Annotated in this window: 54 protein-coding genes and 4 pseudogenes (2 of these 58 cut by a window edge); 31 read left to right on the top strand and 27 right to left on the bottom strand. The window is 71.0% G+C overall.

Translation table 11 applies throughout. From position 1 onward, the window contains the following. Positions 1–438 carry the 3' portion of an aminoacyl-tRNA deacylase gene (locus CHC02_RS20300; protein ID WP_089393235.1) on the top strand. Its footprint begins 30 nt before the window's first position, so 438 of the gene's 468 nt are visible here — the last part of the coding sequence; its start codon lies beyond the left edge, outside the window; the stop codon is at positions 436–438. 44 nt (positions 439–482) lie between these two features. Here the strand turns inward: CHC02_RS20300 and CHC02_RS30000 are convergent. Next, a pseudogene (locus CHC02_RS30000) lies at positions 483–621 on the bottom strand (LysR family transcriptional regulator); the annotation flags it as partial. 189 nt (positions 622–810) lie between these two features. Here CHC02_RS30000 and ycaC point away from each other — a divergent pair. Then, positions 811–1,437 carry an isochorismate family cysteine hydrolase YcaC gene (gene ycaC / locus CHC02_RS20295; RefSeq protein ID WP_089393234.1) on the top strand — a complete coding sequence of 209 codons (627 nt, stop codon included), beginning with the start codon at positions 811–813 and terminating at the stop codon, positions 1,435–1,437. Positions 1,438–1,864: 427 nt separating this feature from the next. On the opposite strand, the gene CHC02_RS20290 is transcribed toward ycaC, so the two are convergent. After that, positions 1,865–2,773, bottom strand: a complete 909-nt coding sequence (locus CHC02_RS20290) for a LysR family transcriptional regulator (RefSeq protein ID WP_089393233.1) — start codon at positions 2,771–2,773, stop codon at positions 1,865–1,867. A gap of 118 nt (positions 2,774–2,891) precedes the next feature. Between CHC02_RS20290 and CHC02_RS20285 the strand changes: the two genes are divergently transcribed. The 5 genes from CHC02_RS20285 (at position 2,892) to CHC02_RS20265 (ending at position 8,436) form a co-directional block, all read left to right on the top strand. Then, positions 2,892–3,719 (top strand): HTD2 family dehydratase, encoded by an 828-nt coding sequence (locus tag CHC02_RS20285; protein ID WP_089393232.1) that lies wholly within the window; start codon positions 2,892–2,894, stop codon positions 3,717–3,719. 20 nt (positions 3,720–3,739) lie between these two features. After that, positions 3,740–4,900 carry an acyl-CoA dehydrogenase family protein gene (locus CHC02_RS20280; protein ID WP_089393231.1) on the top strand — a complete coding sequence of 387 codons (1,161 nt, stop codon included), beginning with the start codon at positions 3,740–3,742 and terminating at the stop codon, positions 4,898–4,900. A 23-nt stretch (positions 4,901–4,923) separates the two neighbouring features. Next, complete coding sequence (locus CHC02_RS20275) at positions 4,924–6,273, top strand: MmgE/PrpD family protein (protein WP_089393230.1); 1,350 nt, start codon at positions 4,924–4,926, stop codon at positions 6,271–6,273. A gap of 133 nt (positions 6,274–6,406) precedes the next feature. Then, complete coding sequence (locus CHC02_RS20270; RefSeq protein WP_089393229.1) at positions 6,407–7,597, top strand: CaiB/BaiF CoA transferase family protein; 1,191 nt, start codon at positions 6,407–6,409, stop codon at positions 7,595–7,597. A 23-nt stretch (positions 7,598–7,620) separates the two neighbouring features. Beyond that, positions 7,621–8,436, top strand: coding sequence for an HpcH/HpaI aldolase/citrate lyase family protein (locus tag CHC02_RS20265; protein WP_089393228.1), 816 nt, complete (start codon positions 7,621–7,623; stop codon positions 8,434–8,436). Positions 8,437–9,198: 762 nt separating this feature from the next. Here the strand turns inward: CHC02_RS20265 and CHC02_RS20260 are convergent. From CHC02_RS20260 to CHC02_RS20250, 3 genes are read right to left on the bottom strand one after another with little or no spacing between them, the layout of a single operon-like run. Next, complete coding sequence (locus CHC02_RS20260; protein WP_089393227.1) at positions 9,199–10,953, bottom strand: N-acyl-D-amino-acid deacylase family protein; 1,755 nt, start codon at positions 10,951–10,953, stop codon at positions 9,199–9,201. Further along, a complete protein-coding gene (locus CHC02_RS20255) occupies positions 10,950–11,690 on the bottom strand; it encodes a sulfite exporter TauE/SafE family protein (RefSeq protein ID WP_089393226.1) in 741 nt (246 codons plus the stop codon). Before CHC02_RS20255 ends, CHC02_RS20260 begins: the two co-directional genes overlap by 4 nt. After that, entirely contained in the window at positions 11,687–12,610 is a 924-nt protein-coding gene (locus CHC02_RS20250) for a bile acid:sodium symporter family protein (RefSeq protein ID WP_089393225.1), read from the bottom strand. Before CHC02_RS20250 ends, CHC02_RS20255 begins: the two co-directional genes overlap by 4 nt. Positions 12,611–12,754: 144 nt before the next feature. Between CHC02_RS20250 and CHC02_RS20245 the strand changes: the two genes are divergently transcribed. Further along, positions 12,755–13,720 (top strand): AraC family transcriptional regulator, encoded by a 966-nt coding sequence (locus CHC02_RS20245; RefSeq protein ID WP_089393224.1) that lies wholly within the window; start codon positions 12,755–12,757, stop codon positions 13,718–13,720. Position 13,721: 1 nt separating this feature from the next. Here the strand turns inward: CHC02_RS20245 and CHC02_RS20240 are convergent, their stop codons facing one another. The 5 genes and pseudogenes from CHC02_RS20240 to CHC02_RS20225 form a co-directional block, all read right to left on the bottom strand. Then, positions 13,722–14,090 carry a DUF3509 domain-containing protein gene (locus CHC02_RS20240; protein ID WP_089393223.1) on the bottom strand — a complete coding sequence of 123 codons (369 nt, stop codon included), beginning with the start codon at positions 14,088–14,090 and terminating at the stop codon, positions 13,722–13,724. 178 nt (positions 14,091–14,268) lie between these two features. Beyond that, on the bottom strand, positions 14,269–14,424 hold the full coding sequence (locus CHC02_RS30260) for a hypothetical protein (protein ID WP_009621884.1): 156 nt from the start codon (positions 14,422–14,424) through the stop codon (positions 14,269–14,271). A gap of 166 nt (positions 14,425–14,590) precedes the next feature. After that, positions 14,591–15,013 carry a hypothetical protein gene (locus tag CHC02_RS20235; protein WP_089393222.1) on the bottom strand — a complete coding sequence of 141 codons (423 nt, stop codon included), beginning with the start codon at positions 15,011–15,013 and terminating at the stop codon, positions 14,591–14,593. A gap of 175 nt (positions 15,014–15,188) precedes the next feature. Then, entirely contained in the window at positions 15,189–17,003 is a 1,815-nt protein-coding gene (gene ftsH / locus CHC02_RS20230; RefSeq protein WP_089393261.1) for an ATP-dependent zinc metalloprotease FtsH, read from the bottom strand. Positions 17,004–17,208: 205 nt separating this feature from the next. Then, positions 17,209–17,434 (bottom strand): annotated as a pseudogene (locus CHC02_RS20225) (toxin-antitoxin system HicB family antitoxin). Between the two features lie 393 nt (positions 17,435–17,827). Between CHC02_RS20225 and CHC02_RS20215 the strand changes: the two are divergent. Further along, positions 17,828–18,601 (top strand): ABC transporter ATP-binding protein, encoded by a 774-nt coding sequence (locus CHC02_RS20215; RefSeq protein WP_089393220.1) that lies wholly within the window; start codon positions 17,828–17,830, stop codon positions 18,599–18,601. A gap of 204 nt (positions 18,602–18,805) precedes the next feature. Here CHC02_RS20215 and CHC02_RS20210 read toward each other — a convergent pair. The 4 genes and pseudogenes from CHC02_RS20210 to CHC02_RS20195 form a co-directional block, all read right to left on the bottom strand. Then, a pseudogene (locus CHC02_RS20210) lies at positions 18,806–18,955 on the bottom strand (con-10 family general stress protein); the annotation flags it as partial. A 159-nt stretch (positions 18,956–19,114) separates the two neighbouring features. Then, positions 19,115–19,771: a phosphoribosyltransferase gene (locus tag CHC02_RS20205; protein ID WP_089393219.1), complete on the bottom strand. Its 657-nt coding sequence runs from the start codon at positions 19,769–19,771 to the stop codon at positions 19,115–19,117. Between the two features lie 2 nt (positions 19,772–19,773). Next, entirely contained in the window at positions 19,774–21,105 is a 1,332-nt protein-coding gene (locus CHC02_RS20200; RefSeq protein WP_089393218.1) for an erythromycin esterase family protein, read from the bottom strand. A 147-nt stretch (positions 21,106–21,252) separates the two neighbouring features. Then, positions 21,253–21,525 (bottom strand): DUF1652 domain-containing protein, encoded by a 273-nt coding sequence (locus CHC02_RS20195; RefSeq protein ID WP_089393217.1) that lies wholly within the window; start codon positions 21,523–21,525, stop codon positions 21,253–21,255. 317 nt (positions 21,526–21,842) lie between these two features. Between CHC02_RS20195 and CHC02_RS20190 the strand changes: the two genes are divergently transcribed. Further along, positions 21,843–22,085, top strand: a complete 243-nt coding sequence (locus tag CHC02_RS20190; protein WP_089393216.1) for a hypothetical protein — start codon at positions 21,843–21,845, stop codon at positions 22,083–22,085. Positions 22,086–22,088: 3 nt separating this feature from the next. Here CHC02_RS20190 and CHC02_RS20185 read toward each other — a convergent pair whose 3' ends face one another. From CHC02_RS20185 to CHC02_RS20170, 4 genes are read right to left on the bottom strand one after another with little or no spacing between them, the layout of a single operon-like run. Continuing rightward, positions 22,089–22,745, bottom strand: a complete 657-nt coding sequence (locus tag CHC02_RS20185) for a glycosyltransferase family 2 protein (protein ID WP_089393215.1) — start codon at positions 22,743–22,745, stop codon at positions 22,089–22,091. Beyond that, entirely contained in the window at positions 22,742–23,326 is a 585-nt protein-coding gene (locus CHC02_RS20180) for a class I SAM-dependent methyltransferase (RefSeq protein ID WP_089393214.1), read from the bottom strand. The genes CHC02_RS20185 and CHC02_RS20180 overlap by 4 nt, the downstream gene beginning before the upstream one ends. Next, positions 23,323–24,084: a PIG-L deacetylase family protein gene (locus CHC02_RS20175; protein WP_089393213.1), complete on the bottom strand. Its 762-nt coding sequence runs from the start codon at positions 24,082–24,084 to the stop codon at positions 23,323–23,325. Before CHC02_RS20175 ends, CHC02_RS20180 begins: the two co-directional genes overlap by 4 nt. Further along, the gene (locus tag CHC02_RS20170; RefSeq protein WP_244160874.1) at positions 24,081–25,106 is read right to left on the bottom strand and encodes an acyl-CoA dehydrogenase family protein; all 1,026 of its coding nucleotides are present in this window, start codon (positions 25,104–25,106) and stop codon (positions 24,081–24,083) included. Before CHC02_RS20170 ends, CHC02_RS20175 begins: the two co-directional genes overlap by 4 nt. A 182-nt stretch (positions 25,107–25,288) precedes the next feature. On the opposite strand from CHC02_RS20170, the gene katE reads away from it, so the two are divergent. Both katE and CHC02_RS20160 read left to right on the top strand, forming a co-directional pair. Then, complete coding sequence (gene katE / locus CHC02_RS20165; protein WP_089393212.1) at positions 25,289–27,415, top strand: catalase HPII; 2,127 nt, start codon at positions 25,289–25,291, stop codon at positions 27,413–27,415. Positions 27,416–27,456: 41 nt separating this feature from the next. Further along, positions 27,457–27,863 (top strand): annotated as a pseudogene (locus CHC02_RS20160) (DUF748 domain-containing protein); the annotation flags it as partial. Positions 27,864–27,872: 9 nt separating this feature from the next. Here CHC02_RS20160 and CHC02_RS20155 read toward each other — a convergent pair. Then, a complete protein-coding gene (locus tag CHC02_RS20155; protein ID WP_089393211.1) occupies positions 27,873–29,000 on the bottom strand; it encodes a mechanosensitive ion channel family protein in 1,128 nt (375 codons plus the stop codon). A 195-nt stretch (positions 29,001–29,195) separates the two neighbouring features. Between CHC02_RS20155 and CHC02_RS20150 the strand changes: the two genes are divergently transcribed. From CHC02_RS20150 to CHC02_RS29995, 3 genes are all read left to right on the top strand, one after another. After that, on the top strand, positions 29,196–29,432 hold the full coding sequence (locus CHC02_RS20150) for a hypothetical protein (protein ID WP_089393210.1): 237 nt from the start codon (positions 29,196–29,198) through the stop codon (positions 29,430–29,432). Then, positions 29,413–29,928: a low affinity iron permease family protein gene (locus CHC02_RS20145; RefSeq protein WP_089393209.1), complete on the top strand. Its 516-nt coding sequence runs from the start codon at positions 29,413–29,415 to the stop codon at positions 29,926–29,928. Before CHC02_RS20150 ends, CHC02_RS20145 begins: the two co-directional genes overlap by 20 nt. A 72-nt stretch (positions 29,929–30,000) precedes the next feature. Continuing rightward, a complete protein-coding gene (locus tag CHC02_RS29995) occupies positions 30,001–30,351 on the top strand; it encodes a hypothetical protein (protein WP_139210170.1) in 351 nt (116 codons plus the stop codon). Here CHC02_RS29995 and CHC02_RS20140 read toward each other — a convergent pair. Further along, the gene (locus tag CHC02_RS20140; RefSeq protein WP_089393208.1) at positions 30,329–30,778 is read right to left on the bottom strand and encodes a DUF421 domain-containing protein; all 450 of its coding nucleotides are present in this window, start codon (positions 30,776–30,778) and stop codon (positions 30,329–30,331) included. The two genes, CHC02_RS29995 and CHC02_RS20140, sit on opposite strands and share 23 nt — an antisense overlap. An 11-nt stretch (positions 30,779–30,789) precedes the next feature. Continuing rightward, positions 30,790–31,320 carry a hypothetical protein gene (locus CHC02_RS20135; protein WP_089393207.1) on the bottom strand — a complete coding sequence of 177 codons (531 nt, stop codon included), beginning with the start codon at positions 31,318–31,320 and terminating at the stop codon, positions 30,790–30,792. A 248-nt stretch (positions 31,321–31,568) separates the two neighbouring features. Here CHC02_RS20135 and CHC02_RS20130 point away from each other — a divergent pair, with 248 nt between their 5' ends. Then, positions 31,569–31,955 carry a response regulator gene (locus tag CHC02_RS20130; protein WP_089393206.1) on the top strand — a complete coding sequence of 129 codons (387 nt, stop codon included), beginning with the start codon at positions 31,569–31,571 and terminating at the stop codon, positions 31,953–31,955. Between the two features lie 74 nt (positions 31,956–32,029). Further along, positions 32,030–32,245, top strand: coding sequence for a hypothetical protein (locus CHC02_RS20125; protein WP_089393205.1), 216 nt, complete (start codon positions 32,030–32,032; stop codon positions 32,243–32,245). Between the two features lie 4 nt (positions 32,246–32,249). Here the strand turns inward: CHC02_RS20125 and CHC02_RS20120 are convergent, their stop codons facing one another. Together CHC02_RS20120 and CHC02_RS20115 are read right to left on the bottom strand one after the other, a co-directional pair. Next, a complete protein-coding gene (locus tag CHC02_RS20120; RefSeq protein WP_089393204.1) occupies positions 32,250–33,200 on the bottom strand; it encodes a methyltransferase in 951 nt (316 codons plus the stop codon). Beyond that, positions 33,197–34,552: an iron-containing redox enzyme family protein gene (locus CHC02_RS20115; RefSeq protein WP_089393203.1), complete on the bottom strand. Its 1,356-nt coding sequence runs from the start codon at positions 34,550–34,552 to the stop codon at positions 33,197–33,199. Before CHC02_RS20115 ends, CHC02_RS20120 begins: the two co-directional genes overlap by 4 nt. A 152-nt stretch (positions 34,553–34,704) precedes the next feature. Between CHC02_RS20115 and CHC02_RS20110 the strand changes: the two genes are divergently transcribed. Then, positions 34,705–35,859 (top strand): carboxylate-amine ligase, encoded by a 1,155-nt coding sequence (locus tag CHC02_RS20110; RefSeq protein ID WP_089393202.1) that lies wholly within the window; start codon positions 34,705–34,707, stop codon positions 35,857–35,859. A gap of 280 nt (positions 35,860–36,139) precedes the next feature. After that, positions 36,140–36,691, top strand: a complete 552-nt coding sequence (locus tag CHC02_RS20105; RefSeq protein WP_089393201.1) for an ATP-dependent Clp protease proteolytic subunit — start codon at positions 36,140–36,142, stop codon at positions 36,689–36,691. Between the two features lie 42 nt (positions 36,692–36,733). Here CHC02_RS20105 and CHC02_RS20100 read toward each other — a convergent pair whose 3' ends face one another. Next, positions 36,734–37,105, bottom strand: a complete 372-nt coding sequence (locus CHC02_RS20100; protein WP_089393200.1) for a DUF3509 domain-containing protein — start codon at positions 37,103–37,105, stop codon at positions 36,734–36,736. Between the two features lie 433 nt (positions 37,106–37,538). Here CHC02_RS20100 and CHC02_RS20095 point away from each other — a divergent pair, with 433 nt between their 5' ends. The 4 genes from CHC02_RS20095 to ligD all read left to right on the top strand — a co-directional run bounded on the left by CHC02_RS20095 (position 37,539) and on the right by ligD (position 41,197). Continuing rightward, complete coding sequence (locus CHC02_RS20095) at positions 37,539–37,769, top strand: hypothetical protein (protein ID WP_089393199.1); 231 nt, start codon at positions 37,539–37,541, stop codon at positions 37,767–37,769. Positions 37,770–37,859: 90 nt separating this feature from the next. After that, complete coding sequence (locus tag CHC02_RS20090; RefSeq protein WP_089393198.1) at positions 37,860–38,099, top strand: metallothionein; 240 nt, start codon at positions 37,860–37,862, stop codon at positions 38,097–38,099. Positions 38,100–38,168: 69 nt separating this feature from the next. Then, on the top strand, positions 38,169–38,621 hold the full coding sequence (locus CHC02_RS20085) for a phosphotransferase system, HPr-related protein (RefSeq protein ID WP_089393197.1): 453 nt from the start codon (positions 38,169–38,171) through the stop codon (positions 38,619–38,621). Positions 38,622–38,647: 26 nt separating this feature from the next. Then, entirely contained in the window at positions 38,648–41,197 is a 2,550-nt protein-coding gene (gene ligD / locus CHC02_RS20080) for a DNA ligase D (RefSeq protein ID WP_089393196.1), read from the top strand. A 154-nt stretch (positions 41,198–41,351) separates the two neighbouring features. On the opposite strand, the gene CHC02_RS20075 is transcribed toward ligD, so the two are convergent. Next, positions 41,352–41,858 carry a DUF4142 domain-containing protein gene (locus CHC02_RS20075; protein ID WP_089393195.1) on the bottom strand — a complete coding sequence of 169 codons (507 nt, stop codon included), beginning with the start codon at positions 41,856–41,858 and terminating at the stop codon, positions 41,352–41,354. A gap of 181 nt (positions 41,859–42,039) precedes the next feature. On the opposite strand from CHC02_RS20075, the gene CHC02_RS20070 reads away from it, so the two are divergent. Together CHC02_RS20070 and CHC02_RS20065 are read left to right on the top strand one after the other, a co-directional pair. Then, entirely contained in the window at positions 42,040–42,216 is a 177-nt protein-coding gene (locus CHC02_RS20070; RefSeq protein ID WP_089393194.1) for a metallothionein, read from the top strand. A gap of 44 nt (positions 42,217–42,260) precedes the next feature. Further along, complete coding sequence (locus tag CHC02_RS20065) at positions 42,261–43,112, top strand: SDR family oxidoreductase (protein ID WP_089393193.1); 852 nt, start codon at positions 42,261–42,263, stop codon at positions 43,110–43,112. 46 nt (positions 43,113–43,158) lie between these two features. On the opposite strand, the gene CHC02_RS20060 is transcribed toward CHC02_RS20065, so the two are convergent. Then, positions 43,159–43,533 (bottom strand): Rho termination factor N-terminal domain-containing protein, encoded by a 375-nt coding sequence (locus CHC02_RS20060; protein ID WP_089393192.1) that lies wholly within the window; start codon positions 43,531–43,533, stop codon positions 43,159–43,161. A 201-nt stretch (positions 43,534–43,734) separates the two neighbouring features. On the opposite strand from CHC02_RS20060, the gene CHC02_RS20055 reads away from it, so the two are divergent. Further along, complete coding sequence (locus CHC02_RS20055; protein ID WP_089393191.1) at positions 43,735–46,191, top strand: glycogen/starch/alpha-glucan phosphorylase; 2,457 nt, start codon at positions 43,735–43,737, stop codon at positions 46,189–46,191. Between the two features lie 3 nt (positions 46,192–46,194). On the opposite strand, the gene CHC02_RS20050 is transcribed toward CHC02_RS20055, so the two are convergent. Further along, a complete protein-coding gene (locus tag CHC02_RS20050) occupies positions 46,195–46,596 on the bottom strand; it encodes a hypothetical protein (RefSeq protein ID WP_089393190.1) in 402 nt (133 codons plus the stop codon). Positions 46,597–46,760: 164 nt separating this feature from the next. Between CHC02_RS20050 and CHC02_RS20045 the strand changes: the two genes are divergently transcribed. From CHC02_RS20045 to treS, 5 genes are all read left to right on the top strand, one after another. Continuing rightward, positions 46,761–47,273, top strand: coding sequence for an MgtC/SapB family protein (locus CHC02_RS20045; RefSeq protein ID WP_089393189.1), 513 nt, complete (start codon positions 46,761–46,763; stop codon positions 47,271–47,273). Then, positions 47,263–47,505 carry a hypothetical protein gene (locus CHC02_RS20040; protein WP_089393188.1) on the top strand — a complete coding sequence of 81 codons (243 nt, stop codon included), beginning with the start codon at positions 47,263–47,265 and terminating at the stop codon, positions 47,503–47,505. The genes CHC02_RS20045 and CHC02_RS20040 overlap by 11 nt, the downstream gene beginning before the upstream one ends. Before the next feature lie 9 nt (positions 47,506–47,514). Next, the gene (ku, locus tag CHC02_RS20035) at positions 47,515–48,399 is read left to right on the top strand and encodes a non-homologous end joining protein Ku (RefSeq protein ID WP_089393187.1); all 885 of its coding nucleotides are present in this window, start codon (positions 47,515–47,517) and stop codon (positions 48,397–48,399) included. An 87-nt stretch (positions 48,400–48,486) separates the two neighbouring features. Continuing rightward, positions 48,487–50,469: an alpha-1,4-glucan--maltose-1-phosphate maltosyltransferase gene (locus tag CHC02_RS20030; RefSeq protein ID WP_089393186.1), complete on the top strand. Its 1,983-nt coding sequence runs from the start codon at positions 48,487–48,489 to the stop codon at positions 50,467–50,469. A gap of 9 nt (positions 50,470–50,478) precedes the next feature. Continuing rightward, a protein-coding gene (gene treS, locus CHC02_RS20025; protein WP_089393185.1) for a maltose alpha-D-glucosyltransferase crosses the window boundary here: on the top strand, positions 50,479–53,411 show its 5' portion. The gene runs 394 nt beyond the window's last position; 2,933 of the gene's 3,327 nt are visible here — the first part of the coding sequence; its start codon is at positions 50,479–50,481; its stop codon lies beyond the right edge, outside the window.

Genomic DNA, 53,411 nt, shown 5'->3' with positions numbered 1-53,411 from the left:
CTGTCGCAGCACCAGAGTCGCTACGATCTGCTGCCCCACGCCACGTCCATGACCACCCGCGAGGCCGCCCGCCGCGCCGGCGTGCCGCCGCAGCAGATGGCCAAGCCGGTGATCCTCGACGACTTCCAGGGCCACTGGCTGATGGCCGTGGTGCCAGCCAGCCGCCAGGTCGACCTGCACAAGGTGCACAAGCTCACCCGGCGCAACTGGCGCCTGGCCCACGAGGGCGATTTCTCCGCGCGCTTCGAGGACTGCGCGCCCGGCGCCATCCCGGCGGTGGGCAGCCTGTTCGGCCTGGAGACGCTGATCGACGAATCCCTGGGCGGGCAATCGGATATCTACTTCGAGGCCGGCGACCACAACGCCGTGGTGCACATGAGCGGCCGCCAGTACCTGGAGCTGATGCCCGAGGCGCGGCAGGGGCGCTTCTGCGAATAGCGCGGGCCTCGAACCTTTTCCGATCCTGCGCCGCTAGCGGCCGGCGGGCTCAGGCCGCGCCGGGAAGGGTAGACGGCGTGCACGATGCCGGTACGCGGCGCCCACCCCGGCCACCGCCGCCTGGCGCAGGGCCAGCAGGTCGTCGGTGACCAGCCGCGGCTGGTAGCGGGCCTGGGCGCGGGCCATTCGGGCGGGAGGCCCAGGCAGAGGAAACGAAGATGAGCGAAGTGTTCCCGCGCTACCGACTGCCGATAGAAAGCCAGACCAGGGCCCGGCCGGTAGCGAACAACCACCAGGTGCCGGACCCGCAACGCTGAATCCCGACCGCGCCCGCTACGAGCCGGGCCTTCCCACCGCAAGAGGAAAAGCGCAATGAGCAAGCCCTACGTCCGTCTCGACAAGTCCCAGGCCGCCGTGCTGCTGGTCGACCACCAGTCCGGGTTGCTGTCCCTGGTGCGCGACATCGAACCGGACAGGTTCAAGAACAACGTGCTGGCCCTGGCCGACCTGGCCAAGTACTTCAAGCTGCCGACCATCCTCACCACCAGCTTCGAGAGCGGCCCCAACGGCCCGCTGGTGCCGGAGCTGAAGGAACTCTTCCCGGACGCCCCGTACATCGCCCGCCCGGGCAACATCAACGCCTGGGACAACGAGGACTTCGTCAAGGCGGTCAAGGCCACCGGCAAGAAGCAGTTGATCATCGCCGGCGTGGTCACCGAGGTGTGCGTGGCCTTCCCGGCGCTGTCGGCCCTGGAGGAAGGCTTCGACGTCTTCGTGGTCGCCGACGCCTCCGGCACCTTCAACGAAGTCACCCGCGACGCCGCCTGGCGCCGCATGGAAGCCGCCGGGGCGCAGCTGATGACCTGGTTCGGCGTGGCCTGCGAACTGCACCGCGACTGGCGCAACGACATCGAGGGCCTGGCCGCGCTGTTCTCCGCGCACATCCCGGACTACCGCAACCTGATCACCAGCTACAGCACGCTGACCGCCGCCAAGTGAGCCCGGCGCGTACCGGTGCAGCGGTGCGCGCGGCCCAACGGACCGCCAACCGGGGACGCCCGGTTGGCGGTCTTTCCTTTCCAGGTTTTATCGCGCGCAGGGCAGGGAGGGCCTGGGGTTCTTCGTAGGAGCGAGCTTGCTCGCGAACCCCGGCAGTCACAGGCGCCCCGCGTTCGCGGAAATGACGAAGGGGGCAGGATGACGCCTGACTTCCAGAGCACTCAGGACAGCCCCCTCTCCCGCTTGCGGGAGAGGGCTGGGGAGAGGGAGCGGAGTCAACCCCATACCCCAAGCCACCGAGAGTCCCGTTCGCGAGCAAGCTCGCTCCTACAGAAGCCGGGAGCGGGCCACCCCGGCGACACCAATCCGTAGGGCGCATAACGCCTACGGCGTTATCCGCCGTTTTCATCAGGCACCGACAATCGCCCTACGGCGCAACCACCCCATCTCCCACCTGGCGCAGCAGTTCCACCAGCGTCCGCGCGCAGCCCGGCAGTGCCTCGCGCTCGCGCACCAGCACGCTGCGTTCGCGCACCACCCAGGGCTCGTCCAGCTGCAGGATGCTCAGCCCCATGCTGCGCTGGTGGCGGCGCGCGGCGGTTTCCGGGAGTACGCCGATGCCCACACCGGCCTCGATCATCCGGCAGGCGGCCTCGAAGCTGGCCACCTGGATGCGCAGGTTGAGGGTGCCGCCCAGGCGCTCCACCTGTTCGCGCAGGAAGCTCTGCAGGGTGCTGCCCTCGTGCAGGCCGACGTGGAAATAGCCGAGGGTGTCGGCCAGGGTGGGCGGGCGGCCCAGGCGTTCCAGGGCATGGCCGGGCGGCACCGCCAGCACAAGGTGGTCGGTGCTGAAGTGGAGGATCTCCAGGCCCTCGGCGCGCACCGGGCCGGCGACTATGCCCAGGTCCGCCGAGCCGTCGAGGATGGCCCGGACGATGTCGCGGTTCAGGCGTTCCTGCAGGTCCACGGTGACCGCGGGGCGCGCGGCGAGGAAGCCGGCCAGCACCTCCGGGAGGAACTCGGTGACCGCCGTGGTGTTGGCGAAGATGCGGATGTGCCCGGCCTGGTCGCCGCCCTGTTCGCTGAAGTCGTCCTTGAGCCGCTCCACCTGGCGCAGGATCAGCCGCGCGTGCTGCAGCAGGCGCTGGCCGCTGGGGGTCAGCTCGACGCCGCGGTTGTCGCGGTACAGCAGGCGGCTGTCGAGCTGGCTTTCCAGGGCCTTGATGCGGGCGCTGGCGGCGGCCGCCGAGAGGTGCGCGCGGCGGGCGCCCTGGGTCAGGCTGGGGGATTCGGCGATGTGCACGAAAAGGCGCAGGTCGGCCAGGTCGAAATGCATGGCGGGACGTCCGGATAGCGTTCGGTTTCGGTTAACGCTGGATTATTAAAATGCGGATTCCCTGAATGCAAGCCAACTTGCATGCTGTTCGGAAATTTCCCGGTCAGAGACACTGAGAATGAGCGAATCTTCCTACGAGGCCTGGATAGGCCGCAGCCAGGAAAGCCACGAGGCGCTGAGCACGCTGCTGGTCAGCCGCCTGGCCGCCACCCTCGGCGAGCAGGCCCCGGCCGCCGGCGAGGCGCTGCCGCCGCTGTGGCACTGGGCATTCTTCCAGGACGCAGTGGCCGAGGCTGGCCTGGGCGCCGACGGCCACCCGGCGCGCGGCGGCTTCCTGCCGCCGGCGGACGGGCGCAACCGCATGTGGGCCGGCGGCCGCCTGGAGTTCCACGCGCCGCTGCGCGTCGGCCGCGAGGCCAGCCGGGTGACCCGCATCCTGAACGTCGAGGAAAAGCACGGCCGCACCGGCGCGCTGCTGTTCGTCACCCTGCGCCACGACTACCTGCAGGACGGCCACCTGGCCCTGCGCGAGGAGCAGGACATCGTCTACCGCGAACCCAGCCCGCCCAGGCTCGGCGGCACCGAGGCGCTGCCCGAAGGCGCCTGGCGCGAGGCGGTGGAGCCCAGCCCGGTGCTGCTGTTCCGCTATTCCGCGGTGACCTTCAACGGCCACCGCATCCACTACGACTGGCCCTACGTCACCGAGGCCGAGGGCTACCCCGGCCTGGTGGTGCACGGCCCGCTGATCGCCACCCTGAGCCTGCGCGCCTTCTGCCGCGCCAACCCGCAGGCGCGCCTGCGCCGCTTCGCCTACCGCGGCCTGCGCCCGCTGATCTGCCCCGAGCCCTTCGAGCTCGGCGGCCGCCCCAGCGGCCCCGGCAAGGCCGAGGTCTGGGCCGGCAACGGCGCCGGCATCGCCCAGCGCGGCGAAGTGGAATTCGACTGAACCCCCATCGAGGAACCCCCATGAGCAGCACCCCGGAAGAACTGCAGGCCATCCGTGAAGGCGTGCGCGCCCTGTGCGCGGAATACGGCAGCGCCTACTGGCGCGAGATCGACGAGCGCAAGGGCTTCCCCGAGGCCTTCGTCAGGGCCATGACCGAGGCCGGCTGGCTGTCGGCGATGATCCCCGAGGAGTACGGCGGCTCCGGCCTGGGCCTGGCCGAGGCCTCGGTGATCCTCGAGGAAGTGAACCGCTGCGGCGGCAACTCCGGGACCATCCACGGGCAGATGTACAACATGTTCACCCTGCTGCGTAACGGCAGCGAGGAGCAGAAGCGCTACTACCTGCCCAAACTCGCCAGCGGCGAACTGCGCCTGCAGTCCATGGGCGTCACCGAGCCGACCACCGGCACCGACACCACCAAGATCAAGACCACCGCCGTGCGCCGCGGCGACAAGTACGTCATCAACGGCCAGAAGGTGTGGATCTCGCGCGTGCAGCACTCCGACCTGATGATCCTGCTGGCCCGCACCACGCCGCTGGCCGAGGTGAAGAAAAAGGCCGAGGGCATGTCGATCTTCCTGGTCGACCTGCGCGAGGCCATCGGCAACGGCCTGACCGTGCAACCGATCGCCAACATGGTCAACCACGAGACCAACGAGCTGTTCTTCGACAACCTGGAAATCCCCGCCAGCAGCCTGATCGGCGAGGAGGGCAAGGGCTTCCGCTACATCCTCGACGGCCTCAACGCCGAGCGCACGCTGATCGCCGCCGAATGCATCGGCGACGGCCGCTGGTTCATCGACAAGGCCAGCCAGTACGCCCGCGACCGCGTGGTGTTCGGCCGCCCCATCGGGCAGAACCAGGGCGTGCAGTTCCCCATCGCCGAAGCGCACATCGAGGTGGAGGCGGCCGACCTGATGCGCTGGAAGGCCTGCGCGGAATACGACGCCGGGCGCAACGCCGGCGCGGCGGCGAACATGGCCAAGTACCTGGCGGCCAAGGCCAGCTGGGAGGCGGCCAACGCCTGCCTGCAGACCCACGGCGGCTTCGGCTTCGCCTGCGAATACGACGTGGAGCGCAAGTTCCGCGAGACGCGGCTGTACCAGGTGGCGCCGATCTCCACCAACCTGATCCTTTCCTACGTGGCCGAGCACCTGCTCGAACTGCCGCGTTCCTTCTGAGCCGCGCCCAAGGACGACAAGCGATGAACAATACCCACGCCCTGGCCGAATTCCTCGCCGGCCTGCGCTACGAAGACCTGCCCGAAGCGGTGGTCGCGCGCACCGAAGACCTGTTCCTCGACTGGCTGGGCTCGGCCCTGGCCAGCCAGGGCCGCCACCCCATCCCGCTGTTCCAGCGCTACGCCCGCAGAATGGGCCCGGCCGACGGCCGCAGCCGCGTGCTGGTGGACGGCAGCGCCACCTCGGCGTACTTCGCCGCCCTGGTCAACGGCGCCAGCTCGCACCTGGTGGAGCAGGACGACCTGCACAACAGCTCGGTGCTGCACCCGGCCACGGTGGTGTTCCCGGCGGCCCTGGCCGCCGCCCAGGACCTGGGCAGGTCCGGCCGCGACCTGATCCTCGCGGCGGTCGCCGGCTACGAGGCGGGCATCCGCATCGGCGAGTTCCTCGGCCGCTCGCACTACCGCATCTTCCACACCACCGCCACCGTCGGCACCCTGGCCGCGGCCGTGGCGGTGGGCAAGCTGCTGGGCCTGGACGCCCGCCAGTTCGTGCACTGCCTGGGCAGCGCCGGGACCCAGGCCGCCGGGCTCTGGGAGTTCCTCCGCGACGCCGCCGACTCCAAGCAGCTGCACACCGCCAAGGCCGCCGCCGACGGCCTGCTGGCCGCGTACCTGACCGCGGACGGCCTGACCGGCGCGCAGAACATCCTCGAGGGCGAGCAGGGCATGGCCGCCGGCATGTCCAGCGACGCCGAGCCGCGCTGGCTGGTGGACGGCCTGGGCAGCCGCTGGGCGCTGGTGGAGACCTCGTTCAAGTTCCACGCCTCCTGCCGCCACACCCACCCGGCGGCGGACGCCCTGCTGGCGCTGATGCAGCGCGAGGGCCTGCAGGCCGAGGACATCGCCCGCGTCACCACCCGCGTGCACCAGGGCGCCATCGACGTGCTCGGCCGCGTGGTCGTGCCGCAGACCGTGCACCAGGCGAAGTTCTCCATGGGCACGGTGCTGGGCCTGATCGCCGTGCACGGCAAGGCCGGGCTGGTGGAGTTCGAACGCTTCGCCCTGCAGGACCCGCGCGTGGCGGCCTTCCGCGACAAGGTGGGCATGCAACTGGATGCCGAGGTGGACGGCGCCTACCCGCAGCGCTGGCTGGGCCGCGTAGAGGTGCTCACCATCGACGGCCGCCAGCTGCACGGCGCCATCGACGAGCCCAAGGGCGACCCGGGCAACAGCCTCAGCCGCGCCGAGCTGGAAGACAAGTTCCGCCGCCTGCTGGCCTTCGCCGGCGAGCGTGGCGAGGCCGAGGCCGCGCGGCTGATCGACGCCAGCTGGCGCCTGCATGCCCTGGAAAGCCTGGAAGCCTTCGCCTGAGTAGCCCGCGGCCCGGGCGGGCGGCCTCCGGAACCCGGGGGTTCACAGAGCGCGATGCGCCGCCCGCCCGGACCGTGGATACAGACCGACAGTGCCGCCCGCCATGGCGGCGCACGAGACACCTGGAGCACCCATGAACCCGCGTCCCCTCGACGGCATCACCGTCATCAGCCTGGAACACGCCATCGCCGCGCCGTTCTGCACCCGCCAGCTGGCCGACCTCGGCGCTCGCGTCATCAAGGTCGAGCGCCCCGGCGTCGGCGACTTCGCCCGCGGCTACGACGAGCGCGTGCGCGGCATGGCCTCGCATTTCGTCTGGACCAACCGCTCCAAGCAAAGCCTGGCCCTGGACCTCAAGCAGGCCGAGGCCCATGCCGTGCTGGAACAACTGCTGGGCCAGGCCGACGTGCTGGTGCAGAACCTCGCGCCCGGCGCCGCCGCGCGCCTGGGGCTGTCGTTCGAGGCGCTGCACGAACGCTTCCCGCGGCTGATCGTCTGCGACATCTCCGGCTATGGCGAAGGCGGCCCCTACGAGCAGAAGAAGGCCTACGACCTGCTGATCCAGAGCGAGAGCGGCTTCCTCTCGGTGACCGGCGGCCCCGGCCCGGACGAAATGGCCAAGGCCGGCTGCTCCATCGCCGACATCTCCGCCGGCATGTACGCCTACAGCGGCATCCTCTCGGCGCTGCTGCTGCGCGAGCGCACGGGGGAGGGCAGCCGGGTGGAGGTCTCAATGCTCGAGGGCATGGCCGAGTGGATGGGCTTCCCCATGTACTACGCCTTCGAAGGCCAGGCGCAACCGCCGCGCGCCGGCGCCGCCCACGCCACCATCTACCCCTATGGGCCTTTCCCCGCCGGCGACGGCAGGAACGTGATGCTCGGCGTGCAGAACGAGCGCGAGTGGAAGGTCTTCTGCGAGGTGGTGCTGCGGCGCCCGGAGCTGGCGACCGACCCGCGCTTCACCGCCACCAGCCTGCGGGTGGCCAACCGCGAGGCCCTGCGCGCGCTGATCGTCGAGGCCTTCGCCGACCTGAGCGCCGCGGAGGTGGTGGCGCGCCTGGAGCAGGCGCAGATCGCCAACGCCCACGTCAACGACATGCAGGGCCTGTGGCAGCATCCGCAACTGCAGGCCCGCGACGCCTGGCGCGAGATCGACAGCCCGGTGGGCCGCCTGCCGGCGCTGCTGCCGCCGGCCCGCAGCAACGCCTATGCGCCGCGCATGGACGCCGTGCCGGGCCTGGGCGAGCATACCGACGGCCTGCTCGCCGAGCTGGGCTATACCGCCGCCGACATCCAGCGCCTGCACGAGCAGGGCGCGGTGTGAGCCGAACCCGACCAAGGACCGCCATGACTGCCATCGTCCGTTCCGCCCTGTTCGTCCCCGGCAGCCGCCCGGAGCGCTTCGCCAAGGCCCTGGCCGCCGGCGCCGACGCCGTGATCGTCGACCTGGAGGACGCCGTCGAGGCATCGCTCAAGGCCCGCGCCCGCGACGACCTGGCGGCCTTCCTCGCAGCCAGCCCGCAAGCCCGCGTGCGGGTGCGGGTGAACGCCGCCGGGCACCCCGAGCACGCCGCCGACCTGGAACTGTGCCGGCGCCTGCCGGGCATCGCCGGCGTCCTCCTGCCCAAGGCCGAGTGCGCCGACCAGGTGCGCGCCGTGGCAGCCTGCGGCAAGCCGGTGTGGCCCCTGATCGAAAGCGCCCGCGGGCTGCTGGCGGTGGGGGAGATCGCCGCCTGCGCGGGCGTCGAGCGCCTGACCTTCGGCGGCCTCGACCTGGCCCTGGACATCGGCATGAGCAGCGGCACCGCGGCGGCGGGAACCGTCTACGACCAGGTGCGCCTGGGCCTGCTGCTGCACTCGCGGGTCAACGGCCTGCAACCGCCGCTGGACACCGTCTACCCGGCCTTCGACGACGCCGAAGGCTTCGCCGCGACCCTCCGCCATGGCCGCGACCTGGGCCTGGTGGGCGCCCTGTGTATCCACCCGAAACAGGTCGCCGTGCTCCACGCGGCCCTGGCCCCCGGCGCCGAGGAGCTGGCCTGGGCACGCCGGGTGGTGGAGGCGGCCGAAAGCGGCGCGGCGGCCTTCCAGGTGGACGGCCAGATGGTCGACGCCCCGGTCCTGGCCCGCGCCCAGCGCCTGCTGGCCAATGCCGGGGGCTGATGCCTCGAGGTTCGTGCGGCCGGGGATAATCGCGGACGGAGTCCTCCTACATCCATGCTTCCTGGAACCGTAGGGGCGGACTCTGTCCGCGATCATGGCGGATAACGCCGTAGGCGTTATGCGCCCTACGAACTATCGCGAACGCGGGGAACCGAGGTTCGCGAGCAAGAACTGGGCGTCCCCCTCGATCCTACGAAAAGCAAAAGCGCTTTTGCTCTGGCGTTTGGGACTTCCAGAGAAACAACCGAGCGCACCGGAACGCCCCTTCAGAAGGCCGAGCGAAACCGGCGCTCAGGAGGTCATGCGACATGGATGTCGCTAGAGCCCCGATCAGCACAGGGACGTGCTGTCGGGGCGGGCCTCCGTGGCGGGGGAATTCGCGAGGGTAGCCCGGCTCCATCGGGCCCGTATGTCGGGGCAAGCCTTCTTGGTTACTTCTTTGAGGTTCGGCTTCCCGACGTTTGAAAGAAGTGACTCGCCCGAGGGGCGAAACAAGAGACATCCACGCACTCGGAGCGGCGCGCTACACCCAAACCCAATAGACAGTTGCTCCTACGCCATCCCCGCCTGCGTAGCTTCCCTGTAGGAGCGCGCCCTGCGCGCGAATCGCGGGCAGGGCCCGCTCCTACAGTTCCAGGAAAGCACGGTCGTAGGAGCGGACTCCGTCCGCGATAGGCCGGGCCCCGCTGCGAAATCGCAGCTCAAATCCGCTCCTGCAGGGCATGTACACGTAGGGCGAATGACCGCTCGCGGTTATCCGCCTCACGCCCGCACTATGTCCCGCCCCGGCAGGAATCGCCCGAAGCCGCGCTCCTTGCCCAGCGCCTCGGCGAAGCCACCCTCGCGCCGGTAGGCCACCCGGCCGTTGATGACGGTGGCCTCCACCGCCGCGTCGTTGCGCTTGACCAGGCGCACCAGTCCGAGGTTTTCCATGGGCGCCTCGCTCACCTCGTCCAGCTCGTCGGTCAGGCCTTCGGGGTTGACGATCACCAGGTCGGCGCGGTCGCCCACGCGGAGGTAGCCGGCGTCCAGCCCGGCGAAGTCGGCCAGTTCGCCGGTCAGGCGCCGCACCGCGCGGCCGACGTCCATGAACGGCTGGCCGGCCAGCTCGGCGTCGCGCACGTACTTGAGCAGGCGCAGCGGGAAGTTGTACTGGGCGTGGGAGGCCAGGTGCGCGCCGGAGTCGGCGAAGCCCGGCTGCGTCCAGGGGCTGGCCAGCAGCCTGGCCATCACCTGCGGGCGGTGGTTGCCGTAGCAGGTGGTCCACTTCAGCGCGTTGCGGTACTGGCTGGCCAGGTCGAAGAAGGCGTCCACCGCATCCTTGCCCTGCTGCTGGCCGATCTCCTCGAAGTTGCGCCCGACGAGGCTCGCGTCCGGGCATTCGCGCACCCAGCAGTCGGACAGCCGGCGGTGCCACAGGCCCAGGCTGAGGGTGGCCTTGATGTCCTTGCGGAAGCGCTCGCGGAAGGCCGGGTCCTGGATGCGCGCGTAGAGTTCTTCCGGGTCCTTGATGTCGCGCAGCACTTCGCCGGCGCCGAACTCCTCGAAACCGTTCATGTTCAACCCCTCGATGCGCACCACGAAGGGCGCCGGCAGCGTCTGCCAGCGGAAGCGCCCGCGCAGCACGCGGTTGGCCAGCCAGCCGGAGGCGCGGGTGATGCGGTGCATGAAGGGCTGCGACTTGAGGTCCAGGGCGGTGAGCATGCTGCACTTGAGCGGCCGGCGGAACCAGCCGTGGGCCTGCCAGAGGAAGGCGAACACGTTGATCTTGGTCACCGCGTTGGGCGCGCCCTGCATCAGCGCGCCGCGCCGGCGCAGCACGGCGAACAGGCGGGCGAACTCCTTCCAGCTGGCGAAGGTGGAGGGCAGCGGGCTGGACCAGGCGCGCTCGCCGTCCATCTTGTCCAGCCGCGTGGTCATCACCGACAGGCCGAAGCAGCCGGCGTCCAGCGCTTCGTCGAGCAGTTGCTCCATGCGCCGCAGCTCGGCCTCGGTGGGCCTGGCGCCGCTGGTGGCGCGCTCCAGGCCCATCACCGCCACGCGCAGTTCGGAGTGGCCGAGGAAGGAGCACAGGTTCGGGCCCAGCGGCAGTTGCTCGTAGAAGGCGCGGTAGCCGGCGGCGTCGCGCCAGGTGCGCTTCTCCCGCAGGATCGGCAGCACCACCTCGCGGGGCACCGCCTCGACGCGGGTGAACAGGTCGGAGCAGTCCTCCGCCTCGCCCAGCACCATGCTGATGGAGCAGGAGCCCAGGGCCACCGTGGTCACGCCGTGGCGCACCGATTCCTTCAGCGCCGGCGCGGCTATCACCTCGGCGTCGTAGTGCGAGTGGATTTCCAGGAAGCCCGGGGTCACCCAGCTGCCGGCGGCGTCCAGCACCTGCGGGCAGCCGGCCTCGTCCAGCGGCGAAGCGCTGAGGGTATCGATGCGCCCGGCGCGGATGCCCAGGTGGCGCAGGGCGCCGGGGGCGCCGCTGCCGTCGAAGTAGAGGCCGTTCTTGACGATGATGTCGTAGCTCACAGGAGGCTCCAGGGAGACAGCAGCAGGACCCCGCTGACCAGCAGCAGGAGGTGGATGGCCAGGCGGAAGTGGCGTTCCGCGCAGCGCCGGTGCAGGTGCTCGCCCAGCCACAGGCCCAGCGGCAGCAGCGGCGCGTAGGCCAGCACCTGGGGCAGGGCCGGGCGCAGCCGGCCGTCGAGCAGGAAGGCCAGGGTGAGCAGGCCGTTCAGGGTGAACCAGACGCACACCAGGGTGGCGCGCAGGCGCGACTTGTCCAGCTGCTGGCCGGCCAGGGCGTAGACCAGCAGCGGCCCGCCGGAGGCGAACAGGCCCTGGCAGACGCCGGCGGCGCCGGTGGCCAGGCGCATCGCCCAGCCGGGCACCCGGCCGCGCGGCGTGCCCTTGGCGCTGCGCTGCAGCTCGCGGACGGCGAACCAGAGGATGAGCAGGCCGAGGCCGCGCTTGAGCAGTTGCGGGTCCAGCCAGGGCAGCAGCAGGTAGCCGGCCACCATGCCCAGCAGCATGCCCGGCAGCAGGGTGGCCAGCAGCAGCCGCCACTGCACCAGGCGGCGGTGGCGCCAGGCCAGGTAGCTGGTCAGGCCGACGTTCAGTGGCACCAGCACCGGCAGCAGTTGCTCGATGGGCAGCAGCAGGGCGCCGAGGGACAGCGCCAGCACCACGCTGCCGAAACCGGTGACCGCCTCCAGGGTGTAGGCCAGCAGGATGAAGCTGCCCAGGGCCGGCGCCACGTAGCTCATGGCGCTCTCCCTGCCGAAGCGGCCAGGCCCGGCAATGGCGCGCGGCGCGACCAGAACAGCGCCAGGCCGAGCCCGGTGAGCAGTTGCCAGCAGCCCCAGAAGGCGGCGATCAGCAGCATGCCGCCGGCCTCGGGGAAGAAGGTCAGGATCAGCGCCATGCCCAGCGCCGAATTGTGGATGCCGCTCTCCAGCGTCACCGCGCGCACGTCGGCCTCGGCCAGCCGGCAGGCCCGCGCGCACAGGTAGCCCAGGCCCAGGGCCACAGCGTTGAGCAGCGCCACCAGCCAGAAGAACAGGTGGAAGTAGGCGACGAACTGCGCGTAGTTCCTGACGAAGGCCATGACCACGAAGGCCGCCAGCACCAGCAGCGAGAACACCCGCATGGGCTTCTCCAGGCGCCGCGCCAGTCGCGGGCGGCGCCGGCCCAGGGCCATGCCGGCGAGCATCGGCGCCACCAGCACCAGCAGCACCGTGGCCAGCAGCTCCAGCGGGTCGATGCGGATCTGCGTGAGCAGCGCGCGGGTTTCAGGCGCAAGGCTTGCGTAGAGGGCGAAGTTGAACGGCGTGAAGAACCCGGCGGACAGCCCGGACACCGCGGTGACGCTGGCCGACACCGCGACGTTGCCGCGCGCCAGCCAGGTCATGACGTTGGAGAAGCTGCCGCTGGGGCAGGTGGCCACCAGCAGCATGCCCAGGGCCAGTTGCGGGTCGATCGGCAGCAGGTTGGCCAGCAGGCAGGCGCCGGCCGGCAGCAGCAGGAACTGGATGAGCATGCCGATCAGCGGCGCCTTGGGCGCGCGGACGATGCGGGCGAAGTCTTCGCGGCGCAGTTCCAGGGAGACGCCGAACATCATCAGCGCGATGATCGCGTTCAGGGCCAGCATCGAGGCGCCGGCGAATTCCAGGTGGACGGTGGGCATCAGCGCGCCTCCCGAAGGGGCGCGGGGCAGGGGGTGCAAGGCATGCGCGGCTCGTTTGTGTTTCTCGTTGTAATGGGCAAGGATACCCGCCCCGCGCCGCGCTTTGATGGCTCAAACAGGACTTTTTCCGGTTATTTCGGGACCATGCCCAACAACCCCTCGATCACCGTCCACTACGCCCAGGGCATCCTCCAGGCCGCCGCGCGCCTGGGCCTGCGGCTGCCCGCCGAACTGCGCGAACTGGGCCGCGAGGCGCGCATCCCGCTGGCGCGCCAGGACGAGCTGTGGGAGGGCCTGTGCGCGGCCAGCGCCGACCCGCTGCTCGGCCTGCGCCTGGGCAGCGCCCTGCAGGTCGGCCACCTGGACATGGTCGGCGCCCTGCTGATGAGCTGCGAGACCTTCGGCGAGGCCCTGGAGGCGTTGCTGGAGTACTACCCGATCATCGCCGAGGGCAGCGCGTTCAGCCTGCGCCACCAAGCCGGCGGCGTGGCCCTGGCCTACCAGCCAAGCTACAGCGTGTGCCGCGAGGCGCGGGTGGAAGCGGTGCTGGCCAGCCTGGTGCGCTTGAGCGCCTGGATCACCGGCGAGCGCGTGCGCCCGCAGGCGCTGCGCATCGGCCACGGGGCCCGCGGCGAGGCGGGCAGCTACCGCGAGTTGCTGGGCCTGCTGCCCGGGTTCGGCGCCGGCGAGGATGGCCTGGTGTTCGCCGATAGCGACCTGCAAGTGCCACTGATCCAGGCCAACGCGCCCATGCGCGAGCACCTGCGTCAGCTGGCCGACGCCCAGTTGCAGCAACTGGGCGCGCAGAGCCTGGCGGCCCAGGTGCAGGGGCTGCTGCGCGAACACCCGCAGTGGGGCAAGGAGCGCGTCGCCGAACGCCTGGGCCTCAGCGGCCGGCACCTGAACCGGCGCCTGGCCGAGGAGGGCAGCAGCTTCAAGCTGTTGCGCGAGCGCGTGCTGCACGCCATGGCCGAGCAGCTGCTGCAGGGCCCCGCGCGGCTGGCGGACGTGGCCGAGCGCCTGGGCTTCTCCGACGAGAGCGCCTTCGCCAAGGCCTTCCGCCGCTGGAGCGGGACCACCCCCGGCCAGTTCCGCCAGGGCGCGGACTGACTCAGGCGTTGGCCGCCAGGGCGCGCAGGCGCTCGCCGGCCACCACGATCTTGCGCTGGCGGTGGCAGCCCTGGCCGGGGTTGAAAGTCTGCAGTTCGATGCGCTTGCGGAAGCAGTCCACCTGGTCTTCCTGCAGGGGCTGGCCCTCGGCGGTCAGCAGGTCGCGGCGGATGCGTTCGATGAAGTTGTTCAGGCGCGTCGGGTCACGCCATTCGCTGGCCGGGATGGCCCAGGTGGTCAGCAGGCGCCGGCTTTCGTTGTCGCGCAGCCTCAGCAGCAGGCCGCCATCCGGGCGTTGCTGGAGGTCGATGCGATAGTCGCTGAACTGTTCGCCGAGAAGTTGCGGGGCCTGGCTACGGTCGTTGTGCATGACGCTCTCCCTTGGTATCCGTGAAGCCGATGGGAGAGCTGTTGCAGCATGCGTTCCAGCTTCGCTTGAAAATTTTCTCTTTTCAAATCAGCAGGTTGAGGAAAGGTAGCGAAAACGCGACCGTGCATTGCGCACGATCGCACAAAGCCTGCACGGCAGAATGCAAGGTTCCGGGCGCTCAGTGCTGCTCGTCGATCACGCCTTCCTGGTGGGCGGCGGACAGGTGCGGCTCCTGGCCGCTGTCGACCGGGTCCAGTTCCACCAGCTCCTCCAGTTCATCGGCTTCGCGGGTCACCACCGGATCGGGGTGCGGGGTATCCACGGGGCTTTTCATGGGGCATTCCTCCAGCGGGCATCGTGGCCCGTACCTCTGTTCAGACCCCGCCTGCGCGGGCGCGTGCGATCCATTCACATGCGCACAGTCCATCATGCACACAGTGTCGCGCGAAAACCCGCCTGCGGGAGGCCAAGCGAGGAACGGCAGGGAAAAGGGGCGGCTGCTAGAAGCCGCTGGCTCGTCGGTGCCCCGGCTCGTCCAGGTGCATGCCGAAGGCCAGCTGGAAGAATTCGGCGAGCTGTTCGTCGAGCACCTCGCCGTCCAGCGAGTCCAGGTCCGCGCCCAGGCGGCGCATGTGCTGGCCATGGGTGGCGTATTGCTCGTGGACCAGGCCCTGGAGTTCGGTATCGGCGACGATGCGGTAGAAGCTCGGCTGCTGGCTGCCGCCCAGGCGGGCGAACAGGCACAGTTGCAGGTGGTCGTCCTCGTCCACGAGCAGCTCGACCTGGCAGTCCAGGCCGCGGTCGCGGGCGAAGCGGCTGGCTTCCTCGAAGGCGGGCAGGGCCTTCTGCAGGACGTGGGTCTCGAAGGTGAAGAGGAAATCCTCCTCCGCGGGCCCCGAGGCCCTGGGTGCAGAGTCGTACATGCCGGCGGCTCCTGTGCGGGGGATTAGGAAACACGCAAACGGACCACGTGAACCCGGCGCTACACCTCGACCGCGCCGGACGACAACGCCCATGACACTTGCCTGGCGCCAATCTGTCAATGAGTTCCCCGGCATATGCGCGGCGCTGCAAATAGCCGGCGGTTAGAAGGCCGGTTCAGGGCGCCGGCGCGCCGGCCAGCGCGGGGAAGTCCCCGGGGGTGAGGGTTTCCCGCTCCAGCAGCAGGCGCGCGCCTTCCTCCAGGTCGGCGCGGCGTTGCTCCAGCAGGGCCCGGGCGCGGCGGAAGGCTTCGTCGATCAGCTCGCGCACGCACAGGTCCACCTCGCGGGCGGTCTGCTCCGAGTAGTCCTTCTCGCGCAGCCCCGCCAGGTGGCCGTTGTCGCCGCTCAGGTAGGGCGCGCTCTGCCGCTCCAGCACGGCCTGGCCGAGCTGCTCGCTCATGCCGAAGCGCGTCACCAGCTGGCGGGCGATGTCGGTGGCCTTGGCCAGGTCGTCGGCGGCGCCGGTGGAAATCTCCTCGAACACCAGGGCCTCGGCGGCGCGCCCGGCCAGCAGTACCACCATGCGGTCCTTGAGTTCCTGGCGGCCGATCAGGAAGCGGTCCTCGGTGGGCCGCTGCAGGGTGAAGCCCAGGGCACCGATGGCGTGGGGCACGATGGAGACCTTGTGCACCGGGTCCATGCGCGGCAGCGAGGCGGCGGCCAGGGCGTGGCCCATCTCGTGGTAGGCCACCACCTTGCGCTCCTGCGGCTGCAGCAGCCGGCTGCGGCGCTCGGCGCCGGCGACGATGCGCTCCACCGCGGCGGTGAAGTCGGCCATGCTCACCGCCTCGGCGCCGCGCCGGGTGGCGCCGATGGCGGCCTCGTTGACCAGGTTGGCCAGGTCCGCGCCGGTGAAGCCGGTGGTGATGGCGGCGATCTGCCCGCAATCCAGGTCGCGGGCGGCGCTGATGCGCTTCAGGTGCACCCGCAGGATGGCCTCGCGGCCGCGGCGGTCCGGGCGGTCGATGAGGATCTGGCGGTCGAAGCGGCCGGCGCGCATCAGGGCCGGGTCCAGCACTTCCGGGCGGTTGGTGGCGGCCAGCAGCACCACGCCTTCGCGCGGGTCGAAGCCGTCCAGCTCGGCGAGCAGCTGGTTGAGCGTCTGCTCCTTCTCGTCGTTGCCGCCGAAGGCGCCCAGCCCGCGCATCTTGCCCAGGGCGTCCAGCTCGTCGATGAAGATGATGCAGGGCGCGGCCTTGCGCGCCTGCTCGAAGAGATCGCGCACCCGCGCGGCGCCCACGCCGACGAACAGCTCGACGAACTCCGAGCCGGAAATGGAGAAGAACGGCACCCCGGCCTCGCCGGCCACGGCCTTGGCCACCAGCGTCTTGCCGGTGCCGGGCGGGCCCACCAGCAGGATGCCCTTGGGAATGCGCGCGCCCAGGCGGCTGTAGGTGGGGCGGTCCTTGAGGAAGGACACCACCTCCTGCAACTCGGCCTTGGCCTCGTCGATACCGGCGACGTCGTCGAAGCTGACCCCGGTGTCGCGCTCGACGAACACCCGCGCCTTCGACTTGCCGACGTTGACCATGCCGCCGAAGCCCTGCTTCTCGGCCAGGCCGCGGAAGAAGAACACCCACAGGGCGAAGATCAGCAGGAACGGCAGCAGCCAGCCCAGCAGCTTGGCCAGGCCGCTCTGGGTGACCCCGGAGAAGTCCACCTCGGCCTTCTCCAGCTGCGCCGCCAGCTGCGGCTCGACGCGGTTGGTGGTGAAGCGCGTGCGGCCCTGGATCGGCTCCTTGAGGGTGCCGCTGATGCGCTCCTGGTCGATGCGCAGGTCGCTGACCTTGCCGGCGTCCAGCAGGCGCTGGAACTCGCTGTAGGGAATCGGCGCCTCGGCCGAGTATTCACCCAGCCAGTTCTGCAACAGCAGCATGGCCACGAAGGCCACGAGGAAATACCCGAGGTTCCATTGGTGGTGCTTTTCCATGGCCATGCTCGCTCCCGTGCCGGCAGGGGGGATGGATGCACGCCGGGCTCCGGCGTCGGCACCATTCAGGCACGAACCGCGGCGCGGGGCCTTGGCCGGGATCAAACAAAGGCGGAGGCGGCGTGTCCGAAGGATAGCCGCCGTTGGCGGTCAGTGGCCGGTGAGTTCGGCGAGCAACTCGTCGCGCAGCTGCGGCATCCCTGCCTCAACCGGCGTGCTTTCCGGCCGCCCGCTCGAAGACGCTTTCCGCCCACTGGTTGAGGCTCTTGCCTTCGGCTTGTGCGGCGAGGCTGGCGGCGGCATGGACCTCGGGGCGGATGCGCAGCATGACCTTTGATGTCGCGGACACCGGGCAGGCGGCCGACGAAGATGTCGTTGCGGTCGTCGAATTCTACGCGCGCCGCGTAGCCCTTGTAGGTCATGCAGTTCATGGTTCAACTCCGGCCCGGCGGAGAAATTCGCGGGCCTCTTCGACTGGGTACTTCTTCGCTTCCTTGCCCGGGTGGAGGACCAGCGCTTCGATGTCGGCGAGGGCCAGCGACGTACTTGTGGGCGTGCGGAAGAGGGTTTCCAGTGCTCTGGCGTGGCGATTCTTCGTCCGGCGAATGCTATCGCTGGATGATGGCATTTCATGCCGGCGAGATCGTGGAGCACCGTAGGATCCGGCCGGGCACCAATGCCTTCCTCGGGGCGAACTTGCCGGGGAACTGCTCGACCAGGGCGCAGGCCAGCTCGTCGAAGCGCATCGGGATATGCCCGCCCCTTGGCGCAGGCGGGCCCCGGCGCAGTATCCTTCGCGCTCCCCCCAGCGCCATGAGCCGACCATGATCGAATTCCACAACGTCACCGCCTTCCAGCAGCAGACCCGCGTGCTCGACGGCTTTTCCCTGCGCATCGAGGACGGCGAGAAGGTCGCCATCCTCGGGCCCAACGGCGCCGGCAAGAGCACCCTGCTCAAGCTGATCAGCCGCGAGCTGTACCCGGTGGAGCGCGAAGGCAGCCACCTGAAGCTGTTCGGCAGCGACACCGTCAACCTGTGGGACCTGCGCAGCCGCATCGGCTTCATTTCCCAGGACCTGCAGGACGACTACACGCCCTACACCCAGGCCCTGGACGTGGTGGTCTCCGGCTTCTTCGGCTCGATCGGCGCCCACGGCCACCTGCAGCCCAGCGAGGCGCAACTGCAGCAGGCCCGCGAGCTGCTCGCGGTGGTGGAGATGGAAGGCCACGAGCGGACCATGTTCCAGCGCCTGTCCACCGGCCAGAAGCGCCGCCTGCTGCTGGCCCGCGCCCTGGTCCACGCACCGCGCGCGCTGATCCTCGACGAGCCGGCCAACGGCCTGGACATGGGCGCCAGCCTGGGCATGCTGCGCCTGTTGCGGCGCTTCTGCGGCGCCGAGCACGCGATGATCATCACCACCCACCACATCGACGAGATCATCCCCGAGATCGAGCGCGTGGTGCTGCTGGACCGCGGCCGCATCGTCGCCGACGGGCCCAAGGCCGAGGTGCTGACCAGCGAGCGCCTGTCCGCGCTGTACCAGACGCAGCTGCGCATCAGCGAAGAGGACGGCTGGTATCGTTGCTGGCATGCCTAGCCCGTAGGGCGCCAGGTTTGAGGTTGGCGGCGGATGACCGCGAACGGTTATTCGCCCTACGGATTTGTTCATGCATCTCTGCCAACGCCTCTCCTCGGTGTGGGGCGGAATCCCGTTGGGCATTGGGAGTTGGGTTACGTAGGACTCCGTCCGCGATCAGGTTCCCGGTGGAGCGGGCGCTCCACCGGGAGGGCACTTGCCAGGTTAGCTGCGCCCGCCTCCATGGCTGTGCTGCCCGCCCTTGCGGCCGGCTTCGGAGGCTTTCTCACGGTCGTTGGCGAAGTTGCCGCCGCTTTGCTGACCGCCTTTCTTCCCTGCCTCGGAGGCTTTTTCGCGATCGTTGGCGAAGTTGCCGGGGTTGGTGTTTTTGGAAGTCATGAAAGTGCTCCTCGGATGCATCGCATCCATTGGGTGGGCCGCCAGTCGGCCCACACAGTTACTGGGAAGGCAGCTCCGGAGAATGGTTCGAAGAAGTTTCGCCAGTGGTTGAAGCCCCGGCGCGGCCCGGCTGGATCAGGCGCCCGAAGGCGTGCGCGAGGGGCCGAGCAGGTCGATGACCTCCTGGTCGTCGAGTTGGTGGAAGTCCCGGTAGTAGTGGCCGACGGAGTGGAAATCCTCCGGTGTCAGCAGGCATACCAGCTCGTCCACCAGCGGCCGCAGTTTCTCCACGGTGGCCGGCGGCCCCACGGGCACGGCGAGGATGATGCGCCGCGGGCCGTCCTCGCGCAGGGCCTGCAGCGCCGCACGCACGCTGTTGCCGGTGGCCAGGCCGTCGTCCACCAGGATCAGGTCGCGGCCACGGCGTGACGCCAGCGGCTGCCGCCCGCAGTAGCGGACGCGGCGGCGCTCGATTTCCCGCAGCTGTTCGGCCAGGCGCCGCTCGAACCAGCCGGGCGCCACGCGCAGCTGGCGCAGCAGGTCCTCGTCCTTCACCCACCTGGGCGGGTCGCCTTCCACCACGGCGCCCACGGCGTATTCCTCGTGGCCGGGCGCGCCTATCTTGCGCACCAGCAGCAGTTCCAGGGGGTATTGCAGGGCCAGGGAGATTTCATAGGCCACCGGCACGCCGCCGCGGGGCAGGGCCAGCAGCAGGGGCTCGTGCATGGGCCGTTCGCGCAGCGCCTCGGCCAGGGCCTTGCCGGCGTGCCGCCGGTCGTCGAATGCGTTCATCGTCAGACTCCGAAGGGGAAGGTGTCCGCCGCGCCCGGCGCCGCCTCGCCGGTGCCGGGCTGCAGCGGGGTGACCGCGGTGGTCCGGGCGAACCACAGGTAGGCGTCGAACTGTTCGCCCAGCACCGCCTCGTAGTAGTGGCTGCGGCGCTCGCTGGCCGGCCGGTAGATCACGCCGATGGCGCGCTGCAGCAGGGTGCTGGCGAGCTGGCCGCGCAGCGTCGCGTGCACGGCGCCACGCCAGTCGGTCAGCGAGGCCGCCATGCCGGCGCGGGCGAAGCAGCGTTCCCAGCTTTCCTCCAGCGCCGGGCGCACCTGCTGGATGCGCAGCGGGCCGTTCCAGTCGTCGGCCGCCGCCACCTCGCCGCTGTCGGTGCCCATGCCCAGCAGCACCGCCGCGTCGCCCCAGGCGATGCGGCACAGCTGGCCGAGGTTGAACTCGCCGCGCCAGCCCATGGCGGTGGCCGAGGCGTCGCCGATGTGCGAGTTGTGCGCCCAGACCACGGCCCGGGCCTCGCGGCCGCGGTGGCGCAGCAGCTGCTTGAGGGTGTCGAACATGTGGTTGTCGCGCAGGTTCCAGCTGGAGGCGCTGGCGCGGTACATCAGCCGGTAGTACTGCTCGGCGGCGCGCACCACCCGGGCGTTCTGCGCGGCATCGAACAGGCCTTCGCCGCCGCCCAGGCTCTCCAGGCGGGCCACCAGCAGGTCGTTGAGCTGCTCGACCACCGCCGCCTCGCAGGAATCCCCGTCGCCCCATTCCACCCGCGCGCCGTAGGCCGCCGGGTCGTCCTGCCAGGGCGTGAGGCAGGCATAGCGCTCGCGGGCCTCGCGTGCGCGGGGCGGGTCGTGCAGCTCCAGGTACTGCAGCACCGCGGCCATGGAGGCGCGCAGGCTGTAGATGTCCAGGCCGCGGAATTCCACGCGTTCGGCGATGGGCAGGCCGGCATTGTGGCGGCGCAGCCAGCGCACGAAGTCGAGCACCTCGCGGTTGCGCCACATCCAGCTGGGGAAACGGCTGAAGGCGGCGTCTTCGTCGGGCTGGCCGGGGTAGTCGCGGACGTGGCGGTCCAGGCGCGCCGTGTCCGGCCAGTCGCCCTCGATGGCGACTATGTTGAAGCCGTGCCGCTCGACCAGCTGGCGGGTGATGGCGGCCCGCGCCCGGTAGAACTCCGAGGTGCCGTGGCTGGCCTCGCCGATCAGCACCACCCGGCCGTCGGCGTAGCGCGAGAAGAAGCCGCCGAAGGTCGCCGCGTCCGGATCGGGCAGCGGTTCGGCGGCGTGGCGCAGGCGCTCGACCAGGCGTTCGCGCTCGGCTTCGCTGGGGAAGGAAGACATGCTGCGTACCTCGTCCCGTGGCTCATTCTGGTTTTGAGAAGGCGGCGGGGCGGGCGTTCAGGTTTTCAGTGCGGCGGCAGGCGGCCAGGGCGCGGACGGGCCGGGGTTTGCTGGGGGCACGCGGCCCCGGCGAGGCTCGGGAAATCCCTAGCTGGCCTTCTGGTGCATGGCCGAGGCCGGCCGGTCCTTCTGCAGTATCGCCAGGTCCAGCGTCTGGCGCAGCTCCAGGGCCAGCCTGGCCACGGCGCGCAGGCTGTTCCAGTCCTGCCGCGGGATCTTCGGCACGGTCAGTTCCACGTCCGTGGAATTGGGCGCGAGCAATTGCACGGTCATCGAACCGTCCGCCTCGAGCGTGCAGCGGCAGCCGTAGGGCGCGAAGCTGTCTTCGAGGATACGTTTGGCCTGCAGGTAGGTTTGCATGGAAGGACTCCGGGTAGTCGATTCGCTCAGACGTGCCCGCGCAGGGCCCGGGGCCTTTCGGCCCGCTCACGCCGAAAAGCCGACGCCAGGAAATGAACGATAGCCGGCTAGCGAACCGTTGTTATAACTTTTTCTTATAGCAATAACCGCATTCCGGCATGCCCATCCGCCGCAGCCGGTCGGCGACCGCGGCTGAACCCTGGACCTGCGCACAGGTCAGCCGGAGACCACGCACCGCTGGCGCCGAGCCGCGGACAGCTCAAGCGTTGCGACGAATGGCCGCCGCCGGCGGCAGCCCACCCAGGAGGCACAGGACCATGGCGCAAGCCCCGCGTTTCCGCATCCACTACGAGCTCGAAGGCCAGCCCTGCACCCACGAGGTGGAGGCCCCCGGCGGCGACCTGACCCCGGACCAGGCGCGCTTCCAGCTGGAAAGCCTGCACTCGGACGCCAACCCGGCGGACATCACCGAGCTGCGCATCGTCCCGCTGACCCCCGGCGAGGGCGCGACCGGCCCCGGCGACGGCTGGCAGGCCGGCGCCCCCGATGGCGCGGCCTGAGCCTCAGAGCGGTTCGGCGAGGCTTTCCAGGTAGGCGCCGAAGCCGCCGTGGGCGCGGTAGTCGCGGCGGGCGCTGGTGGTCACGCAGGTCTGGTGCGTCCAGACGATGCGGGCGCCGCAACGCTCCAGGTCGCGTACCAGGTGCAGGTCCTCGTCGCAGGGCAGCGGGCGGAAGCCGCCGGCGCGGCGATAGGCGAGGGCGCACACGCCCAGGTTGGCGCCGTGCACGTGGCGGTGGCCCTCGCGGGGCTGGTAGTGGCGCAGGTAGCGCGCCCGCACTTCGGGGGCATGGGCCGACCAGTCGTCCAGGCGCACCGTGCCGCACACCGCCTCGGCGCCGAAGGCCAGTTGGCGCACCAGCCAGTCGGGGCCGACGCAGCTGTCGGCGTCGGTGCAGGCCAGCCAGCGCGCGCCCAGGCCCAGCAGGTGCTGGGCGCCGGCGCGGCGGGCCTGGCCGACGTTGCGCGCCGCCAGCGGCAGCACCGCCACGCCCAGCTCGGCGGCGATGGCCGCGCTGCCGTCGGTGCAGCTGTCGAGCACCGCCAGCACGCGCACCGGCTCGCCGCCCAGGGCCGGGTGGCGGGCCGCTTCCAGCAACGACAGCAGGCAGCCACGCAGGCGGCCTTCCTCATTGTGCACCGGCACCAGCACGCCGATCACGGGGCGGCCCCGGCGCTGTCGTCGAACCACAGTTCCAGGCGGAAGTCCGGCTCCAGGTGGCGAACCCGCGCCGGCGCGCCCATGGCCTCGGCGAGCAGGGCATGGACGTCGTCGCCGGCCATCTCGCAGCCCTGGATCGGGTGGCGCCAGTGGCAGGCCACCAACGCGCCGCCGCGTTCCAGGCTGGCGGCGGCGCGTTCGCAGGCCAGGCGCCAGGCCGGCGGGGCGAGGTAGTAGCCCAGCTCGCCGAGCACCACCAGGTCGAAACGGCCGGCGGGCCAGTCCTGCGGCAGGCCGCCCTGGCGTACGCGGGCGTGGTCGCAGCTGGCCAGGCGCTGGCGCGCCAGGCCCACGGCGGTGGCGCTGGGGTCGCTGCACAGCAGCTGGTCGCAGCGCTGCGCCAGTTCGATGCTCAGCTCGCCGTTGGCGCAGGCCGGCTCGAAACCGCGGGCGAAGCGCGGGCGCGGCAGGCAGGCCAGCAGCAGCGAGCGCTTGCGCCGCTCGTACCAGCGGGTGCGAAAGGCCCAGGGGTCGGGATCGCCGGCGTACAGCGCCTCGAAATGGCTGGCGGGCAGGCTCACAGGAAGTACACCTCGAAGGGTTGGCTGAGGGTTTCCAGCAGGTGCGGGCCGAGGATGGGGGCGGCGCCGCGGCTGGGGTCCGCCTGCAGTTGGCTGGCATGGGCGGCGATGGCCCGGCGCTTGCGCCACAGGGCGCGCTCGTCCAGGTCCAGGCGCCGGGCCCGCGCCCAGGGCAGGCGCGGGTCGCCGGGCTCGGCCCAGTGCCAGGCCCAGATCGGCACTTCGCAATGGCGCGCGCCGCGGGCGGCGGCCGCCGCCGCGCAGGCCAGGCCGACCTGTTCGTGGTCCGGGTGGCCGTCGTGGCGCCAGGTGCTGACCAGCCTGTCGCCGGGGCGCAGCAGGCCGCGCAGGGCGGCGTCGAGGGTGGCCGCAGCGACCTGGCCATCGGCCATGCGCAGGCGCCGCCAGTGCAGGCGGGGCAGGTCCAGGCCGAGGCGGGCGAGGGCCTCGCGGCTCTCCTGCGGGCGCACTTCGCGCAGGCGCTCGCGGGGCCACAGGGGCGAGCCGGGGTGGCTGGCCTCGCCGTCGGTGACCGACACCAGCAGCGTCTCGCCGGCCATAGCGCCCAGGCTGGCCAGCAGGCCGCCGCAGCCCAGCACCTCGTCGTCGGGGTGCGGCGCCACCAGCACCAGGCGCCCGCCGCCCAGCAGCGCCGGCGGGGTAATCCGCGGCAGTCGCTGCAGGCCCGGCCAGGTGCGCCAGGCACCGGGCGCGGTGCCGGCGCCGGCCGCGGCGATCGGGTCCTGTGCCGCGCTCATAGCGCCCAGGCCTCGGTGGCCTGGGCGGTCAGGCGCAGCCCCAGGCAGGCCAGGTCGCGCTCGCCATGGCTCTGGCGCAGGAACACCGGCAGGTCGGCGGCCAGTTGGGCGAAGTGCTGGTCGCGGCAGAAGGGCGTGGCGCCCAGCGCGCGGCCGACGTGCCACTGCACCGCCTCCACGGCGCCCTCGACCTGGGCCCGCACCCGCCGTGCGCCGAGTTCGGCGCAGGCGTCGGGGTTGTCGTCGATCCAGCTGGCGCATTCGCGCAGCGCGCCGGCGGCGCCGGCCAGGGCGGCGTCCACCGCGCCCAGGTGGGCCATGGCGTGGGGATCGTCGGTATGCCCATGCTGCAGGTAGCTGGCCAGGCGGCTGGCGGCGCCGTACCAGCAGGCGGCGATGCCCGCCGCGCCGTGCCAGAAGCCCGGGCGCTCCAGGTAGGCCAGCGGTCCGCCCACGCAACGCGCCTCGGCCGCCTCGAAGGTGACCTCGACGCTGGCGGTGGCGGCCATGCCCACGGCGTTCCAGCCGCCCTCGGCGACCCGCACGCCGGGCTGCGCCAGGTCCACCGCCACCAGCTGCGGGCGCTCGTCCTCGTCACGGACGCTGACCAGGGCGCGGTCGACCTGGGCGGCGCCGGAGCACCAGGGCTTGACCCCGCTGATGCGTACCTCGTCGCCCCGGCGCGCCTGGATGCGCACCAGCCGGGCCGGCGGGTCGGCGGCCCACACCGCCCAGATGCCGGGGCGGCGCGGCACCTCGGGGGCCAGCTCGGCGAGGATCGCCAGGGCGTCGGTGTGGCCCTCGTACAGCTTGAGCAACGACAGGTCGCTGCCGGACACCGCCGCCAGCGCCTGCCAGCGCTGCAGGGTCAGGCCGCTGCCGGGGCGGGGCAGCTGGTCGAGGCCGGCGGCGCACAGCTCGCGCAGGCGGCTGCCCAGGGTGGCCGGCTGGCGGTTGAGGTCGCGGGGGAGTTCGAAGTCGGCGAGGGCCTGCAGCAGGCCGATGGGCAGGTCGTGGGGCATGACGGCTCCGGCGAAGGTCGTTTCCCAGCCGACCGCCATGCAGCGCCGCAGGTTCAAACCGAACGCCGAACGCGCCGCCTGCGCACCGCCGGGAAAAAAGCCTGAACTCCGCCGCCGCGCCCGCCCCCAAGCAAGAGCCAGCGCGCCCATGGGCGCCGCCCACCTGATCAGGAGATGGACAGATGACACAGAAGAAAGAGTCCGGCAAGCACAGCCAACTGGCGGGGACCCAGACCACCGACCGCGGCAACGGCAACGAGAAGCTCGAACAACTGGAGCGCTACCGCGAGGACGCCACCGGGCAGCCCCTGACCACCAATACCGGCACGCGCATCGCCGACAACCAGAACACCCTGAGCGCCGGCCCGCGCGGCCCCTCGCTGCTCGAAGACTTCATCATGCGCGAGAAGATCACCCACTTCGACCACGAGCGCATTCCCGAGCGCGTGGTCCACGCCCGTGGCTCGGCGGCCCACGGCTACTTCGAGGCCTACGACGATTGCAGCGCGCTGACCAGGGCGGCGTTCCTCGGCAAGGCCGGCAAGCGCACCCCGGTGTTCGTGCGCTTCTCCACCGTGCAGGGGCCGCGCGGCTCGGCCGATACCGTGCGCGACGTGCGTGGCTTCGCGGTGAAGTTCTACACCGAGGAGGGCAATTTCGACCTGGTGGGCAACAACATGCCGGTGTTCTTCATCCAGGACGCGATCAAGTTCCCCGACTTCGTCCACGCGGTGAAGCCCGAGCCGCACAACGAGATCCCCACCGGCGCCTCGGCCCACGACACTTTCTGGGACTTCGTCTCGCTGCAGCCGGAGTCGGCGCACATGGTCATGTGGCTGATGTCCGACCGCGCCATCCCCATCGCCTTCCGCAACATGCAGGGCTTCGGCGTGCACACCTTCCGCCTGGTCAACGCCAATGGCCAGAGCACCCTGGTGAAGTTCCACTGGCGGCCGAAGTCCGGCACCTGCTCGCTGGTCTGGGACGAGGCGCAGAAGCTCGCCGGCAAGGACCCGGACTTCAACCGCCGCACGCTCTGGGAAGACATCGAGAAGGGCGACTACCCCGAATGGGAGCTGGGCGTGCAGCTGATCGCCGAGGACGACCAGGACAAGTTCGACTTCGACCTGCTCGACGCCACCAAGCTGGTGCCCGAGGAACAGGTGCCGGTGCAGGTGCTCGGGCGCATGGTGCTGGACCGCAACCCGGACAACTTCTTCGCCGAGACCGAGCAGGTGGCCTTCCACGTCGGCCACATAGTGCCGGGCATCGACTTCACCAACGACCCGCTGCTGCAGGGCCGGCTGTTCTCCTACACCGACACCCAGCTGCTGCGCCTGGGCGGGCCGAACTTCAACCAGATCCCCATCAACCAGCCGCTGTGCCCGTTCCACAACAACCAGCGCGACGCCTTCCACCAGCACACCCTGCATCGCGGGCGGGCCTCCTACGAGCCCGACTCCATCGACGCCGGCTGGCCCCGGGAGACGCCGCCGGCGGCGCGCCAGGGCGGCTTCGTCAGTTACCACGAACCCATGACCGGCACCAAGGTGCGCGAGCGCCCGGACTCCTTCGGCGACCACTTCAGCCAGGCCGCGCTGTTCTGGCACAGCCTGAGCGAGGCCGAGCAGAACCACGTGGTGGCGGCCTACGCCTTCGAGCTGGGCAAGGTGGAGCGCCAGGCCATCCGCGAACGCGAGGTCAACGAGGTGCTGGCGAACATCGACGCCCAGCTGGCCGCACGGGTGGCACAGCGCATCGGCGTGCAGGTCACCGCCCGGGCCCCGCGGCGCACGCCGCCGCAGCCCTCGCCGGCGTTGAGCCAGGTGAACCTGCTGCCCGGCGACATCCGCTCGCGCAAGGTGGCGATCCTGATCGCCGACGGCGCCAGCGAAGGGGAGGTCGGCGACATGCTCCAGGCCCTGGGCGCGGAGGGCGCCAGCGCCAGGCTGATCGCCCCCACGGCGGCGCCGGTCAAGGCCGGCAGCGGCGCCACCCTGACGCCCCAGGGCACCTGGGACGGCCTACCCTCGGTGGCCTTCGACGCGGTCTACGTGCCCGGCGGGGTGGCGGTCACCCTGGGCGCGGACGGCGCCGGCATGCACTACCTGCTGGAGGCCTACAAGCACCTCAAGCCGCTGGCCTTCAGCGGCGACGGCCAGGCCCTGCCGGGGCAGCTGGGCCTGCAGCCGGACGATGGCCTGGTGATGGGGGCGACGGTGGCGGACGTGTTCGGCGGGTTGAAGAACGCGTTGCTGCAGCACCGTATCTGGGCCAGGGAAGCGCAGGTGGGGGCGCTGCCGGCATGAGGTGAGCCCGGGTGGGAGCGCGGTGTTTGGGCCAGCGGCGGATAACCGCGAACGGTTATTCGCCCTGCCGGCCGGCTGACGCAGCGTTATCCGCCGTGGCGCGCTTCGAAGGCCATGCCCGGCTGTTCGGCCAGGCGCCGCTGGAAGCGCAGGCGTCCTTCGACCCCTTCTCCGACTTCGAGGGCTTCGCACTGCGCCTGCGCGACGTCGACGTGTTCAACTGGCAGCAGGACGTGGCCTGTTCCGCTCCATATGGGAAGCCCTGGTCGGCGGCGGCGAGACGCTGCTGAAGAACCAGCGCAAGGACCCGTTCGCTACCCGCGTCGACCTCAGCGGCAACATCCATGACCAGGACGTCAGCGCTTTCCAGGCCTTCCTCGGCATCCTGCGCAATGCCTTCATCCAGGCGTTCAATGCGCGCTACGAGCGTTCCGCCCCCGGGGACTGAAGCGCCCGCTCAATGGCTGGTGGAGTCCCGGCTGCCGCCTTGCGCCTGTGGGTGGGCGAAGGCGGCCGCCGACTGGCGTTCGGCGCTGCGCGGCGGCGTGGGCATTGCCTCGACGTTGCGCAGCTCGCGGACCGGGAAGGCGAAATCGACGCCCAGTTCCTTCACCCCGGCCAGCAGCCGGAGGTTGATCTGCTGCTGCACGTCCATGTAGCGGTTGTAGTCGGCCGTCTGCATGATGTAGACGACCTCGTAGAGCAGGCGGCTCTCGTCGAAGGCGAGGAAGTGGGCACGGTCGAACTTCGCCTCCGCCTGGGCGTCGATGATTTCCTTCACCAGCTCCGCCACCGCCTTCGCCTTGTCGGCCGAGGTCCGGTAGCTGATGCCGAACTGGAAGACGATTCGCCTGGTGTTCATCCGCTTGTAGTTATGCAGCGTCTGCTTGAGCAGTTCGGTGTTGGAGCAGACGATCTGCTCGCCACTGAGGCTGCGGATGCGCGTGGTCTTGAGCCCGATGTGCTCGATGGTGCCGGCCACGTCGCCGAACACGATGAAGTCGCCGATCTCGAAGGGCTTGTCGAAGCCGATCGAGAGCGACGCGAACACATCGCTCAACAGGGTCTGCACGGCGAGCGCCACCGCGATGCCGCCCACGCCCAGGCTGGCGACCAGGGCGGTGATGTCGACGCCCAGGTTCGCCAGGATGGAAAGCAGCATCACGGCCCAGACGACGATCAGGATCACCACCGAGAGGAGGGTCGTCATCACCGGGTTGCGGATGCCCCCGAAGCGCGAGCGGGCCAGTTCCCCGGTCCACAGGCGCACGCAGGCGTCGAGCCAGAGGGCCACCTGCAGCGCCAGGACGACGAACCAGCCATGGGCCAGGGCCGCCTCCCAGTTGGCGGGGAAGGCGACGAACTTGAGGGCCAGCATCAGCGAGAAGACGAACAGCAGGAAGTTGCTGGTCCTGTTCGCGATGGCCGAGGCATAGCGGGCCCATTGGCTCGTCCGCGCCTCCAGGCGCTTTCTCAGGGACCCGAGGAGCAGGCGAAGCAGCCCGAATGCGACCAGGACGGCGACTATCACCAGCAGCAGGTGGCCGAGAAAGGCCAGGTCGAGCCAGGCATTCAGCGGTGCCATGGTATTCCCCCTTGTCGACTCGTCTGAATAGTTTTGTCGGGGCGGGGCGGGAGAAGTTCAGGAAAATGGCCCGCTGCGCCCCGGGCGGGGCGCCCGGCGCCGCCGGGGAGATCTTCTGAACTCTCGGCCGTGGCGCTTTTCCACCGAGGGCGACACCAGAGAGGCTTTGGGGGCTCAGCCCCGGGAGAGAACGTGATGAGCAGCAAGAACACCATCGTGCAGAAACCCCGTCCCGGTCCGGTGGCCGAACATGACGACCCGCCGAAGGCGCCGGTGCGCGAGCGCCGTGGCGAGCCGCGCCGGCCCGGCCCGGTCATCGAGACGCCCGAGGAGGATGCCGACGGCCCGGGCGGCCCTTGCGCCAGCACCCCGGAATACGAACCGGACGACGTCGACATCCAGGGGACCGGCGATGAGAAGCGCCCCGGCTAGGGGGCGGGGGCGGGCCTCCCGGGCCGCGCGCGGTGGGGCCCGCCCCCGGGGCGCCGCCCAGGAGGCGCCCGGGGCCCCGTCCTTTTCCCGCTTCGCCCAGTGGCTCTCGGTTTGGGCCGGGCGCCCGCCGACCTTCGCCGTGGCCTGCGCCCTGCTGGTGGCCTGGGCCGTCAGCGGGCCCTTCTTCCACTTCAACGACACCTGGCAACTGGTGATCAATACCTCGACCACCATCGTCACCTTCCTCATGGTGTTCCTCATCCAGAACACCCAGAACCGCGACACCGACGCCCTGCACATCAAGATCGACGAGTTGCTGCGCACCACCCGCGCGGCCCATGACGCCCTGATGGGGCTGGACGAGCTGGACGCCGAGCAGTTGCAGAAGCTGCGCGACACCTACCAGCGCATGGGCGAGGACGCCGGCGCCGGGGAAACGCCCCAGTGCGTGGCCGACGAGGAGCAGGCCGAAGGCGACGAACCGCCGCCCCGCTGACCTCCACCGACACCCGCCGAGGACCACCGCCATGCCAAGCCTTCGCACCCTCGGTCTCTGCCGCGCCTTGCCGTGCCTGGAGGACGATGGCTGCGAGGCGCCGCCGTCGCCCGCCGGCTGAGCGCCGGCCCCCTGGGCTTCAACCAGTGGCTGCTGGTGCTCGGCGGCCTCCTGCCCACCCCCGGGCTGACTTCCGCCTACCTGCGCCTGCTGCCGGTCGGTTCCTCGCTGCTGTACCTGCCATCGGCCCGCTGGAGCCGGACCTGTGGCAGGCGGACATCGGCCGCATCAGCCCCTGGCTGGAGCGCCTGGCCGGGGCCGCGCAGCGTGGTGGCGCCGAGCCCCCGCCTGCACGGGCTGACCACCCAGCCGCTGCTCGACCGCTACGAGCGCGCCCAGCTCAGTTGCCGCCCTCGGGAATGATGGAGATCTTGCCGTTCTTCTCGAGGATGGCGAAGCGGATCTGCTCCATGCGCTCCAGGCCCTGGGTCTGGCGCGCGGCGAGCAGGATGTCCTCCTCCCGCAGCCGCGCCTCGGCCAGGCGCGCGCGCAATGGCCGGCCGTACTCGACGATGAGCGTCGGCGAGCCCTCGATCAGCCGGTCCACCGCCGGGTGGCGCAGCTTGAGCAGCGACAGGCCGACGTCGATGACGATCAGCGTGACTATCACCAGCGCCGCGTTGATCAGCGAGAAGTCGTTGCCCAGCAGGGCCTGCTGGGTGGCCTCGCCGATGATCATCAACAGCAGCAGGTCGAAGGTGGTGATGTCCGCCAGCGACCGCCTGCCGGCGATGCGGAAGAGGATCAGCAACAGCAGGTAGATGGCCGCGGCGCGCAGGACGGATTCCATGGGGCACCTCCTCAGGGGTAGATCAGCTGGTTGAACTCCAGGGCCTGGCCGGCGCCTTCCACCCGGTAGCCGAGCAGGCCCGGCTCGTCGGGCAGCAGGGTCAGGAACAGGTGCCACTCGCCGCGCTCGTCGTGCCGCCCGCGCAGGGCCAGGCCGCCGCGCCAGCTGTCGCCGCGCAGCATCGGCTGCAGGCTCTGCACGCTCTGGCGGGCGAGGAAGTCGCCGCCCAGGCGCAGCTCGGCCGGGCTGCCGGGGGCGCCCCGCAGGCGCACGTGCAGGTTGTGGCTGGCGCCGATGCGGCCGAAGCGCTCGTATTCGACCTGCAGCCGGCCGTCCTGGCTGGCCAGCTGGCGCGAACTCAGCGGGCCGCTGGCGAACAGGCCGCTCAGGGCCACCAGCACGATGCCCAGCAGCACGACCAGCCCCAGGCGTTCCAGGCGCCAGGCGCGGCGCTGGCTGGCCATGTGCTCGTCGACCGGGTAGCTGCGCTCGCGGAACGCCTGCGCGGGCTCTGCCGGCGGGGGCCGGGGATGCTCTGTCATGGCGTGTACCTTCGTTTGGCCGCTCTTTTGCTGCGACTGCGACGGCGCCGCTTGGTGCCGGCCAGCTTACCGGCGGAAGCGCTGGGCATTTTGCAGCGCGGCCGCGGGCGGGCAGCGCATTCTGCTGATGTCGCCCTGCCATGACCCGCGGCGCGGGTGCTCTGCGCCGGGGGCCGCGCCCGGCGCGGGGGTGGGCGTGGTTCTTGCTGGACTAGAGGAAGGAAGCATTCACCGACGGGGGACGAGCCATGAGCGAAACGGACAAGGTCGTACTGCTGCTCGCCGAGCAGGCCGACCAGTTGTGGCGCCTGGAGCAACTGCTGCTGGACCACGGCTACGCGGTGCTGAGCGCCGTGGACAGGATACAGGCGCTGGAGCACCTGTCCTCGTCGGTGGTGATCGACCTGATGCTGGTGGACGAGCCCTTCGCCGGGCCGCTCACCGGCGCCGCGCTGATCGAGGCCTGCCTGCCGCTGCGCCCGCTGATGCGGGTGCTGGTGCTGACGCAGAACACGGAGCGTTCCACGCTGCACGCCCAGGCCTACCCGGTGCTGCTCAAGCCGGTGGGCCTGGAGGAGCTGGGCCTGGCGATCGCCGTGGCGCTGCGCAGCCCGCCCGTGCAACCCTGGCTGTGAGGGGCGCGCCTGCCGCGGCGAACGGGCCTGAGCCCGGCCATTCCCTGCAACCGCCTTCGCGGAGGAGGACACCCATGGGTCCCAGCCCCCCGTACCTGGTCAGCTACATCCTCGACGACCAACCCACCACCCTGGCGCTGCACCGCGACGGCGAGCTCGATGCCGGCGCGGCACTGGACTTCCTGCAGGGGCTGCACGGCACCGCCGCGCGCATCAGCGACGTGCAGGTGAGCCGGGTCAAGCGCAGCCAGGAGCGCGACACCACTCCCGGGCACTACCGCCGGCCCTGAGCCTTCAGGCCAGGCGGCGCAAGGTCAGCAGCACCGCGGCGATGCGCTCCACCTGCCGGTAGGCGGGCTGCTCCAGTTCCTCGCCGAACACGTCCGGGTCCAGTTCCTCGTAGCGCCATTCCCAGCCGGGGCGGGCCGCCAGCAGCCGGCTCGCCTGGCGCCACAGCGGCGCCTCGCCGTCGATGACCGCGGCGCCCGTGTAGAGCAGCAGGCTGCCGCCGGGGGCCAGGCGGCCGAGGGCGCTTTCGAGGATGCGCAGCGACAGCTCCGCCCCCTGGGAACCGCCGCCGTGGCGGTAGGTACGCTGGGCTGGGTCGAGCATGTAGGGCGGGTTGGCCACCATCAGGTCGAAGTCGCCGGCCAGGCCCTCCAGCAGGTCGCTGCGGCGCACCTGCAGCTGCGGCGCCTCGGCCAGCAGCGCGTTGACGCGGGTGAAGGCCAGGGCGTGGGGGTTGATGTCCACGGCGTGCACTTCCGCCCGCGGGCAGGCCCCGGCGAGGAGGATGGCGCCGGGCCCGGCGCCGCAGCCGATGTCCACCGCACGATGGACGTCGCGGCTGTCCAGTGCCTGCAGGTGCTGGCCGATGGCGCGGGCGAAGCGGTAGGTGTCGGGGCCGAAGAACACCGCCTCGGCCTCCTGGGTGGGGTAGGCCGAGTGCACGAACAGCTGGTCCTCCAGGCTCGACCAGCGCACCTTGCTGCGCCAGTGGCGGCCGTCCCGGTGCAGCAGGTCGGCGGCCGCCAGCAGGGAGAACAGCGGGCGCTCGAGCTGGCCGTCGGCGAAGGGCCGGCTCCAGCCGAAGATGTCGCGCAGGTCGCGGGCCAGGGCGTTTTCCTCGCGGGCATTGACCCGCGCATGGCTGGCCGGGCTCACGGTGACGAAGGCGTAGCCTTCCCGGCGCAGGCGCAGCCCCAGCGCCAGCAGGGCCTCCAGGCGCGGCGGCAGTGCAGTCATGGGGCCACCCCCAGGTCCTGGCTGAACAGGCGGGTGGCCAGCAGGCCGAGGGGCGTCCAGTGGCGCTGCGGGGCCAGCAGCGGCAGCAGGTGCTGGCGACGCTGGTGCGGCACCAGCTGGGCCAGTTCGCGGCGCAGCCGGCGTTCCTCCTCGTCGAGGTCGGCCGGCGCCGGCTCCAGCGCCAGCGGTCGCGGCGGCGCGTGCCGGACCGGGGCGGGCGAGGGCGCCCAGCTGCCGGCTATCCAGTCGTGCAGCAGCTGCTGCTCGTAGCCATCGAAGACGCCGAACATGGCGGCGTCGGGGCCGCTGACCAGGCGCCAGAAGCGGCTGCGCGCCGGGTCGGCGTCGCGCAGGATCCAGCCTTCCTGCTGCAGCGCCCGCAACAGGGCGGCCACGCCCCAGGGCTGGACCAGCCACTGGTTGAGGGTGCGGCCCTGGATGCGCGTGCGGTCGCTGTGCTGGTGGCGGGCGAAGGGCTGCTTGCGCTCCAGCATGGCCAGCAGTTCGTGGTCCAGGTCGAAGCCGTCGATCACCTGGGTACTGGACAGGCCGACGTCGTTCAGCCCCATGCCGGCCCGCACCCGGGCGAGGAAGGCCGCGCGCCGCGGTTTGTCCGGCAGGTGGTTGAACAGCGTCTGCAGGGCCCGCCGGGCATGGCCGCAGCTGGCGTTGTCGATGGTCACGTGGAGGCGGAAGTAGGTGGGGTCTATGCCCAGTTCCTGCAGTTCCCAGGTGGTCACCAGCAGGTGCAGCGGCGGCAGCTCGTAGCCCAGGTTGTAGCCGATCAGCTCGGGCAGGCGCTGCCCGGCCAGGCAGCCCAGCGCCAGTTGCACCGTGCCCTGCAGGTAGTGCTCGGCGGACAGGTCGGACGTGCCGGCGCAGCCCAGGCTTTCCAGCAGGTGGCGGTAGATCAGCACATGGTTGCAGCCGGCCACGCCGCGGCCCAGCTCCTCCAGGTAGGTGTGCACCAGCGGCAGCAGCCGGGCGTCGCCGGCATGGGCCAGCACGCCGTACAGCCAGGCGCCGTCCACCAGCTTGGTGGGGGCCACGCCGCGCAGGAAGTGGAGCGCGTGGGCACGGTTGCGGAAGTAGCGCCGCGGGGCGCCGGCATGCCGCTCGGCCAGGTAGCGCGCATAGTCCCGCGCGGTGCGGGCGGCGCGCGCGTCCAGCCACTGCGGCCAGGCCGCCGGGGTGTCGGGCAGGTCCACGGGCCGCTCGGTCGCCCGTTGCAGCTGCCGTTGGAGGAAGGCGTCGGCCGCCGCCAGGTGCTCCTCCGGCGCGTGGAGCAGGGCCGCGTGCAGCGAGCGGGCATCGACCGCCTCTTCGCGGGGCGGGGTGCAGGGCAGGTTCATGGGGCGGCTCCTCTGGCGATGGCTCCTGAAGAGTGCGATCGGCGCCGGCGGCGAAGGTTTCAACGATCGGCCCGAGCGGGCGCGCGCAGGAAAGACGGAACCCGGGGCCGGGCCGCGGCGTCGATCCTGTAACCCTTCCGGCAGGGATCACCATGGCCGCGACGCCCGCGTATCCACCGGCCCGCTTCGGCATCGAGGAGGAGGCCTTTCTTCTCGACGGCGCCAGCCTCGACCTGGCCCGGCACGTCCCGCCCGACTGGGTGCCGGCCTGCCGCCGGGCGCTGGGCGACTGCTTCGCCGAGGAAATGTTCCAGTGCCAGGCGGAACTGGTCAGCCCGGTGTTCCGCCAGTTGGGCGAGGCCGTCGCCTTCCTCGCCCGCGGCCGCGCGCAGCTGGCCGACCTGGCCCGCGCCCACGGCCTGCGCAGCCTGGTGGTGGGCACGCACCCGTTCAGCCGCCTCGCCGATGCCGCGCCCAGCGAGCAGCCGCACTACCGCGCCTTGTTCGAGGACTACGTGCAGCCGGCCCGCAACAGCCTGCTGTGCGGCCTGCACGTGCACGTGGAGGTGCCGCCCGGGCAGGACCGGGTGGCGCTGATGAACCGGGTGCTGCCCTGGGCGCCGCTGCTGCTGGCGCTGAGCTGCTCGTCGCCGTTCTGGCAGGGCCGCCACACCGGGCTCGCCAGCTACCGCCGGGCGCTGTCCGGGCAATGGCCGCGGATGGGCATGCCGCCGTGGTTCGCCGACGAGCCGGCCTACCAGGCGCACCTGAAGCTGCTCCACGCCCGGGGCCTGATGCGCGAGCCGGGCCACGCCTGGTGGTTCCTGAGGCCCTCGGCGCGCTACCCGACCCTGGAGTTGCGCATCAGCGACGCCTGCCCGCGCCTGGCCGACGCGCTGTGCATCGCCGGGCTGTTCCGCGCGCTGCTCACCCAGGCCATGGCCGATGCCGATGCCGGTGACCCGCACCTGGCGCGCGCGCTGCTGGCGGAGAACTACTGGCAGGCCCAGCGCCACGGCTGCCGGGCGCGCTTCCTGCTGGCCGACGGGCGCTGCGTCGACCTGGCGCAATGGCTGGCGCAGGCCTGGGCACAGTGCGCGGCACCGGCCCGCGCCGGCAACGAATGGGCCTACGCCCACGCCTGCCGGCTGGCCCGCTCGGGCGGCAGCGCACAGCGGCAGGTGCGCAGCCTGCGCCGGCATCTGGCGCGCGGCGGCGATGTGGCGGAGGCACTGCAGGAGCTGGTGGCCGAATTGCTGGAAGAGAACCGCCAGGTGCCGGAGGGCCTGCCCCTGAATAGCCGGTGAGCCCGATCGCGGACAGAGTCCGCTCCTACAGCTCCAGGTAAGCACGGACACAAGCGCGCCCTGCCCGCGATTTCGCGCGCAGGGCGCGCTCCTACAGGGGAATGGCATGACTCGGGCTGCGTAGGAGGACTCCGTCCGCGATGACCCGCGGCCACGCCAATCATCGGGTATGGGCGGAACCACGCCCCAGCCGTTCGTCGCGCCGATGGCTCGACCGGGCTTCGCCGCGACTCAGCAGAATGTCCAGCCCGGAGGCCCCCGCAACCAGGAGAGCACGCCCATGTCCACGCACATCATCCATTTCACCGGCCCGATCAACTCGTCCACCTGCGGCAACCTCATCAGCACCTGCACCCGCGCCCTGCAGCAGGGCGCCAGCCACCTGCAGCTGAACATCGCCACCATGGGCGGCGACTGCAGCTACGGCTTCACCCTGTACAACTACCTGCTTGCGCTGCCGGTGCAGGTGGACACCCACAACCTCGGCACCGTGGAGTCCATGGGCAACATCCTGTTCCTCGCCGGCCAGGTGCGCACCGCCTGCCCGTACAGCAAGTTCCTGTTCCACCCGTTCCACTGGTCGCTGCATGGCGCGGTGGACCATGCGCGCATGGCGGAGTACGCCATGAGCCTGGACTACGACCTGAAGCTCTACACCGACATCGTCGCCGAGCGCACCCGGGGCGCGGCGCAGCGCCTGGACATTCCCAGCTACCTGATGGCCTACCCGCGCATCCTCGGGGCGCAGGAGGCCATCGCCTGCGGCCTGGTCGAGCGGGTGGACGCCATGCCCATCGCCGATTCCACCTGCCAGTGGACGGTGCACGCCTGACGCCGGGGCAGATTGTTCGAACCCCGCCGGCGTCGGGGGGCCCTACCAGCGCGGGTTGCGGTCGGCCTGGGCGCGCAGGCGCTCGCCGGCCACCACGATCTTGCGCGGCCGGTGCTGGTAGTTGCCGGGGACGAAGGTGCGCAGCTCGATGCGCTTGAGGAACCAGTCGACGTTGTCCGGCTGCAGCGGGCCCGACTCGGTGATCAGGTCGCGGCGGATGCGTTCCACCAGGTTGTTCAGCAGGACGTCGTTTTCCTGCTCTTCCTTGTGCAGCACGCGCAGGGCGATGCGCTCGCCGTTGGCGTCGTGCAGGTCCATCAGCACCGAGCCGTCGGGGCGGAAGGTGAATCGCGGGGAATAGGCGCGGAACTGGTTCTGCAGGTGTTCGATGGCAGCGTTGGAGGTGGCAGGCATGACGTGCTCCCTGTTGGTTGGACGGTGGTCGATGGCTTTGCAGCAATCGTTCCGTCTCTGTCGTCATCCTCAACCAACTGTTTCCATTGGGCTTTTTATTGAAGCGATGGCCCCTTGATACTTGCGCATTGCAAAGCGGCGGGATCGTCCGTCGCCTTACTGCATGCCAGGATGATGGCCAAGTGATGCCGAGGCGAGCCACCTCGCCCCGGCAAGGTCCCGCGGCGCCGACCGTTCGTCCGGCCTGGCGTTTTTTTGGGCGACAAGAAAGCGGCGCGCGGGCCCGCAGTCCCGCTAAGTGGATGAAGCGCGGAGCGCTTTCGTCGATCAGGCATTCTGCATGGCCGAACGATGGCTCCCCGCCACCCTGTTATCGCCGGCTGCCGGCGCTACCTTTGCTCAAAGACATTCCTTTCCTGGGAGGGGCCTGCAGATGACCCACTTCACACGCGGTGAAATCGAAGACCTGTTGCAGCACAACCACCCGGCGTTCCGCTTCAGTTGCTGCCGGCAGCTCGATGGCTGCTACGCGATCAGCCTGCGCCACCCGTCGCAGGGCAGGGCGCCCGCCACCGTGGTGGGCATCAGCGGCGAGGAACTGTGCACCGCCGAGCAGGTGGAAAGCCTGGGCCAGGAGCTGATCCGCACCTACGACGCCGCCTGAACCGCGGCGGCCTCGCCCGCACGAAAAGCTGAACTCCCCGCTGGCGTCCGGCTCAACCCAGGTAGAGCTGACGCACGGAGGAGCCTGGAGATGAAACCCGATATCTGTGCCTGCCCCGGCTGCATCTGCGAGCTGGACGATGCCGCCGTGCGCGAGGGCGACCGCTACTTCTGCTGCCAGGCCTGCGCCCAGGGCCACCCCGGGGACCGGCAGTGCAAGGACCCCGAATGTCCCTGCGCCGACCGCGGCAAGGCGAAGAAGAGCCAGGAGCAGCAGCTGGACCACTCCCTGGAAGAAACCTTTCCCGCCAGCGACCCCATTTCCCCCTGAGGCCGGCGCCGCTGCCTGCCCGGCAGCCCGAGGCCGGGGCAGGGCGGCGCCCAGCGAGAGGAGAAGGCCATGAACGACGAGCGCAAGCACAGCCAGCCCCGGGAAATCGACGACACCGAGGACCGCATGGGCTCGGTGCGCGAACTGGATTTCGACGAGGAGCGCGCCCAGGGCCGCATCGGCGACGAGCGCCCGCGGCGCGAGGTGAACGAGGAGTTCACGCCGGAACGGGCGGCCGAGATGGGCATGACCGGCGGCGAGACCCTGGTCGACGGCGACTACGAGGACCATGTGGACAGTGACGACCTGGCCCCGGAGACGCTGCTCGACGAGGGCAGCGAATCCGAGCTGGAACCGGCCGACGACACGCCGGTGGACCGCGAGCTGCGGGTGGTGGGCGAGGAGGAGATCGGCGGCGGCATCGGCCTGGACGAGGCCGAGCTGGGCCGCTCCGCGCCGCTGGACGGCAAGCCCTGGACCGACCGGGTATCGCCGCCGGACACTGACGAAGAAGAACGCTGAACGCCCCAGCCACGGAGGAAGCACCGATGGCCAGTGACACCTCCAGCCTGGAGGAATACGCCCGCCGCCGCGACTTCGGCGGTACGCCGGAGCCGCGCGGCGAAGCCCCCGGGCGGCATGCCGGGGAACTGGCGTTCGTCATCCAGAAGCATGACGCCAGCCACCTGCACTACGACTTCCGCCTGGAACTGGACGGGGTGCTGAAGAGCTGGGCGGTGCCCAAGGGGCCCTGCCTGGACCCTTCGGTGAAGCGCCTGGCCATCGAGGTGGAGGACCACCCGCTGGAATACGCCGGCTTCGAGGGCCACATCCCCGAGGGCCACTACGGCGCCGGCGACGTCATCGTCTGGGACCGCGGCCGCTGGGTCCCCCTGGGCGACCCGCGCCAGGGCCTGGAGAACGGCCACCTGAAGTTCCGCCTGGAAGGCGGCAAGCTGCACGGCAGCTGGAACCTCATCCGCACCCGCATGGCCGGGCGCAAGCCGCAGTGGTTCCTGGTCAAGGGCCGCGACGACGAGGCCCGCGACTTCCCCCGCCACGACATCCTCGCCGAGGCGCCGCAGAGCGTGCTCAGCGGGCGGACGCTGCCCGGCGAGGCGGCGCCGCCGCCGAAGCGCGCCATGCCGGCCAAGGCCCCGCACAAGGTGGCCGGCGCCATGCCCGAGCACATCTCCCCGGAACTGGCCACCCTGCTGGATGCGCCGCCCGAGGGCGACTGGCGCTACGAGCTGAAGCTCGACGGCTACCGCATCCTGGCGCGGGTGGCGGACGGCAAGGTGCGCCTGCAGACGCGCAACGGCCACGACTGGTCGGAGCGCCTGCCGGACATCTGCGCCGGGCTGCGGGCCCTGCCGCTGCGGTCGGCCTGGCTCGACGGCGAGATACTGGTGGTGGACGAGGAGGGCCGCCCGGACTTCCAGCGCCTGCAGAACGCCTTCGACGTGGGCGCCAGCGACGAGGTGCGCTACACCCTGTTCGACCTGCTCTGGCTGGATGGCGAGGACCTGCGCCGGCAGCCGGTGGAAAAACGCCGAGCGGCGCTGGCCGCGCTGCTGCAGGGCAACGCCAGCGACCGCCTGCGCTACTCGGAGGACTTCACCGACGATCCGCGCAGCATCCTCGACAGCGCCTGCCGCCTGGGCCTGGAAGGGCTGATCGGCAAGCGCGCCGGCAGCGCCTATGTAGAGCGCCGCTCCACCGACTGGATCAAGCTCAAGTGCAAGCGCCGCCAGGAATTCGTCATCGTCGGCATGACTCCGCCCAAGGGCAGCCGCCAGCATTTCGGCGCGCTGCTGCTGGGCCTGCACGACGACGAGGGCGAGCTGCGCTACGCCGGCAAGGTGGGCACCGGCTTCGACGCCGCCACGCTGAAGCGGGTGCACGCCAGCCTGCGCCCGCTGGCGCGCAAGACCTGCCCGCTGGCCGCGCCGCCCCGTGGCCAGGCCTACCGCGACGTGACCTGGCTGCGCCCCGAGCAGCTCTGCGAGGTGGCCTTCGCCGAGATCACCCGCGAGGGCCTGGTGCGCCAGGCGGTGTTCCACGGCCTGCGCAGCGACAAGCCCGCCAAGGCCATCGTCCAGGAACGCGCCAGCCCGGCGGCCGGGGTGGCCGGCAAGGCGGCGAAACCCGCGGCCAAAAGCCCGAGGAAGGCAGCACGGGACGACGCGAAGGTCGCCGGCGTGGCCATCACCCACCCCGAGCGGGTGATCGACGCCGCCAGCGGCCTGCGCAAGCTGGACCTGGCGCGTTACTACGAGAGGGCCGCCGAATGTATCCTGCCCTGGCTCGACGACCGCCCGGTGTCGCTGCTGCGCGCCCCGGACGGCGTCGGCGGCGAAGTCTTCTTCCAGCGCCACGCCTCGCGCAACGCCATGCCCGGCGTGGAACAGCTGGACCCGCGGCTGGACCCCGGCCACGCGCCGCTGCTGCGCATCGCCACCGCCAGGGCCCTGGCCGGCGCCGCGCAGATGGGCGTGGTCGAGCTGCACACCTGGAACGCCCGGGTGGACGACCTGGAGCACCCCGACCGCTTCGTCCTCGACCTGGACCCCGACCCCAGCCTGCCCTGGGCGCGGATGATCGAGGCCACCCGGCTGACCCTCGCCGTGCTGGACGAGCTGGGCCTGGCCTGCTTCCTCAAGACCAGCGGCGGCAAGGGCATGCACGTGCTGGTGCCGCTGGAGCGCCGGCACGGCTGGGACGAGGTCAAGGACTTCGCCCACGCCATCACCTGCCACCTGGCAAGGCAGATGCCGGACCGCTTCAGCGCCGTGGCCGGGCCGAAGAACCGCGTGGGCCGGATCTTCGTCGACTACCTGCGCAACAGCCGCGGCGCCAGCACCGTGTGCGCCTGGTCGGTCCGCGCCCGCGAGGGCCTGCCGGTGTCGGTGCCGGTGGCCGAGCGCGAGCTGGACTCGTTGAAGGGGGCCAATGCCTGGACCCTCGGCACTATCGATGAACGCCTGGCGCTGCGGGGCAAGGACGATCCCTGGGCGGGCTGGGGCGATGTCCGGCAGCGCCTGACGCGGAAGATGTGGGAGCAGTTGGGGCGCAGCGCCGATGACGATGGCGGATAACGCCGTAGGCGTTATGCGCCCTACGCTCGAAAGAATCCGCGTCTCCCATGTTGCCCCCCATTGTAGGAGCGGGCCCTGCCCGCGAATCGCGCGCAGGGCCCGCTCCTACAAGGTATGGCATGGCTCGGGCAGCGTAGGATCACGTGGCCGCGGCTCACGGCTTCTCCCCATCCACCAACTGTTGCGCGATCTCCCGCTGGTGGTAGAGCTGCGGCTGCCAGTGCCGGGCGAAGCGCTGCAGTTCGGCGTCGCTGCCGTCGCCGGCCAGGCGGTCGAAGAGTTCCACCGCCTGGCGGCTGGAGGCCAGTTGCGCCTCGGCGTAGTCGCGGTCGAAGCGCTGGCTGTTCGCCAGTTGCTCGCGGGCCTGGGTGGCGCGGGCTTCGCGGGTTTCGTCGCGGGGCGGAAGCAGGCCTTTCCTGCGCGCCAGTATCCGCAGGTCTTCCTGCAGGCGCTGGTGCTGGTCGATCAGCCCCTGGGCCTGGTCGCGCACCGCGGTGGTGTGGCCGTGGTCCAGGGCCAGGCGGGCGCGGGCCAGTTGCTGCTGGCTGTTGGCCAGGGCGCTGGCGACGAAGGTGGCGTGGGGTTCGCTGGCGGGGGCGGCGTGCGCCAGGCCGATGCAGCACAGGCAGGCGAACAGCAGCAGGGGAATGCGCGCGGCCATGGGCCTTTCCTCCGGTGGTGGGCTGTGCTGGGTGGACGCCCGCGGTGGCCGCAGGTTCAGAAAACGCGGCCGGCGGGCCGCTGGCGGAAAAAGCTGAACTCCACCGCCCGCTGCCGGCCGAACCCTGTGACCGGCGGGGCTGCGGCCCCGCTCCCTGACACCGAGCCGAAGGAGACCTGCGATGAGCGACCAACCCTGCGCCTGCCCCGGCTGCCAGTGCAGCCTGGGCGCCGCCGCCGTGTTCGCCGAAGGCCGCGCCTATTGCTGCCAGGCCTGTGCGGATGGACACCCCGACGGCGAGAAGCACTGCCAGGACCCCCACTGCCACTGCGGCGAGGCCGTGCCGCCACGCGGCTGACGCCCCGACACCGACCGGCGCGCGCGCCGGAGAGGAGAGCGACCATGAGCGACAAACTACCGCCCCAGCACCAGGACCAGCAGCCCGGCCGCGAGGAGGCCATGCAGCCGCCGCCGGAGTTCGCCTCGGAAAGCTACCGCGCCGCCGGCAAGCTGGAGGGCAGGGTGGCGGTGGTCACCGGCGGCGACAGCGGCATAGGCCGCGCCGTGGCCCTGACCTTCGCCCGCGAGGGGGCCGACGTGATGCTGCTGTACCTGGAGGAAACCGAGGACGCGACCAGGACCTGCCAACTGATCGAGGCCTGCGGCCAGCACTGCCTGGAGCTGGCCGGCGACGTCGCCGATGCCGGCTTCTGCGCCGAGGTGGCCCGGCGCCTGGAGGAACGCTGGGGGAGGGTGGACGTGCTGGTGAACAACGCCGGCGAGCAGCACCCGGCCGCTTCCCTGGAGGACATCAGCGAAGAGCAGTGGGAGCGCACCTTCCGCACCAACATCTTCGGCATGTTCCAGCTGACCAAGGCACTGCTGCCGCTGATGGGCGAGGGCGCGGCCATCGTCAACACCACCTCGGTCACCGCCTACAAGGGCAACCCCAGGCTGATCGACTACTCCTCGACCAAGGGCGCCATCACCGCCTTCACCCGTTCCCTGGCGCTGAACCTCGTCCAGCGCGGCATCCGGGTCAACGCAGTGGCCCCGGGGCCGATCTGGACGCCGCTGATTCCCTCGACCTTCAGCGCCGAGGAGGTGGAGACATTCGGCAGCAATACCCCGATGGGGCGTCCGGGCCAGCCCGACGAACTGGCGCCGGCCTACGTCTACCTGGCCTGCTCCGACTCCTCGTACATGAGCGGCCAGGTGCTGCACGTCAACGGTGGCACCGTGGTCAATGGCTGAAGCGCACGCGGCCCCCGGCGCGCTATCGCACCAGGGGCCGCGGGGCTCAGGCCTTGCGCAGGGCCTCGATCAGTTCCTGCTTGCGCATGCTCGAGCGGCCGCGGATGTTCTGCCGGCGCGCGCGTTCCAGCAGCTCCTGCTTGTTCATCGCCTCCAGGCGCTGGCCGGGGCGCGGCACGCCGTGCCTGGTGGCCACCGCGCGGCGCGCCGAGGAACGCCGCGATTCGGCCTTGGCACCCGGGCTCTTCTTCTGGCCCGAACCGCCGGAGCGCTCGCCGCCGCCGGACTGCTTGTTGACGGTGGCCCAGGCCCGCGCTTCGGCCTCGTCCCTGGAGACGCCGCGCTCCTCGTAGCTTTCCTCGATATGTTCGGCCTTGCGCTTCTGCTTGTCGGTGTACTTGTCTTTGCTGCCTCGGGGCATGGCTGTTCTCCTTTGTCGGCCGCTTCACTGCGGGGTTCGTTCGGGAGAGGCCGCAGCGCCGCGCGGCGTTCAGCGATTCGGACGGACGGCCGCCCCGGGCGGGGAAAACGCCTGAACTCCGGCCCCGGCCCGGGGGCCTAGATACACGAGGCGGCCGGTGGCGCCGCCGTTTTCCCACAGGCGAACCGTGGAGAGACCGCCATGCAAGGCTCCAGCACCCCCGTTCCCGAACAGGTGGAAAACTTCAAGCAGGAAGTGCTGACGCGACTGCGCTACGACGTCGGCAAGGACGCCGCCGACGCCTACGCCCACGACTGGTTCGAGGCCCTGGCGCTGGCGGCCCGGCGCTACATCGTCGATGGCTGGGACGAGGCCAGCCACAGCATCGACCGCGGCCGGCGCAAGCGCGTCTACTACCTGTCGCTGGAGTTCCTCATCGGCCGCCTGCTGATCGACAACCTGAGCAACCTCGGGCTGCTGGAGATCGCCCGCGAGGCGCTGCTGCAACTGGGCGTGGACCTGGAGCAGGTGCGCCTGGCCGAACCCGACGCGGCCCTGGGCAACGGCGGCCTGGGGCGCCTGGCGGCCTGCTTCATGGAAAGCATGGCGACCCTGGACATCCCCGCCTACGGCTACGGCATCCGCTACGAGCACGGGCTGTTCCGCCAGAGCATCGCCGACGGCTGGCAGCAGGAACAGCCGGAGACCTGGCTGGACTTCGGCAACCCCTGGGAGTTCGAGCGCCCGGAATGCAGCATCAGCATCGGCTTCGGCGGCAGCGTGTATGCCCTCAACGGCAGCGACGGCAGCGCGCGGCAGCACTGGGAACCCATGGAGCGCCTGCGCGCGGTGGCCTACGACATGCCCATCGTCGGCTGGCGCCGGGCCGGGGTGAACACCCTGCGGCTGTGGCGCGCCCGTGGCGAGGAAACCCTCAAGCTGGACCGCTTCAACGCCGGCGACCACCTCGGCGCGGTGGCCGACACGGCGCGCGCCGAGAGCATCTCGCGGGTGCTCTACCCGGCGGACAGCACCGAGGCCGGGCAGGAACTGCGCCTGCGCCAGGAGTACTTCTTCGTCAGCGCCTCGCTGCAGGACCTGCTGCAGCGCCACCTGGGCCAGGGCCTGGCGCTGGCCAGCCTGCCGGCGCGGGTGGCCATCCAGCTCAACGACACCCACCCGGCCATCGCCGTGGCCGAGTTGATGCGCCTGCTGCTGGACGACCACTACCTGCAGTGGGAACAGGCCTGGGGCCTGACCGTGGCCACGCTGTCCTACACCAACCACACGCTGCTGCCCGAGGCCCTGGAGTCCTGGCCGGTGGCGCTGATGGAGCGCCTGCTGCCGCGGCACATGCAGATCATCTACCTGGTCAACGCCTTCCACATCGACGCGCTGCGGGCCAAGGACATCCACGACTTCGCCCTGCTGCGCGCGGTGTCGCTGATCGAGGAGGACAACGGCCGCCGGGTGCGCATGGGCAACCTGGCGTTCCTCGGCTCGCACAGCGTCAACGGCGTTTCCGCGCTGCACACCGAGCTGATGCGCGAGACGGTGTTCCGCGACCTGCACCGCCTGTACCCGGCGCGCATCAGCAACAAGACCAACGGCGTGACCTTCCGCCGCTGGCTGTTCCAGGCCAACCCGGAGCTGACCGGGCTGCTCTGCGAGTGCCTCGGCCGCGAGCTGCTCGACGACCCCGAGCGGCGCCTGCGCGGCCTGGAGGCCCACGCCGGCGACGCCGCCGTGCAACGCGGCTTCGCCCAGCAGCGGCGGCACAACAAGGCGCGCCTGGCGCAACTGGTGGAGGAGCGCCTGGGCATCCGCCTGGACGTCGAGGCGCTGTTCGACGTGCAGGTCAAGCGCATCCACGAGTACAAGCGGCAGTTGCTCAACCTGCTGCACGCCGTGGCGCTGTACCAGGACATCCGCAACGACCCGGCCGCGCCGCGGCTGCCGCGGGTGAAGATCTTCGCCGGCAAGGCCGCGCCCAGCTACCACCAGGCCAAGCTGATCATCAAGCTGGCCAACGACATCGCCCGCATCGTCAACGACGACCCCACGGTGCGCGGGCTGCTCAAGGTGGTGTTCATCCCCAACTACAACGTCAGCCTGGCCGAGGCCATCATCCCCGCGGCGGACCTGTCCGAGCAGATTTCCACCGCGGGCCTGGAGGCCTCGGGCACCAGCAACATGAAGTTCGCCCTGAACGGCGCGCTGACCATCGGCACCCTGGACGGCGCCAACGTCGAGATGTCCGAGCGCATCGGCCTGGAGAACCTGTTCATCTTCGGCCTCACCGCCCAGCAGGTGGAGGCCCGCAAGCATGCCGGCGAGCTGTCCATGGCCGGCGAGATCGCCGCCTCGCCGCGCCTGCAGGAGGCGCTGCAGGCCATCGGCTCAGGGGTCTTCTCGCCGGACGACGCCAACCGCTACACGGCCCTGGTGGAGGGGCTGCGCCACGACGACAGGTTCATGCTCTGCGCCGACTTCGAGGCCTACTGGCAGGCCCAGGCGCGCGTCGAGGCGCTGTGGCGCGAGCCCGCCCGCTGGTGGCACGCGGCGGTGCTGAACACCGCGCGGGTCGGCTGGTTCTCCTCCGACCGCACCATCCGCGAGTACGCCGAGGAAATCTGGAAAGTGCCGGTGGGCGGCTAGGGCCTACCAGAAGCCGCCGCCGTGGCGGCGCGCCAGGTAGTCCAGGCTCAGGCCGAAGCCGGCCTGGAAGAAGGCCTGCAGGCGGGTGTCCAGCACCATGCGGTTGAGCGAGGCCAGCGGCCCGACGATGCGCTCCGGGGCGCCGCGCCCGCCGTAGTGGTTCTCGTGCACCAGGCTGGCGCTCTGCGGGTCGGCGCTGATCAGGCAGTGGCAGTCCAGGCCCTCGCCGGGGCGGCGGGCGTGCAGGCCCAGTTCGGAAAGCCCGCCGGCGCCGCGGTGCAACCCCAGGTGGCAGAGCAGCCCGTGGTCGCGGGCGTACTCGCCGGCCGCGGCGAAGGCGGGCAGGGCCACCTCGGTCAGGGCCTGCTCGTAGGCGTGGGCGAAGTCGTTTTCGTCGCTGTTCATGGCGCATCCCTTTGTTCGGCGATTGCCGGGTTTGGACCGGCGCGGCGGCGAAACGCGCGGACCGACCGCCGGGCGGTAGTGCCGGCGCTACCGCCGGGAAAATCGTTCAAACCATCGGCCGGCGCGGCAGTCTGCAACAGCAATACCCCTTCGCGGAGAGGCCCATGGAGACCCTGTCGCGCATCGCCGAGGCCCTGCTGGCGGAGTTTTCCGACCTGAGCGAGCTGGAGCAGATCACCCGCGCCTGCTTCCGCCTGGCGCTCGCCGCGCTGCTGGGCGGCCTGCTGGGCTACGAGCGCGAGAGCCAGGGCAAGGCCGCCGGGCTGCGCACGCACCTGCTGGTCACCCTGGGCGCCGCGCTCTTCGTCATGGCGATCAGCGAAGGCGGCGCCGGCGACGACGCCATCAGCCGGGTGATCCAGGGCATCGCCGCGGGCATCGGCTTCCTCTGCGCCGGCACCATCCTCAAGGACAGCGCCGACACCGCGCGGGTGAAGGGGCTGACCACGGCGGCCGGGCTCTGGCTGAGCACCGCCATCGGCATCTGCGTGGGCCGCGGCCATTCGGCCACCGCGGTGCTCGGCACCCTGCTGGCGCTGGCGGTGCTGCACAGCCTGCCGCGGCTGTTCGAGCGGCCGCAGGTGCCCGATACATCGGAGAAGCGCCATGTTCCGTGACTTCAGCGGCAGCAGCGCCTGGACCGACGCCATGCGCGACGGCGGCGCCTACGTCGGGCTGATCCAGTACCAGCCCAAGCGCGAGGGCGCGCCGGTGGAAGTGCTCTGGGTGTTCGCCCCCGGCAGCCGCAACGCGGCCGAAGCCGAGGACGCGGCCCGGCGCATGCTGGCGCGCATCCGCGACATCAGCGCGGACGGCCGCGTCCGCTTCGACGATGGCATCTCACTGTAGGAGGCGCACATGGCGCGCGTGATCTGGAAGGGCGCTATCAGTTTCGGCCTGGTGCACATCCCCGTGGGGCTCAACAGCGCCAGCCGTTCCGGCGGCACCGACTTCGACTGGCTGGACGAGCGCAGCCTGGAGCCGGTGGGCTACAAGCGGGTGAACAAGGTGACCGGCAAGGAAGTGCCCAGGGAGCGGATCGTCAAGGGCGTGGAGTACGAGAAGGGCCGCTACGTGGTGCTCAGTGAGGAGGAAATCCGCGCGGCGCGCCCGCGGGCCACGCAGACCATCGACATCCTGCGTTTCGTCGAGCGCGGCGAGATTCCCCTGCCGTACTTCGACACCCCCTACTACCTGAGCCCCGAGCGGCGCGGCGAGAAGGTCTACGTGCTGCTGCGCGAGACCCTCGCGCGCAGCGGCAAGGTCGCGGTGTGCCAGCTGGTGCTGCACAGCCGCCAGCACCTGGCGGCGCTGCTGGCCGACGGCGAGGCGCTGCTGCTGATGACGCTGCGCTGGCCGGGCGAGGTGCGCCCGGTGGGCGAGCTGGCGCTGGAGCTGGACGACATCGCCCTGGACAAGCGCGAGCGCGAGATGGCCACGCGCCTGGTGGAAGACATGAGCCAGGCCTGGGACGACTCGGCCTTCAAGGACACCTTCAGCGACGAGATCCACGCCCTGGTGGCGCAGAAGGCCGCCAAGGGCCAGCTGGAGGAAGTGCCCGGCGCCGAGGCGCCGCAGGCCGGCGAGGGCGCCGACATCATCGACCTCACCGACCTGCTGCGGCGCAGCCTGCGCGGCAACGCCAAGGGCGCTGGCGCCAGGCCGGCGGGCAAGGCCAAGGCCAGCGAGAAGCCGGCCGGGGAAGCGCCGCGCGCTGAGCCGGCCCGCCGGCGAAAAGTCTGAACTTGCCGGCTGGCCCAGCCTCGGAAAGCATGGGGCCGCAGGTTGCGGCCGACGATCATCGGATCGCTTGGCGAGGAGGGCGCAGCGATGAATTCGGACCTGCACGGGCGCGCCAGCGCCGCGGCCAAGGCGCCGCGCATCGCCATCGAGGGCATCGAGCCCCAGGTCGAGGGCGGGCGCTTCGCCGCCAAGGCCATCGCCGGGCAGCGCTGCCCGGTCAGCGCGCGCATCTTCATGGACGGCCACGAGCAACTGGGCGCCGAGGTGACCTGGCGCCTGGCGCCGGACGAGGTCTGGCGCAGCCAGCCGCTGGCCTGGCAGGGCAACGACCTGTGGCAGGCCGAGCTGCTGCCGCCCCACGAGGGGCGCATCCAGTTCGTGATCCAGGCCTGGCTGGACCGCTACGCCAGCTTCCGCCACGACCTGGAGAAGAAGTACGCCGCCGGCCAGGCCATCGACCTGGAGCTGAGCGAAGGCGAGCAGCTGCTGCGCGAGGCGCGCCAGGCGGCCCAGGGCGAGCCGGCCGAGCAGCTCGACGCCCTGCTGGCGCGGCTCGCCGCCGAGCAGCCCCGCGACGGCCGCGTGGCCCTGCTGCTGGCCCCGGCCACCCTGGCGCTGATGCAGCAGGTGCAGCCGCGCCTGCACCGGGTGCGCAGCCCGGTGCTGGGCCTGGAGGTGGAGCGGCCGCTGGCCGGCTTCGCCAGCTGGTACGAGCTGTTCCCCCGCTCCGAGGGGGCGCGGCCGGGCGTGCACGGGCGCTTCGAGGACGTGCGCCGGCGCCTGCCGGAAATCGCCGCCATGGGCTTCGACGTGCTCTATTTCCCGCCCATCCACCCCATCGGCCGCAGCCACCGCAAGGGCCCCAACAACAGCCTGCAGGCCGGCCCGGACGACCCCGGCAGCCCCTACGCCATCGGCAGCGGGGAGGGCGGCCACGAGGCGGTGCACCCGCAGCTGGGCAGCCTGGAGGACTTCCGCGCCCTGGTGGCCGATGCCCGCGCCCACGGCCTGGAGGTGGCCCTGGACTTCGCCATCCAGTGCTCGCCCGACCATCCCTGGCTGCGCCAGCACCCCGGCTGGTTCAGCTGGCGCGCCGACGGCAGCATCCGCCATGCCGAAAACCCGCCGAAGAAGTACGAGGACATCGTCAACGTCGACTTCTACGCCGCCGACGCCGTGCCCTCGCTGTGGCTGGCCCTGCTGGAGGTGGTGCTGGGCTGGGTGGCCCAGGGCGTGACCCTGTTCCGCGTCGACAACCCGCACACCAAGCCGCTGCCGTTCTGGGAATGGCTGATCGCCGAGGTGCGCCACCTGCACCCTGAAGTCATCTTCCTGGCCGAGGCCTTCACCCGCCCGGCGATGATGGCGCGCCTGGGCAAGCTCGGCTTCAGCCAGAGCTACACCTACTTCACCTGGCGCAACACCAAGCAGGAGCTGCAGAGCTACTTCGAGGAACTCGGCCAGCCGCCCTGGCGCGACTGCTACCGGCCCAACTTCTTCGTCAACACCCCGGACATCAACCCCTTCTTCCTGCAGCGCAGCGGGCGCGCCGGCTTTCTCATCCGCGCCGTGCTGGCGGCCACCGGCTCCGGGCTGTGGGGCATGTACTCGGGCTTCGAGCTGTGCGAGGCGGCGGCCATCCCCGGCCGCGAGGAATACGCCGACTCCGAGAAGTACCAGCTGCGCCAGCGCGACTACCGCGCGCCGGGCAACATCGTCGGCGAGATCACCCGGCTCAACCGCATCCGCCGGGAGAACCCGGCGCTGCACAGCCACCTCGGCTTCCAGGCCTACAACGCCTGGAACGACAACATCCTCTACTTCGGCAAGCGCACCGCGGACCTGGACAACTTCGTGCTGGTCGCCGTGTGCCTGGACCCGGACAACGCCCAGGAGGCCGACTTCGAGCTGCCGCTGTGGGAGTTCGGCCTGCCGGACGCCGCCGCCATGGGCGGCGAGGACCTGATGAACGGCCACCAGTGGACCTGGTACGGCAAACGCCAACGGATGCGCATCGAGCCCTGGCACCTTCCCTTCGGCATCTGGCGCCTGCACCCGCAGCGCCGGTAGGAGTCGCCCATGGCCAGACGCCTGAGAAAGCCCCGTCCCTTCCTGCACGACCCGCTCTGGTACAAGGACGCGGTCATCTACCAGCTGCACGTGAAGTCCTTCTTCGACGCCAACAACGACGGCATCGGCGACTTCCCCGGGCTGATCGAGAAGCTGGACTACATCGCCGACCTGGGGGTGAACACCCTCTGGCTGCTGCCGTTCTACCCCTCGCCGCGCCGCGACGACGGCTACGACATCGCCATGTACCGCGGCGTGCACCCCGACTACGGCACCCTGGCCGACGTGCGCCGCTTCATCGCCGCCGCCCACGCGCGCGGCCTGCGGGTGATCACCGAGCTCGTGATCAACCACACCTCGGACCAGCACCCCTGGTTCCAGCGCGCGCGGCGGGCGAAGAAGGGCTCGCGGGCGCGGGAGTGGTACGTCTGGTCCGACAGCGACGAGCGCTACGCCGGCACCCGGATCATCTTCGTCGACAGCGAGACGTCCAACTGGACCTGGGACCCGCTGGCCGGGCAGTACTACTGGCACCGCTTCTACTCGCACCAGCCGGACCTGAACTTCGACAACCCCCAGGTGCTGCGCGCCGTGCTCGGGGTGATGCGCTTCTGGCTCGACCTGGGCGTGGACGGCCTGCGCCTGGACGCCATTCCCTACCTGATCGAGCGCGAGGGCACCAGCAGCGAGAACCTGCCGCAGACACACGCCGTGCTCAAGCGCATCCGCGCCGAGCTGGACGCCCATTACCCCGACCGCATGCTGCTGGCCGAGGCCAACCAGTGGCCGGAGGACACCCGGCCCTATTTCGGCGGCATGGACGACGGCGGCCCCGGCGACGAATGCCACATGGCCTTCCACTTCCCGCTGATGCCGCGCATGTACATGGCCATCGCCCAGGAAGACCGCTTCCCCATCAGCGACATCCTGCGCCAGACCCCGGCCATCCCCGACAACTGCCAGTGGGCCATCTTCCTGCGCAACCACGACGAGCTGACCCTGGAGATGGTCACCGACGACGAGCGCGACTACCTGTGGAACTACTACGCCGCCGACCGCCGCGCGCGCATCAACCTGGGCATCCGCCGGCGCCTGGCGCCGCTGGTGGAGCGCGACCGGCGGCGCATCGAGCTGCTCAACAGCCTGCTGCTGTCGATGCCCGGCACGCCGACGCTGTACTACGGCGACGAGATCGGCATGGGCGACAACATCTACCTGGGCGACCGCGACGGCGTGCGCACCCCCATGCAGTGGTCGGTGGACCGCAACGGTGGCTTCTCCCGCGCCGACCCGGCGAGCCTGGTGCTGCCGCCGATCCTCGACCCGCTGTACGGCTACCAGAGCGTCAACGTCGAGGCGCAGCTACGCGACCCGCATTCGCTGCTCAACTGGACGCGGCGCATGCTCGCCGTGCGCAGGCAGCAGAAGGCCTTCGGCCGCGGCAGCATGACCCTGCTGTCGCCGAGCAACAGGCGCATCCTCGCCTACCTGCGGCAGTACCGCGGCGAGGAGGGCGAGGACAGCCTGCTGTGCATCGCCAACCTGTCCGGCGCGGCCCAGGCGGTGGAGCTGGAACTGGCCGAGTTCGAAGGCCGCGTGCCGCTGGAAATGCTCGGCGGCGCCGCCTTCCCGCCGATCGGCCGGCTGACCTACCTGCTGACCCTGCCGCCCTACGGCTTCTACTGGTTCTACCTGGCCGACTCCCAGCGCATGCCCAGCTGGCACCGCCAGCCCGAGGAGCGCCTGCCGGAGCTGCCCACCCTGGTGCTGGGCCAGCGCCTGGAGGAACTCATGGGCGGCACGCCGCGCGAGTTGCTGGAGAAGGATTCGCTGCCGCGCTACCTGCCGCGCCGGCGCTGGTTCCCCCATGCCCGGGCGCTGCCCGGCAGCGTGCGCCTGCTCTACGCGCTGCCGCTGGAGGAGGGCGACGCCGCGCCGCTGCTGGTGGAGCTGGAATACCGCGACGGCGAGCTGTGCGAGCACTACCAGCTGCCCCTGGCCGCGACGCCGGAAAAGAGCAGCAGCGGCTACGACCTGCCGCAGCAGCTGGCCATGGCCCGCCTGCGCCGTGGCCGCCGCGTCGGCCTGCTGACCGACGCCCTGAGCCTGCCGCGCTTCAGCCGCGCCGTGCTGCAACTGCTGCGCCAGGGCGCCACCCTGGCCGGCCCGGGCGGCGAGGTGCAGTTCGTGCCGCAGCCCGGCCTGGCCGGGCTGGAGCTGGCCGAGGAGGCCCCGGTGCGGGTGCTCGCCGCGGACCAGTCGAACACCTCGGCGCTGCTCGGCGACGGCCTGCTGCTCAAGGTGCTGCGGCGCGTCTCGCCCGGCCTGCACCCGGAGGCGGAAATGGGCGCCTACCTGAGCCGCCACGGCTTTGCCAACGTCGCGCCGCTGCTGGGCGAGGTGCGCCGGGTGGACGAGCAGGGCCAGGCGCACACCCTGATGCTGCTGCAGGGCTACCTGAGCAACCAGGGCGACGCCTGGACCTGGACGCAGAACAACCTGGAGCGGGCCATCCGCGAGGCCCTGGCCGCCGGCGCCGCGCAGGCCCCGGAGTTCGATGCCCTGGACGAGCTGCGCGGCTTCGCCGCCACCCTCGGCCGGCGCCTGGGCGAGATGCACCAGGTGCTCGCCGAGGGCGTGGACGAGCCGGACTTCGCCCCGCGGCGCAGCGGCCCGGCCGATAGCCGCGCCTGGCAGGAGGGCGTCGGCGCCCAGGTCGGCCAGGCCCTGCAGGCGCTGGAAGACGCCCCGGGCCTGGACGAGCGCGGCCGCGCCCAGGCCGCCCGCCTGCTGGAGCTGCGCGACGAACTGCTGCTGGCGGTGGGCAACCTGGCGCGGCTGGCCGAGGGCGGGCTGATGATCCGCGTGCACGGCGACCTGCACCTGGGCCAGGTGCTGGTGGTGCAGGAGGACGCCTACCTGATCGATTTCGAGGGCGAGCC

This window comes from Pseudomonas delhiensis (genome assembly GCF_900187975.1).
In the GTDB taxonomy this organism is placed as follows: Bacteria; Pseudomonadota; Gammaproteobacteria; order Pseudomonadales; family Pseudomonadaceae; genus Pseudomonas; species Pseudomonas delhiensis.
The sequence above is the reverse complement of the archived record's forward strand: the minus strand, read 5'-3'. Positions and strand labels throughout refer to the sequence as shown.

Excerpts from the sequence above, each read along its gene's own strand:
- CHC02_RS20055 (WP_089393191.1), top strand. The coding sequence starts at position 43,735 with ATGCAAGGCTCCAGCACCCCCGTTCCCGAACAGGTGGAAAACTTCAAG.
- CHC02_RS20240 (WP_089393223.1), bottom strand. The coding sequence starts at position 14,090 with ATGCACAACGACCGTAGCCAGGCCCCGCAACTTCTCGGCGAACAGTTC.
- CHC02_RS20200 (WP_089393218.1), bottom strand. The coding sequence starts at position 21,105 with ATGTCTTCCTTCCCCAGCGAAGCCGAGCGCGAACGCCTGGTCGAGCGC.
- CHC02_RS20050 (WP_089393190.1), bottom strand. The coding sequence starts at position 46,596 with ATGAACAGCGACGAAAACGACTTCGCCCACGCCTACGAGCAGGCCCTG.
- CHC02_RS20245 (WP_089393224.1), top strand. The coding sequence starts at position 12,755 with ATGCCCAACAACCCCTCGATCACCGTCCACTACGCCCAGGGCATCCTC.
- CHC02_RS20070 (WP_089393194.1), top strand. The coding sequence starts at position 42,040 with ATGAGCGACCAACCCTGCGCCTGCCCCGGCTGCCAGTGCAGCCTGGGC.
- ligD (WP_089393196.1), top strand. The coding sequence starts at position 38,648 with ATGGCCAGTGACACCTCCAGCCTGGAGGAATACGCCCGCCGCCGCGAC.
- katE (WP_089393212.1), top strand. The coding sequence starts at position 25,289 with ATGACACAGAAGAAAGAGTCCGGCAAGCACAGCCAACTGGCGGGGACC.
- CHC02_RS20065 (WP_089393193.1), top strand. The coding sequence starts at position 42,261 with ATGAGCGACAAACTACCGCCCCAGCACCAGGACCAGCAGCCCGGCCGC.
- CHC02_RS20205 (WP_089393219.1), bottom strand. The coding sequence starts at position 19,771 with ATGAACGCATTCGACGACCGGCGGCACGCCGGCAAGGCCCTGGCCGAG.
- CHC02_RS20115 (WP_089393203.1), bottom strand. The coding sequence starts at position 34,552 with ATGAACCTGCCCTGCACCCCGCCCCGCGAAGAGGCGGTCGATGCCCGC.
- CHC02_RS20075 (WP_089393195.1), bottom strand. The coding sequence starts at position 41,858 with ATGGCCGCGCGCATTCCCCTGCTGCTGTTCGCCTGCCTGTGCTGCATC.
- ftsH (WP_089393261.1), bottom strand. The coding sequence starts at position 17,003 with ATGGAAAAGCACCACCAATGGAACCTCGGGTATTTCCTCGTGGCCTTC.
- CHC02_RS20195 (WP_089393217.1), bottom strand. The coding sequence starts at position 21,525 with ATGCAAACCTACCTGCAGGCCAAACGTATCCTCGAAGACAGCTTCGCG.
- CHC02_RS20215 (WP_089393220.1), top strand. The coding sequence starts at position 17,828 with ATGATCGAATTCCACAACGTCACCGCCTTCCAGCAGCAGACCCGCGTG.
- CHC02_RS20135 (WP_089393207.1), bottom strand. The coding sequence starts at position 31,320 with ATGACAGAGCATCCCCGGCCCCCGCCGGCAGAGCCCGCGCAGGCGTTC.
- CHC02_RS20235 (WP_089393222.1), bottom strand. The coding sequence starts at position 15,013 with ATGTACGACTCTGCACCCAGGGCCTCGGGGCCCGCGGAGGAGGATTTC.
- CHC02_RS20120 (WP_089393204.1), bottom strand. The coding sequence starts at position 33,200 with ATGACTGCACTGCCGCCGCGCCTGGAGGCCCTGCTGGCGCTGGGGCTG.
- CHC02_RS20140 (WP_089393208.1), bottom strand. The coding sequence starts at position 30,778 with ATGGAATCCGTCCTGCGCGCCGCGGCCATCTACCTGCTGTTGCTGATC.
- CHC02_RS20190 (WP_089393216.1), top strand. The coding sequence starts at position 21,843 with ATGGCGCAAGCCCCGCGTTTCCGCATCCACTACGAGCTCGAAGGCCAG.
- CHC02_RS20045 (WP_089393189.1), top strand. The coding sequence starts at position 46,761 with ATGGAGACCCTGTCGCGCATCGCCGAGGCCCTGCTGGCGGAGTTTTCC.
- CHC02_RS20255 (WP_089393226.1), bottom strand. The coding sequence starts at position 11,690 with ATGAGCTACGTGGCGCCGGCCCTGGGCAGCTTCATCCTGCTGGCCTAC.
- CHC02_RS20175 (WP_089393213.1), bottom strand. The coding sequence starts at position 24,084 with ATGAGCGCGGCACAGGACCCGATCGCCGCGGCCGGCGCCGGCACCGCG.
- CHC02_RS20155 (WP_089393211.1), bottom strand. The coding sequence starts at position 29,000 with ATGGCACCGCTGAATGCCTGGCTCGACCTGGCCTTTCTCGGCCACCTG.
- CHC02_RS20100 (WP_089393200.1), bottom strand. The coding sequence starts at position 37,105 with ATGCCTGCCACCTCCAACGCTGCCATCGAACACCTGCAGAACCAGTTC.
- CHC02_RS20290 (WP_089393233.1), bottom strand. The coding sequence starts at position 2,773 with ATGCATTTCGACCTGGCCGACCTGCGCCTTTTCGTGCACATCGCCGAA.
- CHC02_RS20285 (WP_089393232.1), top strand. The coding sequence starts at position 2,892 with ATGAGCGAATCTTCCTACGAGGCCTGGATAGGCCGCAGCCAGGAAAGC.
- CHC02_RS30260 (WP_009621884.1), bottom strand. The coding sequence starts at position 14,424 with ATGAAAAGCCCCGTGGATACCCCGCACCCCGATCCGGTGGTGACCCGC.
- CHC02_RS20270 (WP_089393229.1), top strand. The coding sequence starts at position 6,407 with ATGAACCCGCGTCCCCTCGACGGCATCACCGTCATCAGCCTGGAACAC.
- CHC02_RS20030 (WP_089393186.1), top strand. The coding sequence starts at position 48,487 with ATGAATTCGGACCTGCACGGGCGCGCCAGCGCCGCGGCCAAGGCGCCG.
- CHC02_RS20110 (WP_089393202.1), top strand. The coding sequence starts at position 34,705 with ATGGCCGCGACGCCCGCGTATCCACCGGCCCGCTTCGGCATCGAGGAG.
- CHC02_RS20265 (WP_089393228.1), top strand. The coding sequence starts at position 7,621 with ATGACTGCCATCGTCCGTTCCGCCCTGTTCGTCCCCGGCAGCCGCCCG.
- CHC02_RS20250 (WP_089393225.1), bottom strand. The coding sequence starts at position 12,610 with ATGCCCACCGTCCACCTGGAATTCGCCGGCGCCTCGATGCTGGCCCTG.
- CHC02_RS20105 (WP_089393201.1), top strand. The coding sequence starts at position 36,140 with ATGTCCACGCACATCATCCATTTCACCGGCCCGATCAACTCGTCCACC.
- CHC02_RS20085 (WP_089393197.1), top strand. The coding sequence starts at position 38,169 with ATGAACGACGAGCGCAAGCACAGCCAGCCCCGGGAAATCGACGACACC.
- CHC02_RS20090 (WP_089393198.1), top strand. The coding sequence starts at position 37,860 with ATGAAACCCGATATCTGTGCCTGCCCCGGCTGCATCTGCGAGCTGGAC.
- CHC02_RS20280 (WP_089393231.1), top strand. The coding sequence starts at position 3,740 with ATGAGCAGCACCCCGGAAGAACTGCAGGCCATCCGTGAAGGCGTGCGC.
- ku (WP_089393187.1), top strand. The coding sequence starts at position 47,515 with ATGGCGCGCGTGATCTGGAAGGGCGCTATCAGTTTCGGCCTGGTGCAC.
- CHC02_RS20150 (WP_089393210.1), top strand. The coding sequence starts at position 29,196 with ATGAGCAGCAAGAACACCATCGTGCAGAAACCCCGTCCCGGTCCGGTG.
- ycaC (WP_089393234.1), top strand. The coding sequence starts at position 811 with ATGAGCAAGCCCTACGTCCGTCTCGACAAGTCCCAGGCCGCCGTGCTG.
- CHC02_RS20275 (WP_089393230.1), top strand. The coding sequence starts at position 4,924 with ATGAACAATACCCACGCCCTGGCCGAATTCCTCGCCGGCCTGCGCTAC.
- CHC02_RS20125 (WP_089393205.1), top strand. The coding sequence starts at position 32,030 with ATGGGTCCCAGCCCCCCGTACCTGGTCAGCTACATCCTCGACGACCAA.
- CHC02_RS20170 (WP_244160874.1), bottom strand. The coding sequence starts at position 25,106 with ATGCCCCACGACCTGCCCATCGGCCTGCTGCAGGCCCTCGCCGACTTC.
- CHC02_RS20095 (WP_089393199.1), top strand. The coding sequence starts at position 37,539 with ATGACCCACTTCACACGCGGTGAAATCGAAGACCTGTTGCAGCACAAC.
- CHC02_RS20040 (WP_089393188.1), top strand. The coding sequence starts at position 47,263 with ATGTTCCGTGACTTCAGCGGCAGCAGCGCCTGGACCGACGCCATGCGC.
- CHC02_RS20145 (WP_089393209.1), top strand. The coding sequence starts at position 29,413 with ATGAGAAGCGCCCCGGCTAGGGGGCGGGGGCGGGCCTCCCGGGCCGCG.
- CHC02_RS20130 (WP_089393206.1), top strand. The coding sequence starts at position 31,569 with ATGAGCGAAACGGACAAGGTCGTACTGCTGCTCGCCGAGCAGGCCGAC.
- CHC02_RS20060 (WP_089393192.1), bottom strand. The coding sequence starts at position 43,533 with ATGCCCCGAGGCAGCAAAGACAAGTACACCGACAAGCAGAAGCGCAAG.